This is a genomic window from Negativicoccus succinicivorans (assembly GCF_018372215.1).
Classification (GTDB): domain Bacteria; phylum Bacillota; class Negativicutes; order Veillonellales; family Negativicoccaceae; genus Negativicoccus.
Window position 1 is genome coordinate 1 of sequence record NZ_JAHAJN010000008.1, and the last position, 56,518, is coordinate 56,518.

Sequence of the window (56,518 nt, forward strand, 5' to 3'; positions counted from 1 at the left end):
GTCTTTTTTGTGTAATGTGATATAATGTAATTGAATAGCGGTAATCCTACGGGGGAGCCGCGGGGACTTGCCTACGTGGATGAGTACGCAAGTCCTTTTTAATTTTCAAATGTTGAACTTCGTAAAAATCGAGGTTTTCACGAAGCTAAAATACTGAACTTCGTAAAAAGTAGCATTTTCACGAAGTTAGGATAATTGCTTATGTCATAAAATCGCCAAAACATGAAATAAAGAGAACCCTTATTTCATAAAATCGGTGAAATCTGACATATGGAAATTTTAACTTATTTTCTATATGCGGTATGTGAATAAATTGCACATACTATAAAAGGGGTGAGAACGATTGCAAAAGCGAAGATTGCTATTATGCTTGTTGCCGCTATTCTTGGCGGTCTTTTTATTTGGTGGTTATTCGGTGAAAGCGGCTCCGGTGACATTGACGGCGGAGGAATGGCAGACGTTAACGTCAGAATTGAACGCGCTCGAAGCGAGAACGAGCGAGCGAGAGAATTTAATCAACGAATTGAGGGCAGCATCGGGCGGCTTGAATACGAGCAACAACGAATTGAAAGCGGAGCTGGAACGGTTGAAAGTGTTGCAGATCGAGCAGAGGCGATCCTTAACGCGGACAGCGCGAGCATTGAAAGCGTCCGAGCGGTCGTTGATGCGGTGGAAGAAAGACGAGTTGAAAAAGCGGACAAGCCTTGAGCATAAAAAGCGGGCGTGGCAGATTATTGCGGTAGCCGCGGTAATTGCGGCGGCTGTGAAGTAGCGTTTGATTTAGAGATGTGTTAAATCAAAAAGGAGCAGGATTTTTACCTGCTCCGCTTTTTTTATTTGAAATAGTTTTCCCCCATTGTTCCCCCACGATAAAAGGCAACCAGCAACAAACGCCTATTTGCGGGTCTTTTTTAATCTATTCTTCTTATCGAGATCATAGGGAATCACGGCGCTGCAACCGACACAGCGAATGCGTCCGCGCCGACGTTCCACCTGACTTTGAAAAAGAGTCAGTTCTTTTTTGCAATACGGACAAATAATCATCATGGCAAGTTCCTCGTTTTTGTTTCCAGTATACGCAAGCGCCGAGAAAACGGCAAGTTTCTTTGACATTCCGCGGGCGCGCGACTACAATAAATAGTATTATGAGTATGAATAAGAAATAAAGGATGATGAGTATGTTTTCCTATCCCGTACGGGTACGTTTTTATCACACGGACGGCATGCAGGTCACGCACCATGCCAACTATATTTTATGGTTTGAAGCCGCGCGTGTGGAGTTTTTTCGTCAGGCGGGAATTCCGCTCGGCGACATGATACGCGATGAAATCGTCTTTCCGATTTTGCATGTGGAAGTCGATTACCACCATTCGTCTTACTATGATGATGAGCTTGAAGTTCATGCGAAAATCGTCAAGCTGACGCGGGCGCAAATCGTGTTCGCGTATGAAATCGTGCGTCCGAAGGACGGCGCGACCATCGTCACGGGCAAGACGAAAGGTACGTTTACATCGGTCGAAACGGGCAAAATCATACGCTTGCCGATGAAATACTATGAACGTTTGCAAACGATGATCGAACCGGGAGATGCCGAATGATCGGCGTTATCGATTCCGGCGTGGGCGGTCTTTCCGTATTGAAAGAGTTGCGGCAGGCGATGCCGCAGGCGGATTTTTTCTACTTGGGCGACACCGCGCGCAATCCCTACGGCACGCGAACGCCGGAGGAAATTAAAAAGTACTCTCTGCAGTTGGGGAAATGGCTGTTGGCGCGTGAAGTGACGGGACTGGTGGTCGCCTGTAATACAATTACCGTGCAGGCGCTGGATTTGTTGCGACGCGAATTGTCTATGCCGGTGATCGGCATGCAGACGGATGTCGCGTTGTTGCCCGCGGAAAAACGTGTGGCCGTGTTCGCGACGCCGGCGACGATCGCCAAGGGGAATTACCAACAATCTCTGGCCGAGCGTTATCCGGCAGTGGATGTGGTGGCGCACGCCTGTCCCGGCTTGGCCTCGGCGATTGAACACTATCGCCGTGAAGAGATCGGGCAGCTGCTGGAAGAATGCCGTCCGTTGCTTTCTGAATGTGATGCGGCGATTCTCGGCTGCACGCATTATCCGCTGGTCATAAGCGATTGGCAGGAACTTTCGCCGTCGTGCCGATTTATTGATCCGGCGCAGGCGACAGCGAAAGCGGCTCGCCACGCGTTGGGCGAGCAGGCGCAAGGCAGCGGGCGAACGGAGTATACATTTACGCAGGAAGGCCGTGCGGCCATGTGGGTTTCCCGCTTGTTCGGACCGAACGCCGCGGCCCGCCAAGTGACGATCGAGGAGTGAAGCAAAAATGTGGGGCTATTATGTATTAAATATAATTATTGCCGTTCTTGTTATTATCGCCGTTGTGCAGTTGCTGGCGGCGCTGCATGCGGCGCGGCAGGGCGATGCGAAGTGGAAGGTGTTCTTCCCCGGCGCGCGTCGCGGTGAACGCAAAGGCTATCGTCGCGCTGTTCCGGAACCGCCGCTGGTCGTTACGAAGGTGACGCCAAAGGCAGTGACGTTTGCAATCGAAGCGGCATTACGCAATATCGGTCGCCAACAGGGGACCGTGATGGATTGCTTCCCGCGCGCCTATTTACCGCAGGAACAGTATCCGTCATTACGCGTGGAGGCCTTCTTATCGCGAGCGGATGAACCGCGCGATGACGGGTATTGGGAAGCGTACCTTGTGCCGCGTAAAAAAGACGCGCTCTTGACCATTGTCGTTACTTTACGTTCATTGGACGGTCCGATCGCTACAGCTATTGGTGATCTTGGAGAATTTCCGATCGATGTGGTTTACAACGTGTACGGACGCAGCGATGCCCGCTATGAACGCACCCGCTTCCTTGTTTCCGGCACGAATTTGCGCCAGGCGCTGTTGCAGGAGAAAGGGGTACGCTGATGAACGAACAGATGAAACTCATCCCAATCCCGACGCGTATTTTGACGGCGGCGGACGACATCGCCGATGTCGTATATGAATACGGGCATTTTTTGATCGGACCGCATGATGTAGTGTGCGTGGCGGAAAGCGTAGTCGCGATCACGCAGGGTCGCTATGTGCGTCCGGAAGATGTGAAAGTTTCCTGGCAGGCGCGACTGATGAATCGCTTTGTGCCGGCGGAAGGTTCGATGTCGACTATTTACGGCATGCAGGCCGCGATGGACGCGGAAGGCGAATGGCGGATGCTCTTTTGGTTCATCGTTGGCTTTATCGCGAAACTGTTCGGCAAACGCGGCGTATGGTATGCGCACTGCCGGCAGGCATCCCTCGTTGACGATGTCACGGGAACGATGCCTCCGTTTGACAAATGCATCGTGTACGGTCCGGATGAAACGGATGCGGTTTGCGATGAAATCGCTGACCGCCTCGGTTGCCATGGCGCCGTGATTGCGGATGTGAATGATTTGAAGAAAAGCGCGGTACTGGGCACGAGCAAAGGTATCGACGCACAGGAAATCGCCCGACTTTTGATCGACAATCCGTTCGGCAACGCCAGCCAAAAAACACCGATTGTCGTCATTCAAAACTACTCCGGCGGCAAAGTACGTCCGACACTTCCGCAAGATTCGTTCACCGATACATTACCGCCGCCATTGCCGCCGCTTGACAAATCACAGAAATAGACGTACAATACTGACAATATCAAAAGATTTCAATGACCACGAAAAGGACATGACCGTCATTGCCCGGTAACTCAAGAGAAGAGCGTCACGGCTGCAAGCGCTCGTTACCACAGTGATTGTTACCGCCTTGGAGTCGCCGTTCGGAAATGAACGGCCGGGCAGACCCGTTATCACAATCGAGAGAATCCGTACGGATTAACTTGGGTGGAACCGCGAATTAACTTTCGTCCCATTTGGGGCGAAAGTTTTTTTATTGCAAAAGGAGCAGATATTATGGCAAAAATTCATTTGGCGGACGGCAGCGTGCGCGAGGTAGCAAACGAAAGCAGCTGGCTGGATGTCGCGAAAGCGATCAGCAACAGCATGGCGAAAAAAATGGTTGTCGCGAAAGTCGACGGTGAGTTGACGGACTTGTCGCGTCCGGTCGTCGACGGCGCGCAAGTCGAATTTTTTGACGGCGCGAGCCCGGAAGGCTTGCACGCGATCCGTCATACGGCGGCGCATATTATGGCGCAGGCGATTTTGCGCCTGTGGCCGGACACGAAACTCGCGATCGGACCGGCGATCGATAACGGTTTTTACTATGACATGGACACCGAGCATGTGTTCTCGCCGGAAGATTTCCCCGCGATCGAAAAAGAAATGAAAAAGATCGTGAAGGAAAACCACAAACTCGTGCGCGAAGTGATGAAACGCGACGCGGCGATGGAACACTTCAAAGCAGAGGGAGAGATTTATAAAGAAGAACTGATCCGCGATCTGCCGGCGGACGAAACCATTACTTTCTACACGCAGGGCGAATTTACCGACCTTTGCGCGGGTCCGCACGTAGTTTCGACCGGCAAAGTCAAAGCATTCAAACTGATGAGCGTCGCGGGCGCTTACTGGCGCGGCGATGAAAAAAATAAAATGCTGCAACGTGTCTACGGTACCGCCTTCGGCAGTCAGGAAGAATTGGATCATTACCTGTTCGTGCTGGCGGAAGCGGAACGCCGTGATCATCGTAAATTGGGCAAAGAACTTGATTTATTCAGCTTCCAGCCGGAAGGCCCGGGATTCCCGTTTTTCCATCCGAAAGGAATGGTTTTGCGCAACGAGCTGCTGGCGTTTTGGCGAGAGCTGCATCACGAATACGACTACGATGAAATTTCCACTCCGGTCATTTTGAATCGCGATCTGTGGATGCGTTCCGGTCACTGGGATCATTACCGCGACAATATGTACTTCACGCAGATTGATGAAGAAGATTACGCGATCAAACCGATGAACTGCCCGGGCGGTATTCTGTACTATAAAGATTCGCCGAAGAGCTACCGCGATTTCCCGTTGCGGGTCGCCGAACTCGGCTTGGTGCATCGTCATGAAATGAGCGGCGCGCTGCACGGCCTGTTCCGTGTTCGTTGCTTCACGCAAGACGATGCGCATTTGTTCATTTTGCCGAGCCAGATGAAAGAAGAAGTACTGAAAGTACTCGAACTTTTTGATCGGATTTACTCCGCTTTCGGTTTGGAATACCATGTGGAACTCTCCACGCGTCCGGAAGATTCGATGGGCGATGACGATCTGTGGGAACTGGCGACCACCGTTTTGCATGACGCGATCGAATCCGCGGGCGTAGCGTACAAGATCAACCCCGGTGACGGCGCGTTCTACGGACCGAAGCTGGACTTCCACATTCAAGACTCGCTCGGACGTACCTGGCAGTGCGGCACGATTCAGTTGGATATGCAGATGCCGGAACGTTTTGACATGACGTATATCGGCGAAGATGGCGAAAAACATCGTCCGGTCATGATTCACCGCGCCGGCTTCGGCAGCATCGAACGTTTCATCGGTATTTTGATTGAACACTACGCCGGCAAATTCCCGGTCTGGCTCGCTCCGCTACAGGTGAAGGTCATTCCGGTCGCGGGACGTCATCTGGAGTACGCTAACGAGGTGGCCCGTCAACTCAATCAGGCGGGCTTGCGAGCGCAGGCGGATGAACGCAACGAAAAGCTCGGTTACAAAATTCGCGGCGCGCAATTGGAAAAAGTACCGTACATGTTGATCTTGGGGGATAAAGAAGTGGAAGCGCAGTCGATTTCAATCCGCAACCGCGCGGGCGAAGAAACCAACGATGTGGTGCTGCAAGATTTTATCGCGGACTTGCAGAAAGCGGTTCGCGAACGGCAAGGTTGAGGTCGCTTATGGGGGCCCATGAATATTCCAGCAGTGACGTCGGTCGTGTGGCCATGAAGTTGGCGCTCACGTCTTCACGCGCGGAAGAAAACACATTGCGTAAAGAATTTTCCGAGGCCGGTTTTAAAACGGCGGCGGTGGATTTTGGCGGCGTGTTTATCACGATTTTACCCAAACTGATTGAGCATGCGGTGGTAGCCGCCCAGCGCACGGGTATTGTTTCCGATACCCACGTCGGTGAAGGCGCTGTCGTCGGCGCGGTCCAGTCGGCAGTCGAGGCGATTAAAATGAAAGCGCTCGGCCAAAATATCGGCGGTAAAATCGCCATTGCTCGCAAAGGCGATCATCTTGTTGTCGCTATTTACGGCACTGTCGGCGTGCTGCACTTTAACGAAGTGGTGGCGGGCATCGCGCATCGCGCCGTGTATGACAATATCTGAAAATAGAAAGAGACATGCCAAGGCATGTCTCTTTTTGTCGCCATCATTTTTAGAAGCGTATTGTACACCTTCGCTCTTCACCACATCACAGGCGCTGATGGGATTTGATTATGCTATAATAAATAAATAAGATATTATTTTCCGTAATAGCGCCAATCGATAGGGAGGAACGGCATGAACGTACTTTTTTGGGATATTGACCAGACGCTTGTGTATACCGGCCATGCCGGTTTTCTTGCGATTGAGCACACCCTGACGGAAATGATGGGACCGGATGCGACATTACCCCGATTTGATGCGGGAGGACGCACGGATAATTTTATCTGCCGTGAAATTTTGCGGCACGCGCTGCAAAAAGAACCGACGCTTGACGACGTGCATCAATTCAGCCGTCAATACGAAGAAACGCTGCTCTACTATATGCAGGAAACGAAAGGAAAAATTCTGCCGTATGTCAAAGAATTGCTGGCGTATTTCAGCGGTATGCCCGATTATGATCAGCTGCTCTTGACGGGCAACAGTCGCCGCGGCGCGGAACTCAAGCTTACCCATTACGGTTTGGCGAGCTATTTTGATTTCGATTACAGCGGTTTTGCCGGCGATGATTTCAATCGTATCGATGTCGCACGGCGCGCCGACGCGTTGGCGCGGGCCAAGTGGGGCGCGGAACTGGAAAAAATATTTATCATCGGTGATACGGAGCACGATATTCAGTGCGGCAAAAAAATCGGCGCGTATACGATTGCGGTCGCTACCGGTTCACGCAGTTTGGAAAAACTGCAAGGGTATGAGCCGTGGCGGGCGTTGCCGGAATTAATCCCGGCGGATGCATTTCAACAACTGTTAGATGAAGCGGACACGGAAGAGCCGCCTATGCATCCGGTAGCGGGAAAAGGAGAATAGCATGAATCAGAATGGGGAACCGGAAATGACGGAAGAACGTCGCGGGACGACTGACAATCCCGTTTTTCCCAAACAGATATTATCGGTGGTAGGGGATCCGATGTATGAAGATGAGTCGGACAATTCGGGCAGTCGTTGGCCGGTGATCGGCGTCGCTTTTTTGGTGGCGGTATTTTTCATCTGGGCTCTGGGGCGCATGATTGATCATTATCAGGCGACGCAAAGTTTCTGGGGGAGCATTGATTACGCGAGCATTGTTTTCGTGTTGTTCGCGATCTACTATTTGCTGGGACAGGCGCTTACCAGTTACCACTTGTGTTTGACCGATACGGCGCTGATTTGCGAATATCGCACCTGGTTTCGCATGCATCGCACGGAAATTCCGTACGACTGCCTTTACGGGGTGCATACGCACAAAGCGCGGGTCGCCAATAACGTGAAGTTCCGCTACAAATGGCGTTGGTATTCGCTTTTGGATTCCCGCCTTCTGTACGCTCTTTTCTGTAAAATTCCGCGACCGGGTAAAAAACCGCAATTCGGTCGCGCGTTGTTCAAAGCGGAACCGCAATTTTTGCTCGGCTTGAATGAATACTTGCCGGGGCGGGTGGGGATCACCGAAGAGGAAACCACCTACCATGTGCTCTTGGACGAAAGCAAACGTATGGATGAAGTCGAGCGTTTGAAAGCCGCAAGAAAGCAGGCGAAGTGATGCGTTGGAGCGGTACTCGCGGCATCTTGATGCTGCTTTTATTCCTTTTTGTCGGAGCGCTTTTGGGCGGGATTTTGGCGGATCTTCTGGGGTCGGTCTCCTTCTCCGGCATCATGCCGTACTTCGTTCGGCAGTATACTTTGCTTGACGTGCAAAATATTCATTTAAATCTCTTGATACTTGAAATTGATTTCGGCATTCGATTTGCGCCGAACTTATTAAGCGTAATCGGCATGATTATTGCCGTATGGGTATTTCGGAGGATCTGATGTGGATTTTGGCATCGGCATCACCGCGCCGTAAACAGCTCTTGACAAGGGCGGGCGCTCATTTTACCGCGATTACGCCGGAGTATCGGGAACGCAACCGAAGCGAGCATGCCCCGGCGGCCTTGGTGCAAGAACAGGCGCTTGGCAAAGCGCGCGCCGGCACGGCGATCTCTCACATGCCGCAGCTGGCGGTGTTGGGCGCGGATACGCTGGTGGTTTGCGATGATACGGTGTTCGGTAAGCCGCGTGATCGGGAGATGGCGAAGACTATGCTTACCGCGCTCGGCGGCCGGACGCATCATGTCGTTACGGGACTGGCGTTACTTTTGCCTTCAGGAGAAGCGATCACGCGGGCGATAACCACCGAAGTCAAGATGGAACGCTGGCCGCAAGCGTTGCTGGAAACGTATTTGGCCGGCGACGAATGGACGGATAAGGCCGGTGCCTACGCGATTCAGGGAACGGCGGCGCTGATGATTTCCGACATCGCCGGAAGCTACACTAATGTGGTCGGTTTGCCATTGCACGCGACATATCGGCTGCTCACGGAAAACGGAGTGGAATGGTAATGGCACGCATTTGCGATTTGACAGCGGAAGAGCGGCCGCGCGAGAAGCTTTTGACGCAGGGGCCGGAGAAACTGACCGAAGTGGAGCTGATCGCTTTGATCTTAAAAAGCGGGATTCCCGGTCAGTCGGTGATTGAGCTCGCGCGCGCGGTCGAAGACCAGTGGATCGGAGGCGATCCGTCGCGCTACGGCTCACTCCATTGGCGGGATCTCTTGACGGTCAAAGGCATCGGCGTCAGCAAAGCGGCGACTCTCTGCGCTGCGATTGAATTGGGGAAACGTCTGGCGCAACGTAAACCGCAAACGCGCAGCGATTTTTCCGATCCGGATGCGGTCGCGCGGTATTTTCTGCCGCAGTTGCGGGATTTGCCGCAGGAAGTGTTTTACTGTTGCTATCTGAACACGAAAAATGGTTTGCTCGCCGCGATTGAACAGTCGCGCGGCAGTTTGGATCAAAGCGTCGCCGATGTGCGACTGGCGATGAAAGATGCGATTCGTTGGAACGCGGCGGCGATGATCCTGGTGCACAATCATCCGAGCGGTGATCCGACTCCTTCCGGGGCGGATATCGCATTAACTGAGCGGTTTAACGCCGCCGGTGAAGTCTTAAACATACCGGTGCTCGATCATGTGGTCATCGGTGCGGGAACATTTGTAAGCTTGCGTCGGGAACATTTATTTCAGCCTTCTGTGTGACCATTGTCGGGGAAAGCAATGGGAAAGGAGCCTACGCATGGACATCGAATATTTTCGCAATTTTATTATGATAGTCGATTCGCAGACCTTGACCGAGGCGGCGAAGCGACTGAACATGGTACAGCCCGCGTTAAGCGCGCAGTTGAAACAAATTGAGACGAATTACAAGGCGGATCTGATCATTACATATCGAGGCGGGCGGCGCATCGAACTCACCGAAGCGGGGCAACTTTTCTATCGCCGCGCCAAAAATATTATCCGTTTGGCGGACGAACTCAAATATGAGGTGCAAAGCGTGTCGCAAGGCGGTGAAGGTACCTTGCGCATCTCGATTACGCCGGGCGCGGTCAACGGCTTTATCGATACCTATTTGCAGCCCTTTACGGAAGAGCATCCGCACTTCCGTTCCATTTTTTCCGAGGGCAATGTGGACCAGCAGGCGGATGCGATGCTGAACGGAGTATCCGATATAGGCGTTATGAATGAGCCGATTCCGCGCGGCTATTTATTTGACCTGCTCACGATTCGCTACCGATCGCTTTCCGCCGTGATGAGCGATCAGCAGAAATGGCTCAAAAAACCGCTGCAGCCTTTGACCATTGAGGATCTGGCCGGTATTCCGCTTTGCGTGACGCGCAGTTTGGCGCCTCGTCTGGAAAGCTTTTTCCGGGAACGCGGTTTGCATCAAGATATTCGCGTTGTCTGCAGCACGAATCTGGTTGCGATGCATTGGGCTCGCCGAGGCATGGGGATCGCGGTGGTTATGGGCGAGCCGGATGAAGACGTCAACATCGGCCTCACCACCATGCCGATTGCGACGGAAGAGATCGTGGGAGCGGAGCACATTTACACAGTCAAAGATCGCAAATTGACTACGATCGCGCAGATGTTCTGCGATTTTATTCGCGAACGAAATTAACCTCTGTTTGATGCTCTCGCGGTACAAGCATATAATAATATTGACGTATTATATATTTAGGAATATTTTTAAAGGGAACTCCATGAAGAACTTTACTTATCACGTTCCGACAAAGGTTATTTTCGGATCGGATCGTGAACGTGAAGTCGGTCAGCTGTTGCGCAAAGAAGGCACTCCAATGCGCCCAATGCCACGGCTTATTGGAGCGCGTGCAGGCATCATTGGATGAAGCGGGTATTTTATACAACGATATCGGCGGAGTTTACCCGCCGACGACACGCCGCAAAGCGAACGAAGGGATTGCTCTCGGCCGGATTGAAGATGTGGATTTTATACTTGCGCTGGGAGGCCCTGCGGTCGTCAATCTGGCGAAAGTCATCGCGATCGGTATCGTCAACTACGGCGATATCTGGGATTATTTCACCCGCGAACGCGTAGCTAAAGAGGTTTTTCCGGTAGGTGTCATTGCTACCACCATGGCGGGTTCCGGTGAAATGAGCGTGGTAACCCATTTGACCAATAAAGTGCAGCGCGTCAGCCGCATTATCAATGTGGTGGGCGCACGGCCGCGCTTTGCGATCATGAATCCGATGCTGACGTATCCACTTTCCAAAGAGGAACTGTACAGCGGCATTTCCAAAATTATGATCATGACGATGGAACACTACTTTACGCATAATTCGACGATGGAACTGACGGATAATATCTGCGAAGCGCTGCTGCGCGTATTGATCCGCAACTCGCAGACCATCCTGACGGAAATGAATAATTATGACGCCAGAGCCAATGTCATGTGGGCGAGCGCGCTGGCGCATAACGACCTGACCGGTTCCGGCAACGGCGAGGCGGATATTACCGTTCACGAACTGCAAAAGGAACTGTTGGGCTTGTATAATATTTCTTCCGGCGTCGGTATGGCGGCCGTTTGGTGCGCGTGGGCAAGATACGTCTACACCGCCGATGTGCATCGCTTCTATCGGTACGGCAGAACCGTCTGGGGTATTGAACTCGACTTCGGCACACAGGAAGAAATCGCGCTGGAAGGAATTCGTTTTACGGAAGAATTCTTTGCCCAAATCGATATGCTCGGTCCGGTAGCTTCGCAGGAAGTTCGGGATATCGAATTCAATTTGGAGGAGCTGACCGATCGCGCGATGGCGGGTCGTCCGCAGCTCGGCAGCTTTAAGGTCTTGACGCGTGACGAAGTGCAGCGCATTTACGCGGATGCCGTCGAATATCTGAAAAACTATCGGTCAGTGTCGTAATCGACACTGACCGATCGCCCGTGACAGAGCAGGAGTAAATACGCTGCTTTGCCAACCTCGGCGTAGTCACTAAATACGAAAAAGACGTCCGTACGGACGTCTTTTTCGTATTTATTTTATTTTGCAAGTTTGGCTTTGGCGGCGGTGTCTTTTTTGATTTTTTCGATGATGGCGGCGCCGCGTTCCGAATGCAGGTAGTCCAACGTGGTTTTCGGAACCATCGCCTCCACCGTTTGCCAATCATCGTTGGCAAGCGCGGCACGCACCTTAGAGGCGCTGACGATAGTACCCGATTTTTGGATACGGGGAATGATCTTGAAATCCATATCATTCATCGGCAATACTTTACTAAGCGCCGAATTATACGCGCTTGTCGTGTTGTCGGTCGGTTCTTCGCCGACGAAACGAACGGTGATGTCAAGCGCCGGCGCGATCTTTTCCGCGAACACGGTCGCGTCGAGTTTCGTTTGCGCGTCGAGCGCTTCCGTACCTTTGATGAAGTAGGTCGGGAAGGTGGCGTTCGAAATGATATAATCACCGCCTGAAACCACTTTGACATTGCCGAGGTCGGCGGTCCCTTTGCGAATCAGTTCCAAACGATCTGCGAACGGGAACATCGAACGGTCTTCCTGTACGGCAAACAATACGACATCATCGCACTGTTGCGACGTGTACTCGATCAAAGCGCGGTGACCTTTGGTAAAGGGGTTGCAGTTCATGACAATGGAACCGCGCACCGGACCAGCCGGTTCACCGACGATTTTTTTCGTTTTTTCTAAAAATTCCGCCAGCGTATCGTCACCGGATTCCAGCAGAGCGGCATACGGCTCCGCTTTCGCAACGCAGGTAAAGCCGGAGTGTTCAAAAACCGGTGCTTTTTCCGGTTTCGTAAAGATCTGATAGCTGGTGATGCCGCGGCGTTTCGCTTCCGCCATCAGGTGGTCGAGAATGCGGTGCGTAAGACCCTGTCCCTGGTATTCAGGATCGATGGCAATGTTGCGCAAAACACGGCCGCTCAGCGAGCCGGTGGCGATCAGGCGTTCACCGTCAAAGATCCCCATGGAATAGTCGATATTCCCCGAAAAAGTCAATTCAAAACCGGCCAGAAAATTCATCAGACGTTGGTGCATGGCAGCGTCTTGTAAGTTGATTTCACGTTCTGTATACATCAGCGGTCTCCTTTGCATAAGTTTACTTTATTATACCAAATTCACAGCCTTTGGGGCATGCGCGGTTTTCCCGCGACATGGGAGAAATAAGAAAGCAAAAAGGTCCCCAGCGAACCGGGGCCCTTTGGTTTTTTTATTTACGATGCGACCGACTCTCTACCGGTCCGCGCGCGTAGTGGACGCGCGCGTTTTCCCGAATGTCCGGCTCGCTCGTGTCGATGTCGCCTGTTTAGACCTCGTCATGACGAACGACAACGCCTTCTTGATACGCATCATCTTCGCTTTCATCATGACGGACATCATCATGGCGAACGATCGTTTCCGGCGGGTCGTTGCGGACTACGCCGTCAAAATACGCGCCATCTTTAAGAGCGGCGCGTTCCAAATGAGTCTCCTCGCCAGCGGTCTTTGAAGCAGTATCATAATCATCGTATGTACAAGCCATGGTAATCCTTTCCGCAATAATAGTTCCACCGACATAATGGAAAAAAGTTTGATTTTTATTTTTCGCCGTGCAAAATCTCGGCGATTTCTTTGCAACCGGCGCCGTTGTCACGCGCTTTTTTCGCGCGTTCTACCCGTTCTGCGTAGGCGCGGTGCGCCTCATCGTTCGGCACGGGGTCATCCCATTTGCGGTTCATGATCGTTTGGAAAATCACATGGCATTCATCTGTCGATTTTCCCGCCGCTTTGGCGGCTTCCACATGTTTCATCGCCGACTCATAGCGGGCGCGTTCATGCGGATTCATTTTGCTGACATCGTATTTACTGTGCGGACAACTCATAGTACGCCTCCTTCATTCATTTACCTGCTTTCATTATAGCATGTGCATCGAAAAACGGTCGTTCTTCGTGCGGCATAAACCGCGAATTGCAAAATCGACTCAAATTTCCAGTGGTTGTATAATAAAAAAAGAAAATGTTCGAAGGAGGCTTATTATGCGTGAAATTTCCGTAACAGAACTGCAAGTCACCCCGCAAATGATCGGTGATGAATGGTGGCTGGTAACCGCCGGCGATAAAACGAAAGGCTACAATACGATGACCGCGAGTTGGGGACATGTCGGTGTCATTTGGCAACGCCCGACGGCGATCGTGTATATCCGTCCGCAACGTTACACCAAAGAATTTATGGATCGCGCGGATCGGTACACGCTTTCTCTTTTCGGCGGCGACTATAAAAAAGAGATGGGTTACTTGGGCAGCCATTCAGGACGCGATGAGGATAAAGTCGCCAAAGTCGGTCTTACTCCTGTTTTTGAAGAAGACTATACCTACTTTGCGCAAGCCGAGACAGTGATCGTTTGCCGCAAATTATATCGGGCGCCGCTGCTTCCCACCGGATTTATCGACGCGCGGATCATCGATGAGCATTATCCTGACGGCGATTTCCATGAAATCTACATCGGCGAAATAGAAAAAGTTCTCGTGAAAGAATAAGCGCGCGTAAAGCGCGGTAAAAATAACGTTCACACAACGACGATGCGCGGGATGAAATAAAAAACGCCGCCGAACTTACCGGGCGGCAGTGAATTTTACTTCACTCATCAAGTCGTCAGCTTACGGCTTTTACGAATATGAAAAAAAGGAATAGAAAAAGAAAAAGAGTTCCCACGTGCGTTCGGCTAAGATGCCGGGCCCTATCGTGGGCAACTCTTTTTCTACGTTTAGGATACATGACGCGGTAATATATGTCAAGAGCAACGAGAAAACATGGCGCAATGATAAGTTTTCTCATGTCACCGTGCGCGCTGTAAATCGCCGCCATAATATCGCTTGATTCGACCTTGGTCGGCATGCGTTTTCAGAGGACTTTTATTTAGGTCGACCTTTTTTTCGCGCGCGGAGATAACTCGAAAAAGGATCGCGCGTGGCGGTGCATGGACACCGACAGGCATGAAAAAGACCCGCGATATCGCGGGTCTTTTGACATTATCGGTAATTCATTTACTTGGCATTATGTTGACCGAAAGTAAATGGCGGAGAGAGGGGGATTCGAACCCCCGGTACGGTTTGCGCCGTACACATGATTTCCAATCATGCACCTTCAACCACTCGGACACCTCTCCGCGTGCATGAATACTCTCCTAGTGTAGCGAATTTAGAGGCGATTGTCAATTTTATTCTATATTGGAATAAAAAGTTGTTTTGCCGTCGCGCGCTCGTCGCTTGCCTTTGATATAAAAAAGCCACCCGGAGGGTGGCTTTTTTGAAGTTAAATCGTACCGACTAAATCTTTACCCGGTTTCAACGTTTCCGCGCCTTTATGCCAACGTGCGGGGCATACCTGGTCGCCGTGTTCGGCAACGAATTGCGCCGCTTCTACTTTGCGAACCAATTCTTCCGCATTACGGCCGAGGCCGTCCGCGTGAATTTCCAAAGCCTGAATGACGCCTTCCGGATCGATGACGAAGGAACCGCGTTGCGCGCTGCCTTCCTCTTCCGTCATGACATGGAAGTAGCGAGCCAATTTGCCGGTCGGATCACCGATCATTTTGTATTGAACTTTCTGAATGCTCGGGGATTCTTTTGCCCAAGCCATATGAACGAAATGCGTATCGGTCGAAACGCTGTACACTTCGCAACCTAATTCCTGCAATTTTTCATAGTGATCAGCCAAGTCCGCCAATTCCGTCGGGCATACAAAGGTGAAGTCGGCCGGGTAAAAGAAGAAAACCGCCCATTTTCCCAAAACGTCCTCATGGGTGAGTTGCTTCAATTCGCCCGCCTGATAGTAGTCTGCCTTAAATTCCGGTAGCTTTTTCCCAATCATGCTCATTGTTACATTCCTCCTTATGTTTAATATGAATGATGCTCATCTTTAGTATAGTCATTATATGCAAATAAATCAATATAGGCCGCGAAAAAATTTGACTTATTTACGATACAAACTCTTTTTATCCTCGGTGGTACGCCGTTTGGCATACCGGTAGCAATCGATAGCGATGCAAAAAAGAACCAGGGCGAGAACCAGACCGTTACCGATGTTCAAGCCGACGTTGTTGATATGGTAAATCGTGTACATGAAGGCGACAGCCATTGTACCAACTTTGATTTTGTCCATGTGAATCCCTCCTTTTGCTATTGTAGCATACATAAAATCATCATGCGGCAAGGGAACAGGAAGTTTCTTTATACGAAGTATCAATTTTAATAATAATAATAACATTATTATCTTTATTTATTAAATCATTTATATATAGGGAAATAAAAATTTAAGTGAAATGGAAAAGTAAAATGGCGCTGAAAAAGAATGTTTAATTTACGAAATATAAACAAACATGATTAATGCTCAAAAAAATAGCTGTTTAATCATCATTGATAACTTTACGGGCGGGGATAAGGGACAACACGGGTGTCAGGCCCTGCCCGCGTGGACAGAAAGAGCCCCGCGCATTATAATAAACTTAATATCATCCTGAAAGGAACGAATCTGCATGCAGGTACAGACGCATTCCCGATTATTATCGCAATGGTGTAGCGGGTTATTATATGCGGCGGCTTTTTTTATGCCCTGGTGGCAAATGGGACTGGAGTTTTCATTATTTGCGGCATGCGCCGTTATGGCGGTTCTGCTCTGGCGCGAGCCGGCCCGTTTGCGCGCCTTGCGTTGGCCGGGAGTGGCGCTCATGCTGTTTGTCGCTTGGGCGTATTGCACCACATGGCTGGCGCCGGAACCTTCCACCAGCGCATACAATTTTTTTTATCGCTGCGGCACCTACGCGGCGATGTATTTACTAGTGACGTGGCAGTTACGCACGCGCGAGCAATGCGTACATTTTTTAAGCTATTTGTTGGCCGGCGCGGTCATTGTATGTGTCATCGGCATGTATCAGTATTTCCTCGGCGGGTTTGACGGCTTTACTATGGAATGGGTGGATCGCGAACGTTTTCCGCTACTGCTGCGTCGTATGTACAGTACGCTGGGAAATCCCAACTTGCTGGGGGCGTATTTGTTGATTATTGCGAGCGTGCTGGCGAGTTTTACTGCGATCTATGAGCGCGGATACAAACGTTTGCTGATGGCGGCATTTTTGCTGCTGATATTGCTGGTGCTATTACTGACGTATTCGCGGGGGGCGTGGGTAAGCATGCTGGTGGTGCTCATCGCCACCGCTATTATCTATGACGGAAGGGTCGCTTGGGGCTTGTTGGCCGTGCCCGTGTTTCTTTGGTTGCATCATGGACAAATTACGGAGCGTTTCATCTCTCTTTTTCACGGTGGTGATACGTCCGTGGACCTGCGCTTTGCGTTTTGGCGCAGTACCTGGCAAATGATCGGCGATCATTGGTGGACCGGCATCGGCTGGGCGGCGTTTCCGCTTGTGTATCCCCGCTATGATTACTATATTCAGGATCCGTCGATTGTGATTTATCACGCACATAATTTATACCTGACGCTATTGGCGGAGACAGGAATCATCGGTTTCGCGCTATACATGTTGGCCTTTTGGGGCCATGGCGTTTTGGCCTGGCGCGGCTATCGAACAAGCGTCAGCCACCTTGCGCGGGCACTGTCTTTGGGAGTGCTGTTGGCTGTGGTCGGTATGAGTATCAACGGACTGTTCGATTACAACTTTTTCCACCGGACGGTGGCACTTACATTTTGGACATTATGCGCATTGCAAAGTGCACTGAGCCGTTTGGGACAACGCTGAAAAGAAAAATTAGAAAGGTTTGGAAACATTAAGAAACGCATGAATATGCGTCATAATGAAAGCAAATAACAAGGTTTACAATTAATCAACAATATTTTGTAACAACCATCGAGCCACGTTTTAAAGAAACTTAGAAAGATTAGAGAACAAATAGTAATGATTGACAAGGAAAAATTCATCGACTATCATATAGGCGAACAACATGTGAGGGTCTGATTTACAAGGCTTTTCGCAAAAATACGGAGTTGGTCTACAAGGGAGGGAATTCAAGAACTTAGGAAACGCCAGATTTATCGCATTGCGGTATCGTTGACTATTTCTCTTCCCTCAAAAGGATATTGTCGACGGCGGCGATATCCTTTTTTGTTTCTCGGAACTATGTATGACATAGTGCGTTTCGTTGTTTTTTTAGGAGATGGTAAAGGGAATGGATATTAACGACATTCGCGACAGAATTCGGTGTAAAGATCTGCTCGGCAAAGTCATGACCGCAGAAGAAGCGGCCGCCATGATTCACCCGAATGATCATATCGGTATCAGCGGATTTACACCGTCCGGTTACCCGAAAGCAGTGCCACTCGCATTGGAAGAACGGATTAAGAAAGAGCAGTTCAAAATTGATCTGTGGACCGGCGCCTCGGTCGGCCCGGAAGCAGACCAGGCTCTGGTTGAATGTGACGGTATGAACCGCCGCTTCCCGTACCAGACAAACGATGTACTGCGCAAAGCTATCAACGCCGGTAAAGTACATTACATCGATATGCACTTGAGCCACGTAGCGCAGCAAGTACGCACGGGCTTTTTTGGTGACTTGGACTGGTGCATCATCGAAGTATGCGCGATTACCGAAGAAGGTCACCTGATTCCGACGACCGCTTTGGGTAACTCGCCGGTATATGTCACGGAAGCGAAAAAAGTCATCATCGAAGTGAACACTTCGCAACCGCTCGAATTGGAAGGCATGCATGATATTTATCAGCCGGCCAACCCGCCGCACCGCAAACCGATTCCGATCGAATCAGCCGGTGATCGCATTGGTACCCCGTACATCGAAGTGGACCACAGCAAAATTGCTGCGATCGTACCGTGCGACATCACCGACAAAACACGCCCGTTCGCCCCGATTGGCGACGACGCGAAGAAGATGAGCGGCAACCTCATCGACTTCTTGCAAAACGAAGTAAAACACGGCCGCTTGCCGGAAAACCTGCTCCCGTTGCAATCCGGTGTAGGTAACGTAGCAAACGCCGTAATCAGCGGTTTGGTCGATTCCCCGTATGAAAACCTGACCGTATACACGGAAGTCATCCAGGACGGCATGTTCGACCTGATTGACGCCGGTAAATTGACGATGGCCTCGGGCACGAGCCTTTCGCCCTCGCCGGACGGACTGAAACGTTTCTACAAAGGTATCAAAGGATATCGCGATAAGATCGTTCTGCGTCCGCAGGAAATTTCGAACAACCCGGAAGTCATCCGTCGCTTAGGCGTTATCGCGATGAACACCGCGCTCGAAATGGACATTTACGGCAACATCAACTCGACGCACGTATCGGGCACGAAGATGATGAACGGCATCGGCGGTTCGGGCGACTTCGCTCGTAACGGCGGCTTGAGCATCTTCTTCACGAACTCGATCGCGAAAAACGGCGACATCTCCTGTGTCGTACCGTTCTGCTCGCACGTCGACCATACGGAACACGACGTACACGTCTACATTTCCGAAATGGGCGTTGCCGACGTTCGCGGCCTCTCGCCGAAAGAACGCGCTCGCGTGATTATCGAAAACATTGCGCACCCGGATTACCGTCCGGAATTGATGGACTATCTGCAACGTGCGGAAAAAGCTTGCGGCTACTCGCAAACCCCGCATATTCTCAAAGAAGCATTTGATTTCCATCAGCGCTTAGCCGATAACAAGAGCATGAAAAAGCAGTAAGACCCGATCCCTCTATGGACTTACCCGCATCGTTGAAAAGACAGCTTAAGCTGCGGCTGCGTTGTGGTTAGTCAGTCTCGCAAGAGACCGATATATATTTATATTTTTTAGGAGGATGATGAACACATGGCTAACGAATCCTTGAAGGCCAAGTTGGAGGCATACGAAGAAACAGTTGCTAAGATGTATGCCAAGTACCCGGAACGTCCGAATATGAAGCACAACAAAGTCTACACCCCGCTCGATATCGAAGGGTTTGACTATGAACGCGACCTGGCTTTGCCGGGCAGCTACCCGTACACCCGTGGCGTACAGCCGACGATGTACCGCGGCCGTCTCTGGACAATGCGTATGTATGCCGGTTTCGCTACGGCCGAAGAATCCAACCAACGTTACCGTTACCTGATTGAAAACGGTGCGACGGGTCTTTCCTGCGCATTCGACTTGCCGACCCAGATCGGTTACGACTCGGACGATCCGATGAGTGCCGGCGAAGTCGGTAAAGTAGGTGTTGCGATTGATACGCTCGCCGACATGGAAATCCTGTTCGACCAGATCGACTTGGGTAAAGTTTCGACCTCGATGACGATCAACGCTCCGGCGTCTGTCCTCTTGGCGATGTACATTGCCGTTGCGGAAAAACAGGGCGTATCCCCTGACCAGCTGCGCGGCACGATCCAAAACGACATCCTGAAAGAATACGCGGCTCGCGGCACCTACATCTTCCCGCCGAAACCGTCGATGCGTTTGATCACCAATATTTTTGAATACTGCTCGCAGAACGTTCCGAAATGGAACACAATTTCGATCTCCGGCTACCACATCCGTGAAGCTGGTTCGACAGCGGCACAGGAAATCGCTTTTACGATCGCTGACGGTATCGCATACATCGAAGCGGCACTGAAAGCCGGCATGGAAATCGACGAATTTGCAGGTCGTCTGTCCTTCTTCTGGAACGCGCACAACAACGTACTCGAAGAAGTTGCGAAATTCCGTGCATCCCGTCGTCTTTGGGCGCGCATCCTGAAAGAACGTTTCGGTGCGAAGAAAGACAAATCCATGAAACTGCGTGTACACACGCAGACCGCAGGCTCGATGTTGACGGCGCAACAGGTCGACAACAACATCGTTCGTGTAGCGTTGCAGACCGCAGCGGCTGTTCTCGGCGGCACGCAGTCCTTGCACACTAACTCCCGCGATGAAGCGTTGGCATTGCCGACGACGGAATCCGTACAAATCGCATTGCGCACGCAGCAGATCGTTGCGTACGAATCCGGTTTGGCTGACGTAGTCGATCCGCTGGGCGGCTCGTACTATGTAGAAGCGTTGACCAATGCGATCGAAAAAGAAGCGGAAGATTACATCCGTAAGATCGACGAAATGGGCGGCGCGGTAGTCGCTATTGAAAAAGGTTACATCCAGAAAGAAATTCAGGAATCGGCATATCGTTGGCAGATGGAAGTTGAATCCGGCGACCGTATTATCGTTGGCGTCAACAAATTCCAAGTCGAAGAAAAACCGGTCGAAGGCTTGCTGAAAGTCGACGCTTCGGTTGGCGAACTGCAGTCCAAGAAATTGGCTAAAGTTAAAGCTGAACGCGATCAGGAAGCTGTCAAGGCTACTTTGGAAGCATTGCGCAAAGGCGCCGAAGATGAAAGCGTCAACCTGATGCCGTTGATCCTCGACTGCGTACGCGCATATGCATCTTTGGGTGAAATCTGCAACGTACTGCGCGGCGTATTCGGTGAATACCAGGCGCACGCTACGGTTTAAGATACGCTATTGCTGAATGGATACGGGAGGTAACCAATTATGGCAGAAAAATTAATTCGTGTAATTGTTGCAAAACCGGGTCTGGATGGCCACGACCGCGGTGCTAAAGTAGTCGCTCGTGCGTTGCGCGATGCGGGTTTTGAAGTTATTTATACCGGTCTTCGTCAGACTCCGGAACAGATCGCGGAAGCGGCTCTTTCCGAAGACGTTGACGTAGTTGCGTTGAGCTTGCTCTCCGGTGCGCACGGCACGCTGTTCCCGCGCGTTATCGAACTCTTGAAAGAAAAAGGCTTGAATGACGTGCTCGTTATCGGCGGCGGCGTTATTCCGGTAGGCGATATCCCGGCACTGAAAGAAGCCGGCGTAAAAGCTGTCTTCACACCGGGCACTCCGACTACGAAGATCATCGAATTCATCAAAGAAAACGTTCAATAAGAAAGGATGGACGGTACCAGCTCCCGCTACGGCGGGAGCGTGGGGTCGTAATTGACCAAGGGGGGGCAAAACCATGGATTTAATGAAGGAATTCTGGAATGGATCCAGGCTGGCCTTGGCGAGGTCTATCTCTGCAGTCGAGAACGAAGCGGACGGATATGTCGATATACTTCGAGAAATCTATAGTCATACAGGTAATGCGCGGATTATCGGTATTACCGGCGCACCGGGCGCAGGCAAATCGACCCTGACCGACAAGCTGGTAAAACATTTCCGTAAACAAGGTAAGACTGTCGGCATTGTCGCAGTCGACCCGACGAGCCCGTTTAGCGGCGGTGCGATCTTGGGTGACCGAATTCGCATGAATGATTTGACATTGGATGAAGGCGTATTTATTCGGAGTATGGGTACGCGCGGAAGCTTGGGGGGACTCTCCAAGAAAACCGCGGATACGGTCAAGTTGATGGATGCATTCGGCATGGATGTCGTCGTGATTGAAACGGTTGGAGTCGGCCAATCCGAAGTCGATATCGTTAAGAATGCGGATACCACATTGGTTGTACTGGTACCCGGTTTGGGTGATGATATTCAGGCGATTAAAGCGGGCATTCTGGAAATCGGCGACGTATTTACGATCAACAAATGTGATCGTGACGGCGCGGACCGTTTGAACGTTGAAATTGAAATGATGCTCGATTTGAACTCGGAAGAGGTGGATTGGCGTCCGCCGATCAAACGCACCATTGCCAGTCGTGACGAAGGCGTGGCCGACGTCATTGAGGCGATGGAAGAACATCGTGAATTCTTAGAAGAGTCCGGTCTTCTGCAGGAACGCAGACACGAACGGACTGTCAATGAGATCATCGCGATGGTCAAAGAGCACATCTCCCGTCACGTAATGGAAAAAATTACGTCCTCGGGTGAATTTGATAACTACGTGGAACAAGTCTATGCAAGGAAAGTGGATCCTTACACAGTCGTTGAGTCCATCGTAGGAAACGCCATTAAATAATTTTAGTTTTTATTGCAAAAGGAGGAAAAGGTATGGCAAATTGGAAAGTTATGAATATCGACCATATTGGTATTGCTGTGGATGACCTGCAGAAAACGAAACAAGTTTTCCAGGAAACGTTGAACGTTCATCCGACCGCAGCAGACGAAACGGTGGAAGAACAGAAAGTCAACGTAAGCTTCTTCAAACTGGGTGACGCGGAACTCGAATTTTTGGAATCCACCAGCCCGGATGGCCCAATTGCCCGTTACATTGAAAAACATCGTAACGGCTTCCAGCATGTTGCTTTGCGTGTTGACAGCATCGACGCAGCTCTCGAAGACTTGAAAGCTCGCGGTGTTCGTCTGTTGGATGAAAAACCTCGCTACGGTGCCGGCGGTTGCCGCATCGCGTTCTTGCATCCGAAAGCTACGAACGGTCTTTTGATCGAACTTACGGAGCGTCAATAATAGGAGCATGCCGCCTCTGTGAGGCGGCCCTCCCTACCATTATTCGGAGGTGTAAGAATGTCGGTAAACCAGCAAAAAGTTGAATTACTTCATAAAAATTTGGAACACGTCCGCATGGGCGGTGGCCAAAGCCGTATCGACAAACAGCACGCAAAAGGAAAAATGACTGCGCGTGAACGTTTGGAAATCCTTTTTGACGAAGGTTCCTTCGTCGAAATCGGCGCTTTGGTAAAACATCGTTGCGTAAACTTCGGACAGGATAAAAAAGATCTTCCGGGCGAAGGTGTTGTTACCGGTTATGGTACCGTTAACGGCAAACTCGTTTACGCATTTGCGCAAGACTTCACGGTAGAAGGCGGCTCGCTCGGCGAAATGCACGCCAGCAAAATCGTCCGTGTCCTGCAGCTTTCGCTCAAAATGGGCGCACCGTGTGTTGGCCTGAATGATTCGGGCGGCGCTCGTATTCAGGAAGCGGTTGATGCATTGTCCGGTTACGGCCGTATTTTCTTTGAAAATACGATTGCATCCGGTGTCGTTCCGCAGATTTCGGCCATCATGGGACCGTCGGCCGGCGGCGCGGTTTACTCGCCTGCATTGACGGACTTCATCTACATGGTCGACGGCACCAGCCAAATGTTCATCACGGGTCCGGCCGTTGTTAAATCGGTCACCGGTGAAGACGTAACGGCGGAAAAACTGGGCGGCGCTATGACCCACAACAGCATTTCGGGCGTATCGCACTTCATCGCGAAAGACGACGAAGACTGCTTGAATCAGATCCGCTATCTCTTGGGCTTCCTGCCGAGCAATAACATGGAAGAAGCTCCGATTGTTGACACGGGTGATGACCCGATGCGTATGGACGAAAGCCTCAACACCTTGTTGCCGGACAACTCCAACACAGCGTATGATATGTACGATGTTATCAAGAGCATTGTCGACAACGGTGAATACTATGATGTACTCGCTCACTACGCGAAAAACATCATTACTTGCTTTGCCCGCTTTGACGGACAAACCGTCGGCATCATTGCCAACCAGCCGAAATTTATGGCCGGTTGCCTGGACATCAATGCATCCGACAAATCCAGCCGTTTCATCCGTTTCTGCGACGCTTTCAACATTCCGCTCGTAAACTTGGTTGACGTACCGGGCTTCTTGCCGGGCGTACAGCAGGAATACGGCGGCATCATTCGCCACGGTGCGAAAATGCTGTTTGCGTACTCGGAAGCGACCGTGCCGAAAGTAACGGTAATTACCCGTAAAGCTTACGGCGGATCGTACCTCGCGATGTGCTCCCAGGACTTGGGCGCGGACCAGGTATTCGCTTGGCCGACTTCAGAAATTGCGGTTATGGGACCGGCAGGCGCTGCCAACATCATCTTCCGGAAAGATCTGGACAAAGAACAGAAGACGGCAGAGTATGTGGAAGAGTTCGCCACTCCGTACAAAGCAGCTGAACGCGGCTTTGTTGACGCAGTTATCGAACCGAAACAAACGCGTCCGTACGTTATCAACGCGTTGGCCATGCTCGCCAGCAAACGCGAAGCCCGTCCTGCGAAGAAACACGCCAATATTCCGTTATAATCCCTTAGCGGCATAACGAGACATAGGAAAATCTAAAGAGAAAGGATGGGTGTGAATGGGAAGTGAACTGAATCCTTGGGTATTTATGCTGATCAACATGTTCATTGTATTCGCTGTGTTGATTATGCTTTGGGGACTCATGACGATCATTCGACTTGTGGATCCGACCGGGGAAAAAAAGTCGTCTCCTAAACCGGTAGCGAAAGCGGCGCCTGCCGCGGCAGCAGCTGCGGCTCCGGCAGCGACGTCGACTGCGTCCGGCAATGATGAAGTGGTTGCGGCTATTACCGCAGCAATAGTAGCAATGGGCTACTCGAGCACGCAAATTGCGTCCATTCGACCGGCCAAAAATACCGGTTGGACGGCAGCGGCGCGTCTGTCTGGAGTAGACAATTACTAAGCAATACCTTGTTTTGGAGAATTACTTTTTAGTAGGAGGATGTACAATGAGAAAATTTTCTGTAACCGTTAATGGTCAAGAATACGATGTAGAAGTCAACGAACTCGGCGCAGGCGCAGCTCCGAAAGCGGCTCCGGCGGCAGCTCCGGCTCCGGCAGCGAAAGCGGCTCCGGCCGGCGCGGAAACGGTAAAAGCTCCGATGCCGGGTAAAATCCTTTCCGTCGAGGTAAAAGAAGGTCAGGCTGTTAAAGCCGGCGATCTCCTCTGTGTCTTGGAAGCGATGAAGATGGCTAACGAAATCTATGCTCCGCATGACGCTACGGTAACAAGCATTATGGTCGCAGCCAATGCTACCGTACAAGCGGGCGACGATTTGATCGCGTTGGGCTAAAACCTCAACTTACCAGAAAACATAGAAGAGGAGATACAGAATGACTGATTTCATAGTAGCGGTGACTTCAGTATGGCATGACAGCGGCTTGATCGTCTTTTCCATCGGTAACGCGATCATGATCTTTGTCGGCATACTGTTGCTCTATCTGGCATTTGCCAAGGAATTTGAGCCGTTGTTGCTCGGACCGATCGCATTCGGTTGTATCCTTGCCAACTTGCCGAAAAATGGCTTTGAAGAAGGCGTTTTTGCCCTCATTCATGCGGGCATTCAGTTTGAAATTTTCCCGCCGTTGATCTTTATGGGGGTCGGCGCGATGACGGACTTCGGTCCGCTGATTGCGAACCCGAAAACCCTTTTGCTCGGCGCGGCGGCACAGATCGGTGTATTCGTTGCCTTGGGGGGCGCGATGTTCTTGGGCTTTACCGCTCCGCAGGCAGCTTCGATCGGTATTATCGGCGGCGCTGACGGCCCGACTTCGATTTACTTGGCTTCGAAATTGGCTCCGGAACTCTTGGGCGCGATCGCAGTAGCGGCGTATTCGTACATGTCCTTAGTTCCGTTGATCCAGCCTCCGATCATGAAATTGTTCACGACGAAAAAAGATCGTCAAATTGTCATGGAACAGCTGCGTGTTGTATCGCACTTTGAAAAAGTGGTGTTCCCGATCGCGGCTACGATCTTCATCAGCCTATTACTTCCGTCCATTACCGCACTTTTAGGTATGCTGATGTTCGGTAACTTGATCAATGAATCCGGTGTTACGCACCGTCTGTCCGATACGGCACAGAACGCGATGATGAACACCGTCACGATCTTCCTGGCATTGGGTACCGGTTGTACCATGTCGGCGGAAAGCTTCCTGAACGTTCAAACCTTGGAAATCATCGGTTTGGGTCTCGTTGCTTTCATCGCCGGTACAGCAGGCGGCGTTATCTTCGGTAAGCTCATGTTGCTGGTCGACGGCAAGACGAACCCGTTGATCGGTTCGGCAGGCGTTTCCGCCGTTCCGATGGCAGCTCGCGTATCGCAGGTTGTCGGTTCGAAAGCGAACCCGGCTAACTTCCTTCTGATGCACGCCATGGGTCCGAACGTTGCCGGCGTAATCGGTACGGCGGTAGCGGCCGGTACCATGCTTGCCATGTTGAGTGCGACAGCCACTCATTAATTAGCATCCGCAACATATCCCCTTACCTCGAGCCCTTCTTTTGTACCTTTGCCCAATGACTATTTGCTAGTTATTACGAAAAGAAGGTGTACTCTTATGAGCCCCGCAGTAATCACATTATCGGTACTTGCAGTGGTCGCCATTTGCTTTATTACTGAAATTATCCCTTTGGCGATTGCTTCGATGGGCGGCGCGATTGCGCTGGGTTTGTTGGGGGTTATCCCGGAAGAAATGATTTTCTCCGGTCTCTCCGACTCGACAGTTGTTTTGTTCGCCGGCATGTTCGTCATCGGTGCGGCTTTGTTCCATACCGGCATGGCGCAAAAAATCGGTGAAAGCGTTGTATGTATGGCCGGCAAAAGTGAAACCGGCTTGATGTTTGGCGTTATGGCGATTACGATCATCATGAGCTCGGTACTGTCCAACACCGGTACCGCCGCATCCCTGATCCCGGTTGTTACCGGTATCTGCGCGGCAGCTCATCTGAAAGGTTCGCGTTTCATGATGCCGATGGCGATTGCCGCCAACGCCGGCGGTACGCTGACCATGGTCGGTACTCCGCCGAACATCATCGTTACCGGCGCATTGTCCAATGCGCATTTGCCAACTTTCGGTTTCTTCGAATTCGCATTTGCCGGTATTCCGCTTTGTATCGCGACGCTTGTATTTACGTTGACGATCGGTAAACGCTTACTGCCGAGCCATGATATTGATACTTCCGAGGAAGTAGAACAGGAAGTTGCCGAAGTATCGGGCAACAAGACGAAACAGATGATTTCGCTCTTGATTTTAATCGGCGTAGTTATCGTCATGATCTTCTCGAAAACCTTGCACGTATCGCTTACAACCGCTGCCGTTATCGGCGCTCTCATCTGCGTACTGAGTGGTTGTATGACAGAAAAACAAGCGTATGCTTCGATTGACTGGGTAACGATTTTCTTGTTCGCAGGCATGATGCCGATCGCGACCGCATTGGATCAATCGGGCGCCGGCAAATTGATTGCGGATACGGTTGTTGGCTGGTTGGGCGACAGCCCGAACCCGTTGATTGTCTGCGCGGCGATGTACCTTTTGAGCAACGTCCTGACGCAGTTCATGAACAACACGGCGACGGCGGCTCTGTTGGCACCGTTGGGCATTTCGATGGCGCAATCCTTACATGCGGACCCGAAGGCAGTCTTAATCGCGATCGCGATCGCGGCTTCCGCCGCATTTGCGACACCGGTTGCAACGCCTCCGAACACGTTGGTACTTGGCCCTGGCCAATACAATTTCAACGATTACCTCAAGGTTGGTATTCCGCTTTGTATCGTAGGCTTCGTCGTTATGATGATCGTAATTCCGGTTGTTTGGCCGTTCTTCCCGGGCAAATAACAGGAATGTAGCGTATGTATGAAAAGGCCTCGCTTGCGAGGCCTTTACTTTACCTTTTGATTGAGGTTCGTATGGAAATTTTGGAACAAATGAGCCCGACGCAATTCCTCTATCGTTTGTTTTTATGCATGCTGGCGGCGATGGTCGTGGTCGGCATCGCAGCCGAATGGATCGGGGAAGAGCGTAAGGCGCGCTGGTTCAAAAAGCGCACCCGCTTCTCTTTCTTTTTGCGCCGCGGTCCGCTGGGGGAAAAATTTCACTTCGGTTATCCGCGCACATTGGAAGGAATCGGTGTATTTTTAGCGATGTGTATTGTCATCGGACTGGCATCCGTATTTATTTTTACTACACCGTTATTGAACTAGCCAAAAAAAGACCGGAAACTTCCGGTCTTTTTTATTGCCCAAAAACAGTCGTAGAAAAGTAAACGACAAATAAAAATAAAGAAGACGCCGAAAAGGAAAAAATAAAGAAGATGCGTTTTGGTAAAAAGAAGCCGAGATTGTCAAGCGCAAGTGAACTCAAATGCGCAAAAAACGGTCAAATTACGCGTTTTATATCCACATACGACAAAACAATGGTGTACCTGTAATTCTTATAAAATAAGCGTCTTTTGAATGTTTTATGGAAAGACGTCATGATTTGATCTTTTGCCGTGATTTGAGGCGTTTTTTTGCGAAATAAACGCGAAGAAAATAACTGGTAACTGTTGTCTTGGAACGATATTATTTCAATGCGGAGAAAGGTCATATCTAGGCGTGGAAGGCTCTTGTTGAAAACATGCGCGATCCGTTAGAAAATTCGCCGCTGCATTGCAAGCGGGATACGGTCAAGAGTGAGGGGGCGAAGTAAGCGGCAAATATAAAGTAAACGCCGTCGCGGCTAGAAAATGATGGGCGCGGCGAATGAAAGATCACGCAATGAGGTGTATGGAAGGAAACGCACAGGGGAAGGCATTCCATAAAAGACGAATGCGTATGTTCCGGTTCCATGCGAGGAACTTTTTGGGTTCGACAGATAAACGAAAAATTTTGCGGATATAAAAGAGCGCCGGCATGGAGGCAATGAAGGATCCGATGTGCTTGGTGACCGGGGGAGGATGAACACGGATGCATGTGGTCGCGGTACTTTTCGCTGCCCGACACGGGAATGGATCGCAAATATCCGAGGATTCATTATCCTTGACGTCATCGCGATGCGGCTGTCTGTGGTACGGGAAGACGATGGTGACGATTTACGGATCGAGTGATTCGAGGGCGCGAAGAAGCGCAAAAGCCAAACGGCAAGAGACATGAGCAAGTCCCGCTTACGGAAAGCGCGCGGACGAATCTGCGGGGCTGTTTTTCACGCATCGTTGGGAAAGATGCGTTACAAAAGGTATTTCCATGACTTTTATGGAGCAGGAAAAAGACGACGCGTTAAAAATGATAATAGCGACGGATGCAAAACATCTATATTTATGTATGTATATTATATATACATAAATATAATTACTATTTGCTATATTGATAATATATATGAGTAATAACACCATAAAACATTTGGAATATCAATCTCCATAATGGCATATAAAAGTTTGTAAATAGGCCATTGATGACACTTTTTAAGAATGATTTACACGAATTTATGAATTGCATTAATGTTGACAAAAGATTAAAAGGCATGTAATATTGAGAAAGTAAGTAGGGTATGACCTTCTGTCCACTTTTTAGATTGGTCTTTCTTACTTATCCGACGTGCGTAGGAAGAGCGGACTTATGATCGCTTGCGAGCAGGCTTTCTGCGAAAAAGCCGGCAACGCATCCTGACCGTAAAACTGAGAGAAACGAAATTGACCAAGTATCTCCTTACTTCGATGACGAAGTGTCAATTGTGCGACGAGTCGCTACCTCGTCATGCGGCACCCCGTTTTCAGCCATGGCAAAGGATTTGTCCATCGGAGCAAACAGCGATCGGACATTGGCAGCGGGCGGAGCTTTCCGCCCTTTAGAAGAAAGGAGAGAGGTCAATTGGGAAGTTTTGCAACAGACTTCATAGTAGCAATCACATCAGTATGGCATGACAGCGGTATGATTGCTTTTTCCCTGGGTCATGGCCTGGATTTTTGTCGGCATTTTATTGCTGTATATGGCGTTTGTCAAAGAGTATGAACCTTTACTCTTAGGGCCGATCGCTTTCGGTTGTATTTTGGCGAACTTACCGAAAAACGGTTTTGAAGAAGGAGTTTTTGCACTTATCAGCGCGGGCATTCATTATGAAATTTTTCCGCCACTTATTTTCATGGGGGTTGGCGCGATGACGGACTTCGGTCCGCTGCTCGCGAATCCCAAAACGCTTCTTTTAGGAGCGGCCGCACAAATCGGCGTGTTTGTCGCGCTCGGGGGCGCCATGTTCCTGGGCTTTACGGCACCGCAGGCGGCGGCCATCGGTATTATCGGCGGAGCGGACGGCCCGACATCGATTTACCTCGCTTCCAAACTCGCACTGGAACTCTTGGGCGCGATCGCGGTAGCGGCGTATTCGTACATGTCTCTGGTTCCTTTGATCCAGCCGCCGATTATGAAAATGTTCACCACGAAAAAGCAACGTCAAATCGTCATGGGTCAGCTGCGTCATGTGACGCATTTTGAAAAGGTGGTATTCCCCATCGCCGCGACGATCCTGATTTCTTTGATTTTGCCCTCGATCACGGCATTGCTCGGTATGCTGATGTTCGGTAACCTGATCAACGAGTCAGGCGTTACGCATCGTCTGTCGGATACGGCGCAGAACGCGTTGATGAATACGGTTACGATTTTCATCGCGCTCGGTACCGGTATCACGATGTCGGCGGAAAGCTTCTTGAATCTGCAGACGCTGTAAATTATCAGTCTCGGATTGGTCGCTTTCATCGGTGGCATGGCGGCCGGCGTACTCTTCGGTCAATTGATGACGAAGCTGGACGGCGGCAAGACCAACCCGCTGGTCGGCTCGGCGGGCGTATCAGCCGTACCGATGGCGGCGCGCGTATCGTAGGTGGTCGGCGCGAAAGCCAATTCGTCGAACTTCCTTCTGATGCACGCGATGGGACCGAACGTAGCCGGTGTTATCGGCACGGCAGTTGCGGCCGGCACGATGCTTGCCATGTTGCAAGCCATGCAATAAACTTTTTTTCCACTTACTTTCTTGCCCGAACCACTTACCTATTTTTCAAATGTTACAGTTGTTATAGGAAGAAGGTGTTGATTTGAGTCCTGCTATTATTACTCTTTGCGTCCTGGGCGTCGTCGCATTGCTGTTCATTACCGAACTGATTCCGCTTGCGATTACTTCCATGGGGGGATCGATCGCGCTGGGTTTGTTGGGCGTTATTTCTGAAAAACAAATATTCTCGGGTCTTTCGAACTCGACGGTTGTTCTGTTCGCCGGCATGTTCATTATCGGTGCGGCTTTGTTCCATACCGGTATGGCGCAAAAAATCGGCGAAAGTGTTGTCCGCCTGGCGGGCACGGGTGAAACGCGCCTGATGGGCGGCGTTATGCTCGTTACGATTATCATGAGTGCGGTACTGTCCAACACCGGTACGGCCGCATCCTTGATCCCGGTAGTTACCGGCATCTGCGCGGCGGCGAAACTGAAAGGTTCGCGCTTCCTGATGCCGATGGCGATTGCCGCGAACGTCGGCGGTACGCTCACTATGGTCGGTACGCCGCCGAATATTATCGTTACCGGTGCATTGGCCAACGCGGGTTTGCCGACATTCGGCTTCTTCGAATTTGCCTGGATGGGTATTCCGCTTTCGCTCGTTACCATCGCGTTCATGCTGACGGTCGGTGAACGCTTGCTGCCGTCGCATGATCTGGATGCGGAAGTCGAAGTGGAACAGGAAGTTGATCCGTCGACTGTCAACCACAGCAAAACGAAACAGATCGTTTCGCTCTTGATTTTGATCGGTGTTGTACTGACGATGGTTTTCTCCAAACAGCTCGGTGTATCGCTTACGACCGCGGCCGTAATCGGCGCGCTGGTGGCCGTCTTGACCGGATGTATGACAGAAAAACAGGCGTATGCCTCGATTGACTGGGTAACGATTTTCCTCTTCGCCGGCATGATGCCGATCGCGACTGCGTTGGATAAATCGGGCGCCGGTAAATTGATTGCCGATACCGTTGTCGGCTGGCTCGGGGACAGCCCGAACCCGCTCGTTATCGCGGCGATTATGTACCTCTTGAGCAACGTTATGACGCAGTTTATGAACAACACGGCGACGGCGGCGCTCTTGGCACAGCTCGGCATTTCGATGGCGCAATCCTTGCATGCGGATCCGAAAGCAGTCTTGGTCGCGATCACGATCGCCGCTTCCGCCGCCTTTGCGACGCCGGTTGCGACACCGCCGAACACCCTGGTTCTCGGACCGGGCCAATACAATTTCAACGATTACCTGAAAGTCGGTATTCCGCTCTGTATTGTCGGCTTCATCGTTTCGATGATTGTGATTCCTATCGTTTGGCCGTTCTTCCCGTGAGCTGCTGAATGACATAAAAAAGACCTCCGAAGAGGTCTTTTTTTATGCGCCGCCTACGCTTCGAACGATAGCGGCGACAGTTATGCAGGTGAGGATGCCCATAACGGTAGGAAGTAATGCGGCAAGCATTGTCCAACGCCAGCTTTTCGTTTCATTTTGAATCGTGAGCAGGGTCGTGCCGCAGGGCCAATGCATGAGTGAAAATAAAATCACGCACAGGGCGGTGAGCCAGGTCCAACCGTGGTCGAGCAAAAGCGTTTTCAAGGTGGAGAGATTATCGATATCGAGCAAAGCGCCTTCGGCGAGATAAATCATAATCATGCAGGGAAAAATGATTTCGTTCGCCGGTAGGCCTAAAATAAACGCGGTCAAAATCGTGCCGTCCAGCCCCATGAGGTAGCCCAGCGGCTCTAACGCGTTCACCATGTGTCGGACTAAGCTGATGCCATGATATTGCAGATTGGCCAAGCACCAAATCACGAGTCCGGCGGGCGCGGCGACGCTGACGGCGCGCCACAGTACAAAGAGCGTTCGGTCCAACAGCGAACGCACGATGACGGTGCCTATCTGCGGTTGGCGAAACGGCGGCAGTTCGAGCGTAAACGAGGAGGGAATTCCTTTCAGCGCGGTCATGGAAAGCAGCTTGGAAGCTACCAGCGTGGCGATGACACCGACGACAATGACCATAGCGAGCCAAAAGGCGGCTCCCAGAGAATCTAAAATTCCGCCTGAAGTCCCAATCCAAAACATGGAAATCATCGCGATTATCGTCGGAAAGCGGCCATTACAGGGCACGAAATTGTTCGTGATGATGGCAATCAGCTGCTCGCGCGGCGAATCAATGATCCGACAGCCGGTCACGCCCGCCGCGTTGCAACCGAAGCCCATGCACATCGTGAGAGCCTGTTTGCCGCAGGCTTTACAGTATTGAAAACAACGGTCCAAGTTATACGCGACACGCGGCAAATAACCGAGGTCTTCGAGTAAGGTGAAAAGCGGGAAAAAGATCGCCATCGGTGGCAACATGACCGAAACGACCCAGGCCATGACGCGATACACGCCGAATAAAAGCGGACCGTAGATCGCCTCGGATATCCCCAGAGCGACGGCGCGATCGACTAACCAATCCTGACCGGCGAAAAGAATCCGCGCTAGAATTTCGGAAGGATAGTTGGAACCGGTAATCGTCAGCCAAAAGACGCCTAAAAGCAAAAGAAACATAATGGCAAATCCGGTATACGGACCGGTAAAGTACCGGTCGAGTTTGCGATCCCGTTGCGCGTAATGCGGATTATGAAAGGTAACGACCTCTCGACTGATGGCTTCCGCGCGGCGAATGAAACTTTCGCTGATCGCGTCCCGCAGTTCCTCTTGCGGGAACCCGGCCAGCACCAAATCCCGTTGCGCCGCGGTGAGCGCCTGCGCGATGGCGGGAATTTTATATAAATTGATGCCGAGGTATCGTTCCATCGCCTGCGACATGCCGGCGGCGCGCTCCAAAAGACGTATGGCGAGCCAGCGCGGGCTCACTTTGTGGCCGACGTACGGAACGAGTTCGGGTTCCAATTTGGCGATCGCCGCTTCCATCGCTTCAGGGTAAACGTGCTTTTGCGGTTGCCGGCAAGCGACATGACGCTGTTTGACCGTGGCGATCAAATCATCGAGCCCCTTCTTGGAGCGGGCCGCCGTACCGATAACGGGAACGCCCAGACGACGGGCCAGTTGCGCCAAGTCGACAGAAATTTCTTTTTTCGCCGCTTCGTCCAGTAAATTCACGCAGACGACCACCTGCGGTGTGGTCTCCATAATTTGCAACACAAGATTTAAATTGCGTTCCAACGCGGTCGCGTCACACACGGCGATCACGCAGGCCGGTTGTTCAAAACAGATGTAATCGCGGGCGACTTCCTCTTCTTCAGAATGCGCCAAAAGGGAATAGCAGCCGGGCAGATCGACCAGCTCCAGTCGGCCGTCGGCATCTTCGTAGTAGCCGTGCGCCGTCTCCACCGTTTTACCGGGCCAATTTCCGGTGTGTTGATGTAATCCGGTCAAGGCATTGAAAACGGTGCTTTTGCCGACATTCGGATTGCCGGCGAGGGCGATGGCGGGAGTCATCTCAACAACTCCTCACCGAGATGTGGCGGCTGTCGGTCGCGCGAATCGCGATGACGGTGCCACGCACCGCAAATGCTTTGGGGTCGCCGAGCGGGCTGATGCCGATGCAGGTGACGCGCGTGCCCTCGATCAGCCCCAAATCCTGCAAACGACGCTTCAAGCTCGTTTGCGCAAGTCCCGTGACGATAGCGATATCGCCCGGGCGTAAGTCAGCCAGTGTCATACTTTCCTCCGAAAGTTTATATGTAAGTAAAAAATATATAAATGTAATGCTGGCCTCGCGTACCGCGCGGGAACGGACAGAAAAATACCCGGTAGCCGAAGTCGCTACCGGGATCATCCGGTCGACGGATACGAAACACAACAAAGAAAACGGCGCAGTGAAAGGAAAGAACGGATGCTGTTGTGAGCCTGTCATCGCAGAAATACATCCGCAGGCGAACCCATTCGGTAATTGTAGACAGATACGTATGAGACTTTGAGTTTAATTCTCCTATTAAAACAGTATAGCATGCTTGCAATTTTTTCGGGAACGGTCAGGCCATGATTTCGGCGCGAAAAAATAAACGCTCGAGCAAAGAAAAAAACGTTATTCATCATCTTTACATGCTAAAAAATATATAAAATATGTGTTACAATATACTAAATAATGTAAACTATAGAGGAATTTTATATTATCAAATAAATATATATATTTTAGCGCTAAATATAATGGGTTGGCGCGGAAAGGAAGCCATGGACACTGAGTATTACCGTAATTTTATGGCGATGGTGGACGCGGGCAATATGACGAGCGCTGCGGAATACCTGCATGTTACGCAACCGACGTTGAGTAAGCAGCTTCAGCTTTTGGAAAAACGGTTCGAAACTAAGCTGGTCGTTGTCGCGCGCGGTCGTCGCCGTTTGCACCTGACGGAAGCCGGGGAAATCTTCTATCAGCGTGCAAAAGAAATTTGCGCTTTAGAGGACTTGGCGGGTGATGAAATGGCAACGGCGACGCGAGAGGTACGCGGCACCTTGCACTTCAGTATTTCGCCGGGACGGTCGCCGCGCTTTATTCATCGAGTACTGGCGGGATTTCATAAAGAATATCCCAACGTGCGTTTTGAACTGAAAGAAGGCAGCACGAGTGTGCAGCAAGAGGATCTTCTCGCCGGTGAGACGGATCTCGGGGTATGTCATACGACGTTGCCGCAATCGGAGCAGTTTGAATTTTTATTTACTTGCGCCGAAACACTGACGCTCGTCGGAGCGGAAGATTTACTGCGTCAGGTGCCGATGCAAGGGGCACGCTTTTCCGATTTACGCGGCATGGCGATCGCCACTTCGGGCAGCGGCGCCGCCATTTTACGGCAGGAAATCGGCGATCCGCAGACACTTTTTCAATTGGTAGCCGTCTGTACGACCAAAGCATCGGCGCTGGCTTGGGCGCGCACGGAAAATGTAGCGGCCCTCATTCCGGCGGAAGAGGAAGAAGAATTTTGGCCGGGATTGGACTCCCGAAAGCTGAGCGGTGTCACTCTGAAAAAGGCGATTGTGCGTCCGCGCAATCGCCCGCTTTCGCACACCGCGCAAGTGTTTTTACATTACTATGAAAGCGTCTTGAAAGCGGAGAAAGTCGACGCTTCTGTGAGCGCCAACGTGGATGATACGTTGGCGTCCGTATTGGTATAAATTTTGATACAAAAATAACGGCGTCATGACGCCGTTATTTTTGTGGACAGATTACCCGAGCGGGCAGACCCAGGTGTGTTAAGCGGAGAAAAAAGAGCATGTCAGACATGCGCCACCGGGAATCCATTGTGGTAGTAGAGAGCATCCGCGGTCGCCAGTCGTTTTTTGGCGAGGTAACGCCACACGCCTTGCAATGAAAACACTTCTTTGCGTGCCAAGCGCAGCGCGACCATCGCGGAACTTTCCATTGTCCCGGTATTCAGACCAGTAGCCGCCGCCAAACGATGGTCTGCGTAATGCTGCCAAAATCTCGACATAAAACCATCTCCTTTCCCTTACCTAACGGAGTTTTCTATTTATAGGATATGAGGAATGGAGAGGGATGTAAAATGAAAGTGTTTTATTGATAACCAAATAAATGCGAATAATTACTAAAAAAGTGATTTATTTTATTAAATCATAGTCAATCATTAAAAGGCGTTCGGGATCTTTTTGCCAAATGGCTCGCGCCGCAGTCAGCTCCGTCAGACTTTGTTCAAAGGCTGGGGCCGTTGTTGCCGGTACATCCATCGTGAAGCGAACGGCATCCGTAAATTGACGGTCAACAATAATATATGGCATGTCCTTCCAGGCGTTTTCCAGCGCGCCCAAAAGATCATAGGGGATTTGGACAGAATAACGATGGTGGGCGACATACGCGACGATCGGCGCGGCGGTTAGACTCTCGGCGAGAGTTCCCCCGTACGCGCGGGCCAGGCCGCCGGTGCCGAGTTTGATGCCGCCGAAATAGCGAGTTACTACGGCGAGCAAATTGGTCATATCCCGTTGTTGCAACACATGCAGCATGGGACGACCTGCCGTGCCGGCCGGTTCGCCGTCGTCATTGGATTGCTCCTGCAAGGTGCCGGTGGTGCCGAGGCGAAGCGCCGAGCAGTGATGCGTCGCATCGTAGTAGCGTTTGCGAATGGCCGCCAACGCGTCCTTGGCTTCCTCCGCGTCATTGACGGGAATCAGATCACAGATAAAGCGCGATTTTTTGATGACCGTTTCGTAATGAAAAGGTTCTTTGATTGAAAAATACATATGACCTCCGCTATTAGAGTAACTGCATTTTACCATGTAGGCAACTCTTGACAAAAGTGCTATACTGAAAATACATAGAAAATATTCGATATAATGACAACCGTGATTGACGGAGAGAAGGTATAGAATGAAACAAACGTTACGACTTGCCATTACCGGCATGCATTGCGCGGCCTGTTCCGCGCGGATCGAAAAAGTCGTCGGGCGCATGGCGGGAGTGCAGGAAGTGGCGGTCAATCTGATTACCGGCCGCGCCCGGCTGGTGTACGATGAGCAGGCGGTAACCGCCGTCGATATCATTGCTAAAATTGAAAAAAGCGGTTACGGTGCGCATATTGCCGATGCCGCTTGGGAAGATCCGGGGGCGGAGGTGCGGGCGGCGAAACGGCGTTTGCTCATCGCATTCGTTTTCGCCTTACCGCTGATGATCGGAATGGTCGGCGCACTCACGGGCTGGTGGTCGATGTTGCCGGGCGTTGCGGAGCTCGTTTTGGCGACGGTCGTGCAATTCGGACCGGGACTTTATTTTTATCGCGGTGCGTGGGGCGCATTGCGCGGCGGCTCGCTCAATATGGACGTGCTCGTGGTCTTGGGAACGACGACAGCGTATCTCTACTCGCTGTATGAACTTTTTGGCGGTGCCGGACATTTATATTTTGAAACGTCCGCGTGGCTGATTACCTTTATTTTACTCGGTAAATACTTGGAAGCGGCCGCGAAACGCCGCACCGGACGAGCGCTGGAAACATTGCTTGCCGCGGCGCCCGCGCGGGCCCATCGCAAAGACGGGGAAGAAATCACAACCATTGACGCGCATGACGTGACGGTCGGCATGACGCTTTGGGTCAAAGCGGGTGAGCAGATTCCGGTGGACGGTCAAGTCAGCGAAGGCGCACCGGAAGTGAACGAAGCGATGTTGACCGGTGAAAGTATGCCGGTAGAAAAAACGGTCGGCGATACGGTGACCGGCGGCACGGTGAACGGCGCGACGCCCTTTACGATGACGGCGCAAGCGGTCGGCGCCGATACGGTGCTTTCTCAAATCATTCGCGTCGTGGCGGCGGCGCAGGAATCCAAAGCGCCCATTCAGCGACTGGCGGATATCGTTTCCGCTCGGTTCGTGCCCGCGGTGATTTCGATTGCGGCGCTGACGGGCGTCGTTTACTACGCTTTTTTCGACGCCACGTTGGAAACCGCGCTGCTGCGTACCGTGGCGGTGCTTGTCATCGCTTGCCCGTGCGCCTTGGGACTGGCGACGCCGACATCGATCATGGTCGGCTCCGGCGTGGGCGCGCGTTCGGGCATTCTTTTTAAAAGCGCCGCCGATCTGGAAGAGGCGGGTAAACTTACCCATATTATTTTTGATAAAACCGGCACACTTACCAAAGGGGAACCGGAAGTGGTGGCGCTGGCGCCGCAGGGAACGATGACGGAAAACGACCTGCTCGCGTTGGCGCAAGGTTTGGAAAGCGGTTCCGGCCACCGTTTGGCCGGGGCGATTTTGGCCGCGGGGCAAGCGCGCACGATTCCGGCGCGCCGTTTTACGGAATTAAAGGAAACCGTCGGCAAGGGCATGAGCGGTCAATACGAAGGCGCGACGTATACGATCGGTCGAGCCGCGTCCGATGACCCGACAGCCGCCGCCTGGGAGGCGCAGGGGCGCACGGTGCTGGCCGTGCGTCGTGAAACGGAAGTGCTCGGGCTGATCGCGGTGGCGGACGCGTTGCGCGAGGACGCGGCGGAAGCCATTCACGATTTACATGCGCAGGGCATCGAAACGGAACTTTTAAGTGGCGACAATCGTCCCACCGCCACGGCAATTGCGCAAAGTCTCGGGATCGACACCGTGACGGCGGAAGTAAAACCAATCGAAAAAGCGGACCATGTCGCCGCGCGTAAAGGTGGGGGCCGATTGATTGCGATGGTCGGCGACGGCATCAATGACGCGCCGGCGTTGGCGACAGCGGATTTGGGCATCGCGATCGGTTCCGGCACGGCGGTCGCGATGGATGCCGCGGATATCGTTTTACTCCGCAGTCGCGTGCGTGACGTGGCTCGCTCCGTCACGCTGGCGAAAGAGACGCTGAAAAATATTCGTCAAAATCTTTTCTGGGCGCTGATCTACAACATGATTGGTATCCCGCTGGCCGCGCTCGGTTACCTTTCACCGCTCCTCGCGGGCGCCGCGATGGCGCTCAGCTCCGTGTCCGTTGTACTCAACGCGTTGCGTTTGCAATACGTGTCATTACGGTGAAGTGGTCTATGCCGATGCTTTTTAGCGTGGTCACGCACCTTACAAAACCAAGGCGTATCGCTATTTTACAAAAAATGAAATCCCCCGTTACGGGGGATTTTTTAAAATGGTGTACAATAGTGACAAGGAGGAACGCTTATGAACGATGTAGAAGTACGAGAGCGACTCGCGGAACTCGGGGTCGTCGAAACAGAAGCGGAAGACGAAGTACTTTTGGTGCAGGATTTTGCCGACGGACGGTACGCGGTGATCACCGACTCGGAAGGACGCGCGCCGGAAACATTCGCCGAAGAGTTGTATTGGACATTGTACGCTGACGACGGTGAATTTTTATGGACGGTGACGATCCAAGACGGTGCGGCGTTGGCGGACTTGCTCGCGGCCGGCGCCGGCGATGAAGATTTGATTACGCGCATGAGCGATTTGCGCGCGAAAAACACGGAAGAATTTTTGAACCGACAGTAGGAGGAGAGAAAATGACGGCCATGGATACGCTCTCCGGTCGCGATTGAGGCCGTTTCGGCAAAGCGGTCACGCAGCAACTCGAAGACGCGCCGCAGCCGGTCATCGCCGAGGTGAACGGCTACGCGTTGGGCGGCGGTTGTGAACTTACGCTTGCCTGCGATTTTCGGTACGCGAGTGAAAACGCGCAATTCGGTCAGCCGGAAGTGAAGTGGGGCATTTGCGCCGGTTTCGGCGCGAGCCAAGGCTTGACGCGCGCGGTCGGCCCCGCGATGGCGAAAGAACTTTTATATACCGCCGATTTCATCGATGCGCGGGAAGCGTTGCGGATTGGTTTGGTCAATCGCGTAGTACCGCAAAAAGACTTGCTGGAAACAGCGCTGGCGACGGCGAGACGTATTCAAAAGAATGCCAAAGCCGCAGTGCGCGCCACGAAACGTTCGGTACTGGCGGGACAGGATTTGGATCAGCGTAATGCGATTGAATTGGAAGCGCAATATTTCGGCATTTGCTTCGCGACCGAGGACCAAACGAAACGCATGCAGTTGTTCGGAAAGAAAAAATAATGGCGAAAGATACGCAACCTAAAGAAGAAGTTACATTTGACACATTCGCTCCATTGGATATTCGCACGGGAACGATTGTGGAGGCCGGTCCGCTCAAGGGGGCGCGCGTGCCTGCGTATCGGCTGAGAGTGGATTTCGGACCCGTGATCGGCATCAAGCAGTCATCGGCGCAAATCACGGACCTTTATAGTCCGGAAGGTCTGATTGGCGAGCAGGTGCTCGGCGTGGTCAATTTCCAGCCGATGCATATCGCCGGTTGGCGCTCGGAAGTGCTCGTACTCGGCGTGTATACGGAGCAGGGTGTTGTTCTCATCGCGCTGAAACAAAAAACGGATAACGGTATGATATTAGGCTAATCAAAAAAAGACGCGCGCGCGTCTTTTTTTGTTGCGCAAAATTAAAAAATACATGTCGCCGGAAAAAGAGAATGACAAAATGGCAGCCGCGGTCATTCCATGCTATAATGCAGAAAAGAACATTTGTTCGGAGTGAAGTTATGGAATTTGACACGCTGCAACACAAACTGAAAATTTTAACCGATGCCGCAAAATACGACGCCAGCTGCAGTTCGAGCGGGTCCCGCCGATCGCATCGCAAAGGGGGCGTGGGCAATGCCGCCGAGTCGGGAATTTGCCACAGCTGGAGCGAGGACGGACGTTGCATTTCGCTGCTGAAAATTCTCCTCACCAATAAGTGCATTTACCACTGCGAATATTGCGTCAATCGCAGCAGCAACGATGTGGAACGGGCGGAGTTCACGCCCGAAGAGGTCTGCGAACTCACGCTTAATTTTTATAAGCGCAACTATATCGAAGGCTTGTTCCTTTCGAGCGGGATTGTCGGTAACGCCGATCACACGATGGAAAAACTGATCCGTGTCGCGCGCCTCTTGCGTTATCGGGAGAATTTTAACGGCTATATCCACATGAAAGCGATTCCCGGAGCATCGCCCGCACTGGTCGAAGAATTGGGACGATTGGTGGATCGGTTGAGTGTGAATATCGAACTGCCGACGGAATCGGCGCTGGCGCTTTTGGCGCCGCAAAAAAGCTTTGCCAAGATCTTTCAACCGATGGCGACCATTCGCCAACATATTCGGGAGAGCCGCAGTGAGCGCAAAAAATCACGGCACGCGCCGCTTTTCGCGCCGGCGGGGCAAAGTACGCAAATGATTGTCGGCGCGAGCCGCGAGGACGATCGCACGATCATTCAGCGGGCCCAAGCGCTGTATCATTCGTTTGACTTGAAGAGGGTATACTATTCGAGTTTCGTGCCGGTGGTGTCGTCGCGCTTCACGGAAGGCATCGTGAAACCGCCGCTTTTGCGCGAACATCGCATTTATCAGGCGGATTTTCTGATGCGCTACTATGATTTCACGGCCGATGAAATTTTAACGGCCAAAGAGCCTTTTTTCGACTTGGAGTTGGACCCGAAAATGAGCTGGGCGATTTGTCATTTGGATCGTTTTCCGGTGGAAATCAACCGCGCCGATTTGGAGGAGCTGATCCGTATCCCGGGGATCGGCATCACCGGCGCGAAACGTATTATTCGCGCGCGTCGTTTCGCCAAGTTGAAATACGACGACTTGCGGACGCTGAAGATTTCTACCAAGCGGGCGCGCCACTTCATGACGGTCGCGGGCGTATACCGCGGCGCGGCGATCCGTTCGCGTCACGACTTGCGGCAGCGCATGAAGTCGCTCGAAGATGCGCCTCGCTATGAGCAAATGGACTTGTTCGCGCCATGCTGACGCACTATGACGGAACCTATCCGGGATTTTTAACGGTGATTTTCGCGCGCTATCGAACGTTGGAAACGATTGAAATCGAACCGCTCACACCGCAAATGGATTTTTTGGTGGCGCATGATCGGGTCGTGACCGATCCGGCGAAAGCGGCGCGTGTCGCGACGTATTTGCGCGACCATTTCGGCGCCGATTTCCTGCGCCGTTGCTATGCCGCGTTGCTTTCGGTCGAAGCGCGCCATGAAACGGTGACCGCGCGAACGATCAAAAAATGTATTCGCCACGGCAAAGGCGTTTTGGCGAGCGCCGATCGGGACGCAGTCGCGTTTGATCGGATCGTGCGCGCGGTCTACAGCGAAGCGCACAGTTGGAAGGGTTTACTGCGCTTTCGTGAGGTACAGGATGGCTACTGGTACGCGCCGTTTGCGCCCAAGCATGATGTCATCGAACTGCTGACCGCGCATTTTGCCCGCCGGCTCAACGGCGAGCATTTCGTCATTCATGATTGTCCGCGCGGTTGCGCCGCGTTGCATGCGGACGGCCGCACGGAATATTTTTCCGCCACGGCCTTGTCCGTCGTCGAAACGGCGGCTGAAAGCGCGTACCAGGACGCCTGGCGACTGTTTTATAAAACCGTCGCGATCCCCGAGCGCGCCAATCCGAAACTGCGCCAAAGCAACATGCCCAAACGCTACTGGGCGCATTTGATTGAGCGTTTATAAAACATCTTCGTCGCAAGAAGCCGCTGCGCTTTCAAAGCATAAAAAAGAACCGCCATTTTTTCATGGTGGTTCTTTTTAGTGATTGTCATCGTTGCGATGGGCGGAGCTTTCTTCCAATAGAGCCGCGTTGCGCAACAAAATTTTTTTGCCGCGCCACGCCCAGGCGCGATCGCCGTAAGCGGCTTGGAACGTGCGGTTCGAATGGCGGGCAATTTCCGCCGCGGTGATGTGCGTGATGCGATCATTCTGAAATTCGGGGAGCGGCGTCGGCTCGGCCGCGGTGTTATGCGGGCAGACCTCCTGACAGACGTCGCAGCCGAAAATATAATGATTTTTCGCGATGATGGCGGCTTCAGCGGCGGTCAGATCGCCTTTTTTCTGTGTGATGTACGATTTGCAACGCGGCCAAATAAATCGTTCCGGCGTCAGCGCCTGACCGGGGCAAAAGCGGCGACAACGTCCGCACTGCAGACATGTTTTTTGCAGCGGTTCGCTCGGCGCCAGCGCAAGCGTCGTGACAAGCCCGCCGATCATGGTGTGGGTGCCGTAGCGATCATTAATGAGCGCCTTGTTCCAGCCGAAAAAGCCCAACCCCGCGAGATACGCCAGGGCTCGATCCGGAAGCGGCGACGTGTCGACAAAAGAGAAGAAATCGGCATCGGAAAAATGCGCTTGAAGGCGGGTCTGTAAGCGCGTTAAATAGTGTTGCACAATGATATGGTAATCACGCGCCCGCGCGTATTCCGGCAAGTTCGCGGGAGGTTCGGCGGCGTTTTCCGCAGTGGCTGAGGCGGGACGATACGGAAAGAGACAAACGATCACGCTCTGCGCGCCGGGCAACAAGGCGGCCGGATCCAGACGCGTCGTCACATCCGACGGCGTGAAGGGCGACGGTTCGCCGGCCGCGTGGAGTGTCGCGGCAAGCGTCTCGGGGAGCGGCAGACGCACGAAGCCGACTTCGGTAAGACCGAGGTGGTTTGCTTGCGTGATGATGATTTTATTTTTGTCCATGTCGCTCCTTTCCGTTTTCATGTAAACAAAAACCGTGCCGTGATACGCAGCACGGTGTATTTATTCTTCTTCGCCGCGACGCAGACGTGCGCGTAAAAGTTCGGCGACGCTTTCCGTCGGACTGTCGTCGCTGTCGTATAAAAGACCTTTCTCACTTTTCACCACAAGGCGATCATAGCGATGCTCATGGTGCACCGCCAACGCGGTTTCCACGAATTTATCGCAGGCCCAGTCGTGATACTCGGGACTCATCATGCGAGCCAGCGCCGGCGCTTTGATAAGTTGCTGCTGGTACAGTTGTTGCAGCGACTGCCAGCTTTCCAGCCGCGGCGTCGCGCGAAATTTGACAATGACATAGTAGCCGCTATCCTGCAGGAGTTTAAGCTTGGACAAAATTTCTTCCGGGTCGGTGCAATTGCTTTCGATCAGCAAGTGGCGACGTTCGGCGACGGCCTGTTGAAACGCTTTTTCCGCCATGTAATCGGCAAAATGTTGCGTGATGTAAATACTGTACAGACCGTATTTTTCCTGCAGTTCCTGGTAATGCGGATGAAAACCGAACAAGGTATCGGGATCGCCGTGGATGAGCTGGTGCTCGTGGTTGTCAATGACCGTTGAAGCCATGCGGGACTTGCCCGAGCCGGGTTGCCCGCCGATCAGGTAAGCGATCGGACGCTCCACATGTTTCGGTTTATTGCCTGCGATGATGGGCCACACACGCGTGGCGAATACAAAATCGGCCTGCGCGCGATCATAGGTGGATTCCGGCGCGGGCGGAACAAAATCAATATCCGGTTTGGCGATTTCTTCAAAAAAGATCTCCGGCAAGTAGACATCCATGATGGCCAGCGCTTCTTCCAGCATGGCTACCTGTTCTTCGACGGAAATACCATAACCGCGACGCTCTTCGATTTCCGCAATCGCGGCGACGGTGCGGCGGATCAGTTCACCCAGCCGCTCCATGTGGCGCTGCTTACGCGAACCGCTTTGCGGGTCCGCGACCAACATGTTGCGAACCGTCACAAAAATTTCCGCGTTGACTTCCAGCTGAATCCCGGGGGGGACTTGGTCGGCCGCTTTTTCGAGCTGCTGTAAGGTCTTTTGACTATACGGCATCCGGTGCATCACACTCCTGTATTGAGTCAATATAAATCCTGTATACCTGTATATCTGTAGTAATAGTAGCAAATAATTACGGAAAAGTCACATGAAAAAACTCCTCTCGCTATGGAGAGGAGTGAAATGCCGCGTGGATTTACGCGCGGGTGCGGTTTGCGAGCGCCTTCAGGACAAGACCGGCCGCTTCGCGGTGCATCTCCTGATAGTCTTTTGGGCTGACGAAAACATTTTCATCCCGATTTACATGACAGACCAAACAATTGGCGGCGGGAACATTATACAGAGAGGCAAGCGTATAAATGATCGCTGTTTCCATATCGCAGTTGATGACGCCGCGCGCTTTAAGATCCGTCATCAGCTTGCTTTCCGCAGGATTTTCGGACCAGGGGACAGAGCGGCCCTGACCGAGATAGTACGTGCCTGCCGTAAAGCCGATACCGTAAAAGGCTTGCTTTTTTTGCCGACAAGCTTCCTGATACAAAGCGTGCCATAGCAGAGGATCGGCCGCGGCGGGATAATTGTCGTCGACGTACGCGTGCAAAAGAGATTTGTCACGGATCATAGCGTGATTGAATAGCAGCGCGCCGGCGGGAATATCCTCCCGCCAGCTGCCGCAACCGCCGACGCGCACAAATGCTTGCGCGCCGTTTTCGATAAGCTCCATCACGGCGATTTCCGTCGATCCCAGGCCGATACCGGTCGAGCAGACCGAAAACAATTTGTCTTCGTACGTACCGGAACAGACGACGAACTCGCGATTTCGGCAAAGTTCGGTGACATTTTGCCAATGATCGGTGACCAGCGGAATGCGACCGGGATCGCCAACGAGCAATGTCGCCTCGCCTAAAGAGCCGGGCGTAACGCCTTGCAAGTGAATGCTCATAACATTTCCTCCGCGTCAACGACGGACGGATCGCGTTTCAAAGTCAACATCACCGCGAACGAGATCAAATAGAGCACCGTGAAGTAGAGCATCGCGTATCCAATGGTATAGTATTGCAACAAATAACCGATGGCGATCGGTGAGAAACCGCCGATCGCGCGTCCGATATTAAAGATTGTATTATTGGCAGTAGCGCGAATATTGGGCGGATAAAAGCTTGAAATCAAGGTGCCGTAGCCCGCATTCATGCCGTTGGCGAAGAACCCGACTACCGCGCCGCCGAGTAAGATGGCGATACCGCTGTTGGCATAAGCGTAAAGCAGAACCGAAACGGCCGAGCACAAAAGAAAGATGCCGTACGATTTTTTGGCGCCAAGGCTGTCCATGAAACGTCCGAATAAAAGCATGCCCAGACACATGCCGACGATGGTGCTGATGGTCCAAAGCGCGGAACCGGAAATCGTCAGCCCCAACTGTTTTTGCAAAATCGAAGGCAACCAAGTCATCAAGCCGAAGTAGCCGCTGACCTGCACGGACGACATAATGATAAGCGTCACCGTAGTCCACGCGAGGCGCGGCGTTTTTACCAGCTCCGACAAAGAAACATTTAAGGATTTTCCCTGCGCTTCCGCCGCTTCTTTAGCAGCGAGCCATTGGGGAGTTTCCGGCAAGTGGTAACGAACCGCAACCGCCAGAAAAACCGGTATGATACCGAAGATGAAAAGACCGCGCCAACCGACGACAGGCAGCAGGAAGTACGCCAGCAGCGCCGCAATGATGGCGCCTACTTGGCCGCCGATCGTGACGTAGGAATTGGCCTTGCCGCGTTCGTGGCGCGGAAACGCTTCCACGAGCATCGCCATGCCCACACCGAACTCACCGCCGCCGCCTACACCGGCGAGGAAACGGCAAGCCGCTACCCACCAAATGTTGGGCGCGAAGCCGATTACCGCAGTGGCGATTGAAAACAGCAGAATCGAATAGGAAAAAATCTTAATGCGCCCGTATTTGTCGGCGAGCAAACCGAACATAATTCCGCCCAGCAGCATGCCAATATTAGTGACGGTCGAGATCATGCCGCCCTGCGCGCCGCTCAAGCCGAATGTCGCCATAATGGATGTCAAGGTGAATGACAGCATCATGATGTCGATACTTTCCAGCCCCAGGCCGAAAATAGATGACCACAAAATACGATTTCGATAACTCATACATGCCTCCTAAGCAATCATTCCACACAAAACGGCGCCGTTCTCCGACAGCGCCATTAACTATAACAGTATAACAAAATGAAGATGTTTTGTCAGTCATTTTTTCGTTTTTTGATCAGCTTGAATTGCCAGGGGAATGATTTTCCGTAAGTCGCATAATCAATGCCGCGGCGGACATTGCGTACGATCCTTTCATCGTTGGCGATTTTGCCGTGCCGCAATTGCAAATAGCCAGACAAGACGGTTTTGCCGGAAAGCGCGGTGCTTATCCCCAACGCGCGCGCCAGTTTTCCGGGACCGTCGGCCCAGTGCTCCGGTCGGATGCCGGCGCGGCGTACACGCACCAACTCGTCGCCGTAAATAATTTCACCTGCGCGCAAGAGCACGGCGGCCGGTGTGCCGTCTGCATCAACGACGATGTTGGCGCAGTCATGCAAGCCGTAAACAAGATACACATACATATGACCGGCGGGACCGAACATGGGACGATTGCGATTCGTTTCGCCGCGATACGCGTGCGACGCATCGTCCGGATGGCCGCGATAGGTGCCGCCGTAGGCTTCCGTTTCCGTGAGTCGGATGCCGACCAGTCCCTCGGGACTGCGGTGCCAAAGGGTTGCGCCCAAAAGGCGACGCGCCGCCGTCACGGCATCGGTCGTAAGTTCTTCCTGTGTAAATCGCGGGCGGCGAAACCAATTAAGCGCGGACATCGACATGCATCCCGATTTCCAAATGCGGTGCCGGCGCAGCGATGACGCGTTCGCCGACCGCAAGACCTGCCAAGACGACCCAATCGTCACCGTCAACATAAGCGGTAGTGACGTGTCGGGCGTCAATCAGACCGTCCGCAGTGACAATGTATACGGTATCGTCACCGATATTGCTGCTGCGCGGTAAATGAATCAACGGTACCTTGGTCGGCAGCTTCAACGTGAGCGGATAGGGGGTGGCGGGTTGCAACACCTCGCCGGGATTGTCAAACCGGAACTTCAGTGCGGTCACGTCGCCGCCCGTTGGGGAGAGCGCGGTCATTTCACCGAAGTAGTCGTGACCGTTGACCCGTAACGTAAGCGTGGTTTCGGGCGCGGTGCGGGCTTGTTGAACAGATTCCGTAAGGGCATTGGGAAGCGGCATTTCACCCACCAATGGCGAAAGGGAGGCGATGACTAGCGCAGGACGGTCTTGCACGGCCACGCCGTCAGCGGTAACGTACACCGCGGTGACTTTTCCGGCGACAGGCGCGGTAACGTTGGCGGCGGCAATCTGACGTTCAATCGTCGAAGTGTCCGGCGCCGCGGCAGCGGACGGAGTATACACGGACGGTTGCTTTGCCTGTTCGCGCGCGACAATTTTGGCGTATTCCGCTTGCGTAATTATGCCCTGTTGTAAAAGTTGTTGCGCCTCCGTGACCGCGGGTGTGTTGACCGGCGGTGCGGCCGGCGCGGAGACTCCGCTTGCGGCGTTGCGAGCTCGCGCCAGCTGCGCCTCGTACGGACTGACATCGATCGTGAATAAGTGATCATTTACACTGACATTCGTGCCGACCGTCGGCACCGGACCGACAATCGGCCCGGACGCGGCCGGTGAAACGGTCGCGCTGTACAACGGCGCCAAGGTCACATCGCGCGTGATCATGAGCGGTTCGGTGACGGGTTTGACGATGATCACATCGACGCTTTTGCTGCGCGCCATGTACCACCAACTGCCCAGACCGAGTATAAGTAAAATAAGGAGGGCACCCAGTCCCCACCAAAGTTTTTTACGTGGTTGCATAATTCACCTCTGTTCTATCGTATTATAGCATTTGCCGTTGCTCCGACAATAAAAAATACCCGCCGCAGCGGGTATTTTTTAGAGATCCTGCAAGAGCCGTCGAAACGCGGTATTGCGCCATAAAAGCGGAATCAGTACGCAGCCTAACACGCTGACTGCGACAAATTCGCCGGCGGCAATGTAGAGCATGGTTAAACCGACGCTTTCACCTTCGAGCGCACCGAGGTACGCAAGCTCCGCGCCGATGAGCACGCCGTTGGACACGACGGGCAAGAGCGAAGCGGTCCAAATGTTGGGCATGTAGCGCATACCGTAGACGGCGATCGCGGTAGCGAGCGTGCCGACCACAATGTCGATCATGCCGAACGGGCTCGCAAGGTTCGCAAGCAAGCAGCCGAGAATTAAGCCCGGCACGACTTTCGGTTGGTAAAACGCGAGCAGCGTCAGTACTTCCGATAAACGTACCTGCACGGGACCGTAGCTGAACGGCGCCAGCGCGACCGTAAGGAGCGCGTACACTGCGGCCAACACCGCATTGATGACGAGCATACGAGTATTCATGTTCCATTCCTCCTTGTTTTTGTTTTTACGAAGTGGGACCAAGAAAACACTTCGCACCGATATAGTGTAGCATAGAGCGGGGCGGAGAACAAGAAATGAATAATTTTACTGATAAAACTTAATTTTTGATGTATACTATTTATGAATATACTTGACAAGATATCGATGCGGCTACATACCGGTAGGAGGTTACGGCATGGCAAAATTGGCGGTTATCGGCAGTTGTTCTGTAGACTTGGTCGTGGAAGCGGCCCGGCGTCCGCAAGCGGGTGAGACGCTGTTTGCAGAACATTTTTTTATGAGTTGCGGCGGTAAAGGAGCCAATCAGGCGGTAGCGGCGGCACGACTCGGAGCGGACGTGGCAATGATCGGCGCCATCGGCGAAGATGCCTACGGGAAAATGCTCTGCGAAAATTTTGTAAAAAACGGCGTAGACGCCCGCTTTTTAATGACCCTTCCCGACGTTTCAACGGGAACGGCGCATATTACGCTGGCCGAGGGTGATAACAGCATACTGGTAGTGCCGGCGGCGAACTTTCGGTTGACAGCGGCGCATATTGAACAGGCGTTGGATCAGCTGGGGGAATTGGATATGGTGTTGTTGCAAAATGAGGTACCGCAGGATGTGACCGAAGACGCGATTCGTCTTTGCGCCGAGCGGAACATTCCGGTACTTTGGAATCCGGCGCCGGCGCGTGAATTGGCGCCGGATATTATGGCGATGTGCCGCTATATTACGCCGAACGACCATGAGCTGGCGCTCTTGTTTGATGTGGCAGATCCGCTGGAACTGTCGGCGGAATGGCAGAAAAAACTGATCGTGACGCGCGGTAAAGACGGCGTCGATTACTATGACGGCAAGAACGTTCACCGCGTCGCCGGGGAATCGGTCGCCGTCGTCGATACGACCGGAGCAGGAGATACGTTTAACGGCGCGTTTGCGGTCGCGATCAGTGAAGGACAGGATCTTGAAACGGCGCTTCGGTTCGCCAACCACGCGGCCGCCCGTTCGATTACCGCGCACGGCGCGCAGGGCGCGATGCCGTGGCGTGACGAGATGGAGGCATGACATGCAGAAACACGGAATTTTGAACAGCAAGATCGCGAAAGTACTCGCCGATCTCGGTCATACCGATCGGATCATGATTGCCGACTGCGGGTTACCGATTCCGCGCGATGTGGAACGCATTGATTTGGCGCTGGAGTTCGGTGTGCCGTCCTTTTTGGACGTGTTGCGAGTCGTCATGGATAACATGAAAGTGGAACAGTACCTGATCGCGAGCGAAATGGATTCGCTAAATCGGCCGCTGTTTCAGGAAATGCAACAATTAATGGGCGATATCCCCGGTGCGTATGTAACACATGGACGCTTGAAAGAATATTCGCGCGACGTCAAAGCCATTATCCGTACGGGTGAGGCGACGCCGTACGCCAATGTGATTTTACAAAGCGGCTGTATCTTTTAGCTGCAAGGAGTGACGGTATGCAAATTGAGATGCGTGACATCTCCAAAGCATTCGGACAGAACCGAGTGCTTTTAGGAGTCAATCTGACGGTTCGTCCCGGTGAAATTCATGCCCTAATGGGTGAAAACGGGGCCGGCAAGTCGACTCTGATGAACATTTTGACCGGCCTGCATAAGGCCGATAACGGCACGATTCTGGTGGACGGTGCGGAACGTGTATTTACTTCGCCGCGTGAAGCGGAAGATGCAGGGATTGCGTTTGTCCATCAGGAATTGAATATTTGGCCGAATTTGACGATCCTGGAAAATCTTTTTCTGATGCGTCCGCTTAAAAATTCGTGGGGCATGCTGGACTGGGATCGCATGCGCGAATTGGCGGCGGCCAAATGTGACGAACTGAATATTTCCCTGCCGCTTGGAAAAGAGGCGCAGGAGTGCTCCGTCGGGCAGCAGCAGCTGACGGAAATCGTGCGCATGCTGATGCTTGACGCGCAAATCGTGATCATGGATGAACCGACCGCCGCCTTGAGTGAGCGGGAAACCGAAGTGCTGTTCCGGGTATTGGATCAGATGCGGGCAAAAGGCGTCGGCATCATTTACATCTCGCACCGCATGGAGGAAGTATTCGAGCTTTGCGACACGGTGACCGTGATGCGCGACGGCATGGCGATTTCCACGCAGCCTGTCGAGGAGACGACGATGGACCGCGTCGTGGCCGATATGGTCGGCCGTTCGCTGACGGAATACTATCCGGAGCGCACGGTAACGCCGGGCAAAGTCATTTTTGAAATTAATAATTTGAACAGTGCGGGCGTGTTCCACGACGTTTCGTTTACGATTCGCGAAGGCGAGATCTTGGGGATTGCGGGTCTGATGGGGGCCGGCCGTACCGAGATTATGCGCGCGCTTTTCGGCGTCGATAAAAAAGACAGCTGTGAAATTAAAATTCACGGGCAGGCGATGAAGATCGATAACCCGTCGGATGCCATTAAGGCGGGGATCGGTTTCATTACCGAAAACCGCAAGACGGAAGGTCTGATTTTAGATTTTTCCATCGGCGATAATATTTCGTTGCCGAGCATCGAAAAGTTTGCTTCGCATCAATACGTGCGCCGCGGCGCGGAAAATGAATTTACGGAAATGCTCGCCAAGCGGCTCGGCGTCAAAGCGCAGTCGCTGACGGAGCCGGTCGGAACGCTTTCGGGCGGTAACCAGCAAAAAGTCGTGATTGCGAAATGGATCGGGATGAAACCGGCGATTCTGATCATGGACGAACCGACGCGCGGTATCGATGTCGGCGCCAAGCGGGATATTTACGATTTAATGAATGAGTTGACGGCGGCCGGCGTTGCCATCATCATGGTTTCCTCGGAATTACCGGAAGTCATCGGTATGAGTGATCGCATTATGGTGATTCGCGAGGGTTCGATTGCAGGCGTGCTGGACCGCAGTGAAGCCACGCAGGAAAAAATTATTACATTAGCTACAGGGGGACAGTAATTCATGTCGACAAATGTGAAAAATCTATTGCGTAATCTCGGACCGCTTTTAGGTCTGGTACTGCTGTTCGTTATTTTGACGGCACTCAATCCGACATTTCTTAATCCGTCCAACCTGTCGAACCTGCTGCGGCAAGTCTCGGTCAACGCGCTGATTTCCTTCGGTATGACGTTTGTCATTCTGACCGGCGGCATTGATCTTTCCGTCGGTTCGTTGCTGGCACTTTCGACCGCGTTGATGGCGGGCATGATCAAGAGCGGTATGGATCCGGCCATGAGCATGGCGCTCTGCTGTCTTATCGGCATCGCGCTCGGTGCGGCCAACGGACTCATCATCACGTACGGCAAAGTCGCGCCGTTTATCGCGACCTTGGCGACGATGACGATTTTCCGCGGGGCGACGTTGGTGTACAGTGACGGTCGCCCGATCAGCGGCTTGACTTCGCATCCGTTTTTTACGGCGTTTGGCATAGGCGACGTCTTCGGTGTGCCGGTGCCGGCGATCACGACGCTGCTCATGTTCGCGCTTTGCTGGTTTATTTTAAATAAAACAACGCTCGGCCGGAAAACGTATGCGGTCGGCGGCAGTGAAAAAGTATCGTACATCGCGGGTATTCACATCTCGCGCGTCAAAATTTTCGCGTACGCGATCACGGGCCTTTTAACCGCGTTGGCGGGCATCATCATTACGAGCCGCCTCAACTCCGCCCAACCTACGGCAGGGACCGGTTATGAGCTTGACGCGATCGCTGCGGTCGTTTTGGGCGGGACCAGTCTGGCCGGTGGTAAAGGCCGCATCACGGGTTCTCTGATTGGTGCGTTGATCATCGCCACGCTCACAAACGGACTTAATATTTTGAATGTTTCCAGTTTTTACCAACAAGTTGTCAAAGGCGGCGTTATTTTGTTGGCGGTTCTGATGGATCGCAAAAAATAAGAGGGGGTTATGGAATGAAGTTACGCAAGTTATTACTCGTCGTGATGTCGCTTTGCCTGGTCGTTTTAATGGCCGGTTGCGGCGGCAGCGACAAAAAAGAAGCGCCGGCGGCTAAAACCGGTGAAAAAATTACGGTAGGTTTCTCCGTATCGACATTGAACAATCCGTTCTTCGTCACGCTGAGCGACGGTGTCACCGAAAAAGCGAAAGCTTTGGGCGTGGACGTACAGACGCTTGACGCGGGGAACGATCCGGCCAAACAGGCCAATGATGTAGCGGACTTGATCCAACACAAAGTAAACGTTTTGTTGATCAACCCGGTCGACTCCGCGGCGATCGCCAACTCGGTCGAAGCGGCCAACAAAGCCGGTATCCCGGTTCTGATGGTAGACCGCGCTTCCGATGGCGGCCAAGTCGTATCTCTGATCGCTTCCGATAACGTTAAAGGCGGCGAAATGGCGGCGCAATACATCATCGATAAACTCGGTAGCAATGTAGCGGTTGCCGAAATGGAAGGTATCCCGGGCGCGTCTGCGACTCGTGAACGCGGCGAAGGCTTCCACAAACTCGCCGACAGCAAATTGAATATTGTCGCTAAACAGACGGCAGAATTCGATCGGACCAAAGGTCTGACGGTGGCGGAAAATATTTTACAAGCCAACCCCGAAATCCAGGCTATTTTCGCGCACAATGATGAAATGGCACTCGGTGCTATTGAAGCGGCGAAGAGCGCCGGTAAACAAGTATTTATCGTCGGTTTTGACGGCACGGAAGACGGTATTAAAGCCGTTAAAGACGGTTCCATGGCGGCTACGATCGCGCAGCAGCCGAAACTGATGGGCGAACAGGGTCTTGAAGCCGCCGTTAAAGCGGTTAAAAAAGAAGCGGTTGCCGATCATATCGCGGTACCGTTGAAACTCGTCACGAAATAAACGCATTTCTATGACAACTTGATGAGGTAGATAAAAAAGGACAAGCATATGCTTGTCCTTTTTTGATAGCTTACATTGTCCCGCTGACCACGGTGCTGAAAACGGCAAGAAACAGCGGCGACGATTATTTGCCATCGTGTTTCTGTCTTGTCAATAAAGTGTAAAAAAGACATGCATGCGATGTTGTTTACCTTTGTGACTGTACTACGCTCATTTTTTAGTTTATAATAAAATTATTATATGGACACTACAGAGGAGGCACCAATATGGCCGAGGAAACAAAAGCAAAAGCACTGAAAGAGTATTTTGAAACGAATCACCCGGGGATTTTCCAAGTGGAAGAGATCGGTGATGAAATCCACACGCATGTGTTTCGTTCCCATATCCAAACGGAAGGGCAAAGCTTGCCGACGGCGCTTTTCGTCGACGACACGATCTACGTTATGATTCGTGTCCAGGTAGCGACGGGCGCGCTCAAAGAGAAGAATGAAGAGCAGGTATTGACCTATCTGAACGAACAAAATCGTTCATATAAAGTCTTCAAATACTTCCTCGATGAAGACGGAAATATTTTTCTGGACGCCTGCGTACCGACAACGGATGACGACTTCAATCCGGAATTGATCCGTGTAATTTTGGATGTTATGGTCGGTCACCTGACGGAAAATTATGCCGGCTTGATGAAAAAAATCTGGGCGTAAAAAACCAATAAAAAAGAACCGCAGTTGCGGTTCTTTTTTATTGCCGTGCCGGTGCGAAAAGCTCAGTGCTTTTCAAATGTGCCGAAGACGATCGACTCGCCGTTATCGACCATGAGACGGCCTTTGGCCCACAGTTTTTGCAGTTCAAACCGGTCGTTGATTGTCATGAAGTCGGCATCTTTGCCGACGGCGATTTCGCCTTTTTTCTTGAAGCGGAAGAGGTCGGCGACGTTTTTGGTGAGAATGGAAAGGACGGTTGTAAAGTCGCAGCCTTCCGTTTCGACCGCATCGCGGAATTCGGTCATCAGTGAGGACTGATCGCCGATACCGACGCCGATATTGTTGCCGTGATCATCAAAAAGCGGCACCGAACCGTAGCCGTCCGAACTCATCAGGACGTGCGACATGTCGCAACCCTCATCGATTAGGAGGCGAATTGCTTTGGACGGTTTGACGGCGTGTTTACTTCCCAATTCCGGACTGACGCAGGACGTGAGATCGATATAGCCGCCGTCTTTGACATACTGCACCGCTTCGTTAAACAGACGTTGGTTGCGGTTGGTGTGAGTCGGCAACATGTTGGTATAAGGAATTTCCGTTTCGTTTGCGATCTGACGCAGCGGCTCGAGCCCGCGCTCGCCGTCACCCATGTGGAAATTCACGATGCCCGCTTTGCCCGCAAGCATACCGCCAACGCGCACCTGTGCGACGATATCGCGGTAGAGATCGTAATTCGGCTGCGACGAACGGTGATCGGAAACGGCGATTTCGCCGGCGCCGATGCATTTGTCAATCAGCATGATGTCGGAACGAATGCTGCCGGTGATGGTCGGCGTCGGTACTTCGTACGAACCGACATACATGTAGGCGGTGAGACCTTCATTCTCCAACGCATACGCTTTGGCGAGCAGGTTTTCCTGTGAACGGGTCACGCCGTCCGTACCGCACAGGCCGCAGATGGTGGTCACGCCGCAGCGTGTCGCGCTGGATAAGGGCATTTCCGGCGTGCGGGTATGAAAGCCGCCTTCGCCGCCGCCGCCCGTGATATGAACGTGGCCGTCGATAAAGCCGGGAATCAATCGCATGCCTTTGCAGTCAATTACTTCCACTTCCACGCCTTGCACATCAAGTTGGTCATCCATAGCTTCGATGACGCCGTTGGCGATTAAAATATCTTTCGTTCCGAGGTCTTCCGGCGCAAATACATGCGCATTCTTTAATAAGGTCAGCATAAAGGTATCCTTTCAGCAAAAACCGCCCGAAGGGCGGCGTTTTAGAATAATGCCATGATCAATTCCATGGCCCAGATGGAAGCCATTGCGTTGAATACGCA

The 56,518-nt window shown here is 52.3% G+C and carries 60 protein-coding genes, 1 tRNA gene, 2 pseudogenes and 1 other annotated feature (1 of these 64 cut by a window edge); of the genes and pseudogenes, 43 read left to right on the forward strand and 20 right to left on the reverse strand.

The window, feature by feature from the left end; translation table 11 throughout:
* The first annotated feature begins 415 nt into the window (after nt 1–415).
* Entirely contained in the window at nt 416–772 is a 357-nt protein-coding gene (locus KIB08_RS05115; RefSeq protein WP_303990429.1) for a hypothetical protein, read from the forward strand.
* 122 nt (nt 773–894) lie between these two features.
* On the opposite strand, the gene KIB08_RS05120 is transcribed toward KIB08_RS05115, so the two are convergent.
* Nucleotides 895–1,113 (reverse strand): hypothetical protein, encoded by a 219-nt coding sequence (locus KIB08_RS05120; protein ID WP_303990431.1) that lies wholly within the window; start codon nt 1,111–1,113, stop codon nt 895–897.
* A 65-nt stretch (nt 1,114–1,178) separates the two neighbouring features.
* On the opposite strand from KIB08_RS05120, the gene KIB08_RS05125 reads away from it, so the two are divergent.
* From KIB08_RS05125 to KIB08_RS05185, 13 genes are all read left to right on the forward strand, one after another.
* Nucleotides 1,179–1,598 carry an acyl-CoA thioesterase gene (locus tag KIB08_RS05125; RefSeq protein ID WP_303990433.1) on the forward strand — a complete coding sequence of 140 codons (420 nt, stop codon included), beginning with the start codon at nt 1,179–1,181 and terminating at the stop codon, nt 1,596–1,598.
* Nucleotides 1,595–2,338 carry a glutamate racemase gene (gene murI, locus KIB08_RS05130; protein ID WP_303990434.1) on the forward strand — a complete coding sequence of 248 codons (744 nt, stop codon included), beginning with the start codon at nt 1,595–1,597 and terminating at the stop codon, nt 2,336–2,338. The genes KIB08_RS05125 and murI overlap by 4 nt, the downstream gene beginning before the upstream one ends.
* A gap of 7 nt (nt 2,339–2,345) precedes the next feature.
* Nucleotides 2,346–2,942 (forward strand): hypothetical protein, encoded by a 597-nt coding sequence (locus KIB08_RS05135; RefSeq protein WP_303990435.1) that lies wholly within the window; start codon nt 2,346–2,348, stop codon nt 2,940–2,942.
* Nucleotides 2,942–3,667, forward strand: coding sequence for a coenzyme F420-0:L-glutamate ligase (locus KIB08_RS05140; protein ID WP_303990436.1), 726 nt, complete (start codon nt 2,942–2,944; stop codon nt 3,665–3,667). The genes KIB08_RS05135 and KIB08_RS05140 overlap by 1 nt, the downstream gene beginning before the upstream one ends.
* A 29-nt stretch (nt 3,668–3,696) precedes the next feature.
* Nucleotides 3,697–3,902: a binding site (T-box leader), on the forward strand.
* Nucleotides 3,903–3,940: 38 nt separating this feature from the next.
* The gene (gene thrS / locus KIB08_RS05145) at nt 3,941–5,848 is read left to right on the forward strand and encodes a threonine--tRNA ligase (protein ID WP_303990438.1); all 1,908 of its coding nucleotides are present in this window, start codon (nt 3,941–3,943) and stop codon (nt 5,846–5,848) included.
* 8 nt (nt 5,849–5,856) lie between these two features.
* Nucleotides 5,857–6,288, forward strand: a complete 432-nt coding sequence (locus KIB08_RS05150; protein WP_303990440.1) for a HutP family protein — start codon at nt 5,857–5,859, stop codon at nt 6,286–6,288.
* 174 nt (nt 6,289–6,462) lie between these two features.
* Nucleotides 6,463–7,191: an HAD family hydrolase gene (locus KIB08_RS05155; protein ID WP_303990442.1), complete on the forward strand. Its 729-nt coding sequence runs from the start codon at nt 6,463–6,465 to the stop codon at nt 7,189–7,191.
* Between the two features lies 1 nt (nt 7,192).
* The gene (locus KIB08_RS05160) at nt 7,193–7,900 is read left to right on the forward strand and encodes a hypothetical protein (protein WP_303990444.1); all 708 of its coding nucleotides are present in this window, start codon (nt 7,193–7,195) and stop codon (nt 7,898–7,900) included.
* Entirely contained in the window at nt 7,900–8,169 is a 270-nt protein-coding gene (locus KIB08_RS05165; protein ID WP_303990445.1) for a DUF4321 domain-containing protein, read from the forward strand. The genes KIB08_RS05160 and KIB08_RS05165 overlap by 1 nt, the downstream gene beginning before the upstream one ends.
* Nucleotides 8,169–8,738, forward strand: a complete 570-nt coding sequence (locus tag KIB08_RS05170) for a Maf family protein (RefSeq protein ID WP_303990447.1) — start codon at nt 8,169–8,171, stop codon at nt 8,736–8,738. The genes KIB08_RS05165 and KIB08_RS05170 overlap by 1 nt, the downstream gene beginning before the upstream one ends.
* Entirely contained in the window at nt 8,738–9,433 is a 696-nt protein-coding gene (radC, locus tag KIB08_RS05175; protein WP_303990449.1) for a RadC family protein, read from the forward strand. The genes KIB08_RS05170 and radC overlap by 1 nt, the downstream gene beginning before the upstream one ends.
* Nucleotides 9,434–9,470: 37 nt before the next feature.
* Nucleotides 9,471–10,352, forward strand: coding sequence for a LysR family transcriptional regulator (locus KIB08_RS05180; protein ID WP_303990451.1), 882 nt, complete (start codon nt 9,471–9,473; stop codon nt 10,350–10,352).
* Between the two features lie 134 nt (nt 10,353–10,486).
* Nucleotides 10,487–11,617, forward strand: coding sequence for an iron-containing alcohol dehydrogenase (locus KIB08_RS05185; protein WP_303990453.1), 1,131 nt, complete (start codon nt 10,487–10,489; stop codon nt 11,615–11,617).
* A 116-nt stretch (nt 11,618–11,733) separates the two neighbouring features.
* Here the strand turns inward: KIB08_RS05185 and citC are convergent, their stop codons facing one another.
* From citC to KIB08_RS05200, 3 genes are all read right to left on the reverse strand, one after another.
* Nucleotides 11,734–12,786: a [citrate (pro-3S)-lyase] ligase gene (gene citC / locus KIB08_RS05190; RefSeq protein ID WP_303990455.1), complete on the reverse strand. Its 1,053-nt coding sequence runs from the start codon at nt 12,784–12,786 to the stop codon at nt 11,734–11,736.
* Nucleotides 12,787–13,015: 229 nt separating this feature from the next.
* Nucleotides 13,016–13,171 (reverse strand): hypothetical protein, encoded by a 156-nt coding sequence (locus KIB08_RS05195; RefSeq protein ID WP_303990457.1) that lies wholly within the window; start codon nt 13,169–13,171, stop codon nt 13,016–13,018.
* Between the two features lie 115 nt (nt 13,172–13,286).
* Entirely contained in the window at nt 13,287–13,571 is a 285-nt protein-coding gene (locus KIB08_RS05200) for a hypothetical protein (RefSeq protein WP_303990459.1), read from the reverse strand.
* Between the two features lie 154 nt (nt 13,572–13,725).
* On the opposite strand from KIB08_RS05200, the gene KIB08_RS05205 reads away from it, so the two are divergent.
* Nucleotides 13,726–14,226 carry a flavin reductase family protein gene (locus KIB08_RS05205; protein WP_303990461.1) on the forward strand — a complete coding sequence of 167 codons (501 nt, stop codon included), beginning with the start codon at nt 13,726–13,728 and terminating at the stop codon, nt 14,224–14,226.
* A 537-nt stretch (nt 14,227–14,763) separates the two neighbouring features.
* Here the strand turns inward: KIB08_RS05205 and KIB08_RS05210 are convergent.
* The 3 genes from KIB08_RS05210 to KIB08_RS05220 all read right to left on the reverse strand — a co-directional run bounded on the left by KIB08_RS05210 (nt 14,764) and on the right by KIB08_RS05220 (nt 15,850).
* Nucleotides 14,764–14,855: transfer RNA gene (locus KIB08_RS05210), tRNA-Ser, on the reverse strand.
* Between the two features lie 146 nt (nt 14,856–15,001).
* A complete protein-coding gene (ahpC, locus tag KIB08_RS05215; protein ID WP_303990463.1) occupies nt 15,002–15,565 on the reverse strand; it encodes an alkyl hydroperoxide reductase subunit C in 564 nt (187 codons plus the stop codon).
* 96 nt (nt 15,566–15,661) lie between these two features.
* Entirely contained in the window at nt 15,662–15,850 is a 189-nt protein-coding gene (locus KIB08_RS05220) for a hypothetical protein (protein ID WP_303990465.1), read from the reverse strand.
* A gap of 445 nt (nt 15,851–16,295) precedes the next feature.
* Between KIB08_RS05220 and KIB08_RS05225 the strand changes: the two genes are divergently transcribed.
* The 15 genes and pseudogenes from KIB08_RS05225 (at nt 16,296) to KIB08_RS05295 (ending at nt 32,476) form a co-directional block, all read left to right on the forward strand.
* On the forward strand, nt 16,296–17,444 hold the full coding sequence (locus tag KIB08_RS05225) for an O-antigen ligase family protein (protein ID WP_303990467.1): 1,149 nt from the start codon (nt 16,296–16,298) through the stop codon (nt 17,442–17,444).
* A 427-nt stretch (nt 17,445–17,871) separates the two neighbouring features.
* Nucleotides 17,872–19,383, forward strand: coding sequence for an acetyl-CoA hydrolase/transferase family protein (locus KIB08_RS05230; RefSeq protein ID WP_303990469.1), 1,512 nt, complete (start codon nt 17,872–17,874; stop codon nt 19,381–19,383).
* 126 nt (nt 19,384–19,509) lie between these two features.
* Nucleotides 19,510–21,156: an acyl-CoA mutase large subunit family protein gene (locus KIB08_RS05235; RefSeq protein ID WP_303990471.1), complete on the forward strand. Its 1,647-nt coding sequence runs from the start codon at nt 19,510–19,512 to the stop codon at nt 21,154–21,156.
* Nucleotides 21,157–21,195: 39 nt separating this feature from the next.
* Nucleotides 21,196–21,591, forward strand: coding sequence for a cobalamin B12-binding domain-containing protein (locus KIB08_RS05240; RefSeq protein WP_303990472.1), 396 nt, complete (start codon nt 21,196–21,198; stop codon nt 21,589–21,591).
* Between the two features lie 73 nt (nt 21,592–21,664).
* Complete coding sequence (gene meaB, locus KIB08_RS05245) at nt 21,665–22,603, forward strand: methylmalonyl Co-A mutase-associated GTPase MeaB (RefSeq protein WP_303990473.1); 939 nt, start codon at nt 21,665–21,667, stop codon at nt 22,601–22,603.
* A 32-nt stretch (nt 22,604–22,635) separates the two neighbouring features.
* Nucleotides 22,636–23,052 (forward strand): methylmalonyl-CoA epimerase, encoded by a 417-nt coding sequence (gene mce / locus KIB08_RS05250; RefSeq protein WP_024048710.1) that lies wholly within the window; start codon nt 22,636–22,638, stop codon nt 23,050–23,052.
* Nucleotides 23,053–23,109: 57 nt separating this feature from the next.
* On the forward strand, nt 23,110–24,639 hold the full coding sequence (gene mmdA, locus KIB08_RS05255) for a methylmalonyl-CoA decarboxylase subunit alpha (RefSeq protein ID WP_303990478.1): 1,530 nt from the start codon (nt 23,110–23,112) through the stop codon (nt 24,637–24,639).
* 55 nt (nt 24,640–24,694) lie between these two features.
* The gene (locus KIB08_RS05260) at nt 24,695–25,039 is read left to right on the forward strand and encodes an OadG family protein (protein WP_303990480.1); all 345 of its coding nucleotides are present in this window, start codon (nt 24,695–24,697) and stop codon (nt 25,037–25,039) included.
* 46 nt (nt 25,040–25,085) lie between these two features.
* The gene (locus KIB08_RS05265) at nt 25,086–25,430 is read left to right on the forward strand and encodes a biotin/lipoyl-containing protein (protein ID WP_303990483.1); all 345 of its coding nucleotides are present in this window, start codon (nt 25,086–25,088) and stop codon (nt 25,428–25,430) included.
* Between the two features lie 40 nt (nt 25,431–25,470).
* Nucleotides 25,471–26,598, forward strand: coding sequence for a sodium ion-translocating decarboxylase subunit beta (locus tag KIB08_RS05270; RefSeq protein WP_303990486.1), 1,128 nt, complete (start codon nt 25,471–25,473; stop codon nt 26,596–26,598).
* A 96-nt stretch (nt 26,599–26,694) separates the two neighbouring features.
* A complete protein-coding gene (locus tag KIB08_RS05275) occupies nt 26,695–27,972 on the forward strand; it encodes an SLC13 family permease (RefSeq protein ID WP_303990489.1) in 1,278 nt (425 codons plus the stop codon).
* A 71-nt stretch (nt 27,973–28,043) separates the two neighbouring features.
* The gene (locus tag KIB08_RS05280) at nt 28,044–28,337 is read left to right on the forward strand and encodes a hypothetical protein (RefSeq protein ID WP_235020593.1); all 294 of its coding nucleotides are present in this window, start codon (nt 28,044–28,046) and stop codon (nt 28,335–28,337) included.
* A 734-nt stretch (nt 28,338–29,071) separates the two neighbouring features.
* Nucleotides 29,072–29,221, forward strand: coding sequence for a hypothetical protein (locus KIB08_RS05285; RefSeq protein WP_303990491.1), 150 nt, complete (start codon nt 29,072–29,074; stop codon nt 29,219–29,221).
* 820 nt (nt 29,222–30,041) lie between these two features.
* Nucleotides 30,042–31,116 (forward strand): annotated as a pseudogene (locus KIB08_RS05290) (sodium ion-translocating decarboxylase subunit beta).
* An 82-nt stretch (nt 31,117–31,198) separates the two neighbouring features.
* Nucleotides 31,199–32,476, forward strand: coding sequence for an SLC13 family permease (locus tag KIB08_RS05295; protein ID WP_303990493.1), 1,278 nt, complete (start codon nt 31,199–31,201; stop codon nt 32,474–32,476).
* Nucleotides 32,477–32,518: 42 nt separating this feature from the next.
* On the opposite strand, the gene feoB is transcribed toward KIB08_RS05295, so the two are convergent.
* The gene (gene feoB / locus KIB08_RS05300) at nt 32,519–34,591 is read right to left on the reverse strand and encodes a ferrous iron transport protein B (RefSeq protein WP_303990496.1); all 2,073 of its coding nucleotides are present in this window, start codon (nt 34,589–34,591) and stop codon (nt 32,519–32,521) included.
* 1 nt (nt 34,592) lies between these two features.
* The gene (locus KIB08_RS05305; RefSeq protein WP_303990500.1) at nt 34,593–34,814 is read right to left on the reverse strand and encodes a FeoA family protein; all 222 of its coding nucleotides are present in this window, start codon (nt 34,812–34,814) and stop codon (nt 34,593–34,595) included.
* A gap of 512 nt (nt 34,815–35,326) precedes the next feature.
* Here KIB08_RS05305 and KIB08_RS05310 point away from each other — a divergent pair.
* Nucleotides 35,327–36,265 (forward strand): LysR family transcriptional regulator, encoded by a 939-nt coding sequence (locus tag KIB08_RS05310; RefSeq protein ID WP_303990502.1) that lies wholly within the window; start codon nt 35,327–35,329, stop codon nt 36,263–36,265.
* Nucleotides 36,266–36,366: 101 nt separating this feature from the next.
* Here KIB08_RS05310 and KIB08_RS05315 read toward each other — a convergent pair whose 3' ends face one another.
* Nucleotides 36,367–36,582, reverse strand: coding sequence for a hypothetical protein (locus KIB08_RS05315; protein WP_303990505.1), 216 nt, complete (start codon nt 36,580–36,582; stop codon nt 36,367–36,369).
* 127 nt (nt 36,583–36,709) lie between these two features.
* Nucleotides 36,710–37,348 (reverse strand): YigZ family protein, encoded by a 639-nt coding sequence (locus tag KIB08_RS05320; protein WP_303990508.1) that lies wholly within the window; start codon nt 37,346–37,348, stop codon nt 36,710–36,712.
* Nucleotides 37,349–37,475: 127 nt separating this feature from the next.
* Between KIB08_RS05320 and KIB08_RS05325 the strand changes: the two genes are divergently transcribed.
* The 6 genes and pseudogenes from KIB08_RS05325 to KIB08_RS05350 all read left to right on the forward strand — a co-directional run bounded on the left by KIB08_RS05325 (nt 37,476) and on the right by KIB08_RS05350 (nt 43,096).
* Nucleotides 37,476–39,602, forward strand: coding sequence for a heavy metal translocating P-type ATPase (locus tag KIB08_RS05325; RefSeq protein ID WP_303990511.1), 2,127 nt, complete (start codon nt 37,476–37,478; stop codon nt 39,600–39,602).
* A 138-nt stretch (nt 39,603–39,740) separates the two neighbouring features.
* Nucleotides 39,741–40,067 (forward strand): hypothetical protein, encoded by a 327-nt coding sequence (locus KIB08_RS05330; protein WP_303990514.1) that lies wholly within the window; start codon nt 39,741–39,743, stop codon nt 40,065–40,067.
* Nucleotides 40,068–40,147: 80 nt separating this feature from the next.
* Nucleotides 40,148–40,630, forward strand: a pseudogene (locus tag KIB08_RS05335) (enoyl-CoA hydratase/isomerase family protein); the annotation flags it as partial.
* Nucleotides 40,630–40,986, forward strand: coding sequence for a tRNA-binding protein (locus tag KIB08_RS05340; RefSeq protein ID WP_303990517.1), 357 nt, complete (start codon nt 40,630–40,632; stop codon nt 40,984–40,986). The pseudogene KIB08_RS05335 and the gene KIB08_RS05340, both read left to right, overlap by 1 nt.
* A gap of 140 nt (nt 40,987–41,126) precedes the next feature.
* A complete protein-coding gene (locus tag KIB08_RS05345; protein ID WP_303990520.1) occupies nt 41,127–42,380 on the forward strand; it encodes a putative DNA modification/repair radical SAM protein in 1,254 nt (417 codons plus the stop codon).
* Nucleotides 42,374–43,096 carry a TIGR03915 family putative DNA repair protein gene (locus tag KIB08_RS05350; protein ID WP_303990522.1) on the forward strand — a complete coding sequence of 241 codons (723 nt, stop codon included), beginning with the start codon at nt 42,374–42,376 and terminating at the stop codon, nt 43,094–43,096. Before KIB08_RS05345 ends, KIB08_RS05350 begins: the two co-directional genes overlap by 7 nt.
* Before the next feature lie 75 nt (nt 43,097–43,171).
* Here KIB08_RS05350 and queG read toward each other — a convergent pair whose 3' ends face one another.
* The 7 genes from queG to KIB08_RS05385 all read right to left on the reverse strand — a co-directional run bounded on the left by queG (nt 43,172) and on the right by KIB08_RS05385 (nt 49,651).
* On the reverse strand, nt 43,172–44,107 hold the full coding sequence (gene queG / locus KIB08_RS05355; protein ID WP_303990524.1) for a tRNA epoxyqueuosine(34) reductase QueG: 936 nt from the start codon (nt 44,105–44,107) through the stop codon (nt 43,172–43,174).
* Between the two features lie 60 nt (nt 44,108–44,167).
* Complete coding sequence (locus KIB08_RS05360) at nt 44,168–45,223, reverse strand: zeta toxin family protein (RefSeq protein ID WP_159822462.1); 1,056 nt, start codon at nt 45,221–45,223, stop codon at nt 44,168–44,170.
* 139 nt (nt 45,224–45,362) lie between these two features.
* Complete coding sequence (locus KIB08_RS05365; protein WP_303990526.1) at nt 45,363–46,109, reverse strand: nucleoside phosphorylase; 747 nt, start codon at nt 46,107–46,109, stop codon at nt 45,363–45,365.
* Nucleotides 46,106–47,317: an MFS transporter gene (locus tag KIB08_RS05370; RefSeq protein WP_159822458.1), complete on the reverse strand. Its 1,212-nt coding sequence runs from the start codon at nt 47,315–47,317 to the stop codon at nt 46,106–46,108. The genes KIB08_RS05365 and KIB08_RS05370 overlap by 4 nt, the downstream gene beginning before the upstream one ends.
* 92 nt (nt 47,318–47,409) lie before the next feature.
* Nucleotides 47,410–48,027, reverse strand: coding sequence for a DNA-3-methyladenine glycosylase (locus KIB08_RS05375; protein ID WP_303990529.1), 618 nt, complete (start codon nt 48,025–48,027; stop codon nt 47,410–47,412).
* Entirely contained in the window at nt 48,014–49,090 is a 1,077-nt protein-coding gene (locus KIB08_RS05380) for an efflux RND transporter periplasmic adaptor subunit (RefSeq protein WP_303990531.1), read from the reverse strand. Before KIB08_RS05380 ends, KIB08_RS05375 begins: the two co-directional genes overlap by 14 nt.
* A 78-nt stretch (nt 49,091–49,168) precedes the next feature.
* Nucleotides 49,169–49,651, reverse strand: a complete 483-nt coding sequence (locus tag KIB08_RS05385; protein ID WP_303990534.1) for a QueT transporter family protein — start codon at nt 49,649–49,651, stop codon at nt 49,169–49,171.
* A gap of 196 nt (nt 49,652–49,847) precedes the next feature.
* Between KIB08_RS05385 and rbsK the strand changes: the two genes are divergently transcribed.
* The 6 genes from rbsK (at nt 49,848) to KIB08_RS05415 (ending at nt 55,185) form a co-directional block, all read left to right on the forward strand.
* The gene (gene rbsK / locus KIB08_RS05390; protein WP_303990537.1) at nt 49,848–50,720 is read left to right on the forward strand and encodes a ribokinase; all 873 of its coding nucleotides are present in this window, start codon (nt 49,848–49,850) and stop codon (nt 50,718–50,720) included.
* Nucleotide 50,721: 1 nt separating this feature from the next.
* The gene (gene rbsD, locus KIB08_RS05395; RefSeq protein ID WP_303990540.1) at nt 50,722–51,117 is read left to right on the forward strand and encodes a D-ribose pyranase; all 396 of its coding nucleotides are present in this window, start codon (nt 50,722–50,724) and stop codon (nt 51,115–51,117) included.
* 17 nt (nt 51,118–51,134) lie between these two features.
* On the forward strand, nt 51,135–52,616 hold the full coding sequence (locus KIB08_RS05400; RefSeq protein ID WP_303990543.1) for a sugar ABC transporter ATP-binding protein: 1,482 nt from the start codon (nt 51,135–51,137) through the stop codon (nt 52,614–52,616).
* Between the two features lie 3 nt (nt 52,617–52,619).
* A complete protein-coding gene (locus KIB08_RS05405; protein ID WP_303990546.1) occupies nt 52,620–53,552 on the forward strand; it encodes an ABC transporter permease subunit in 933 nt (310 codons plus the stop codon).
* 14 nt (nt 53,553–53,566) lie between these two features.
* A complete protein-coding gene (gene rbsB / locus KIB08_RS05410; protein ID WP_075939085.1) occupies nt 53,567–54,484 on the forward strand; it encodes a ribose ABC transporter substrate-binding protein RbsB in 918 nt (305 codons plus the stop codon).
* Nucleotides 54,485–54,750: 266 nt separating this feature from the next.
* Entirely contained in the window at nt 54,751–55,185 is a 435-nt protein-coding gene (locus KIB08_RS05415; protein WP_303990550.1) for a YbjN domain-containing protein, read from the forward strand.
* Between the two features lie 62 nt (nt 55,186–55,247).
* Here the strand turns inward: KIB08_RS05415 and iadA are convergent, their stop codons facing one another.
* Nucleotides 55,248–56,417, reverse strand: coding sequence for a beta-aspartyl-peptidase (iadA, locus tag KIB08_RS05420; RefSeq protein WP_303990552.1), 1,170 nt, complete (start codon nt 56,415–56,417; stop codon nt 55,248–55,250).
* 41 nt (nt 56,418–56,458) lie between these two features.
* Nucleotides 56,459–56,518, reverse strand: partial view of a nucleoside recognition domain-containing protein gene (locus KIB08_RS05425; protein WP_303990555.1) — the final stretch only. The gene runs 426 nt beyond the window's last position; only the last 60 of its 486 coding nucleotides appear in the window; the start codon falls outside the window, past its right edge; the stop codon is at nt 56,459–56,461.

Coding starts and splice junctions, on each gene's coding strand:
- iadA (WP_303990552.1), bottom strand. CDS start 56,417: ATGCTGACCTTATTAAAGAATGCGCATGTATTTGCGCCGGAAGACCTC.
- KIB08_RS05370 (WP_159822458.1), bottom strand. CDS start 47,317: ATGAGTTATCGAAATCGTATTTTGTGGTCATCTATTTTCGGCCTGGGG.
- KIB08_RS05375 (WP_303990529.1), bottom strand. CDS start 48,027: ATGTCCGCGCTTAATTGGTTTCGCCGCCCGCGATTTACACAGGAAGAA.
- KIB08_RS05350 (WP_303990522.1), top strand. CDS start 42,374: ATGCTGACGCACTATGACGGAACCTATCCGGGATTTTTAACGGTGATT.
- KIB08_RS05310 (WP_303990502.1), top strand. CDS start 35,327: ATGGACACTGAGTATTACCGTAATTTTATGGCGATGGTGGACGCGGGC.
- KIB08_RS05415 (WP_303990550.1), top strand. CDS start 54,751: ATGGCCGAGGAAACAAAAGCAAAAGCACTGAAAGAGTATTTTGAAACG.
- KIB08_RS05345 (WP_303990520.1), top strand. CDS start 41,127: ATGGAATTTGACACGCTGCAACACAAACTGAAAATTTTAACCGATGCC.
- rbsD (WP_303990540.1), top strand. CDS start 50,722: ATGCAGAAACACGGAATTTTGAACAGCAAGATCGCGAAAGTACTCGCC.
- KIB08_RS05170 (WP_303990447.1), top strand. CDS start 8,169: ATGTGGATTTTGGCATCGGCATCACCGCGCCGTAAACAGCTCTTGACA.
- rbsB (WP_075939085.1), top strand. CDS start 53,567: ATGAAGTTACGCAAGTTATTACTCGTCGTGATGTCGCTTTGCCTGGTC.
- KIB08_RS05155 (WP_303990442.1), top strand. CDS start 6,463: ATGAACGTACTTTTTTGGGATATTGACCAGACGCTTGTGTATACCGGC.
- KIB08_RS05180 (WP_303990451.1), top strand. CDS start 9,471: ATGGACATCGAATATTTTCGCAATTTTATTATGATAGTCGATTCGCAG.
- meaB (WP_303990473.1), top strand. CDS start 21,665: ATGGATTTAATGAAGGAATTCTGGAATGGATCCAGGCTGGCCTTGGCG.
- KIB08_RS05330 (WP_303990514.1), top strand. CDS start 39,741: ATGAACGATGTAGAAGTACGAGAGCGACTCGCGGAACTCGGGGTCGTC.
- KIB08_RS05270 (WP_303990486.1), top strand. CDS start 25,471: ATGACTGATTTCATAGTAGCGGTGACTTCAGTATGGCATGACAGCGGC.
- radC (WP_303990449.1), top strand. CDS start 8,738: ATGGCACGCATTTGCGATTTGACAGCGGAAGAGCGGCCGCGCGAGAAG.
- mce (WP_024048710.1), top strand. CDS start 22,636: ATGGCAAATTGGAAAGTTATGAATATCGACCATATTGGTATTGCTGTG.
- KIB08_RS05135 (WP_303990435.1), top strand. CDS start 2,346: ATGTGGGGCTATTATGTATTAAATATAATTATTGCCGTTCTTGTTATT.
- KIB08_RS05275 (WP_303990489.1), top strand. CDS start 26,695: ATGAGCCCCGCAGTAATCACATTATCGGTACTTGCAGTGGTCGCCATT.
- KIB08_RS05230 (WP_303990469.1), top strand. CDS start 17,872: ATGGATATTAACGACATTCGCGACAGAATTCGGTGTAAAGATCTGCTC.
- KIB08_RS05305 (WP_303990500.1), bottom strand. CDS start 34,814: ATGACACTGGCTGACTTACGCCCGGGCGATATCGCTATCGTCACGGGA.
- KIB08_RS05220 (WP_303990465.1), bottom strand. CDS start 15,850: ATGGACAAAATCAAAGTTGGTACAATGGCTGTCGCCTTCATGTACACG.
- KIB08_RS05380 (WP_303990531.1), bottom strand. CDS start 49,090: ATGCAACCACGTAAAAAACTTTGGTGGGGACTGGGTGCCCTCCTTATT.
- KIB08_RS05125 (WP_303990433.1), top strand. CDS start 1,179: ATGTTTTCCTATCCCGTACGGGTACGTTTTTATCACACGGACGGCATG.
- KIB08_RS05165 (WP_303990445.1), top strand. CDS start 7,900: ATGCGTTGGAGCGGTACTCGCGGCATCTTGATGCTGCTTTTATTCCTT.
- KIB08_RS05400 (WP_303990543.1), top strand. CDS start 51,135: ATGCAAATTGAGATGCGTGACATCTCCAAAGCATTCGGACAGAACCGA.
- rbsK (WP_303990537.1), top strand. CDS start 49,848: ATGGCAAAATTGGCGGTTATCGGCAGTTGTTCTGTAGACTTGGTCGTG.
- KIB08_RS05340 (WP_303990517.1), top strand. CDS start 40,630: ATGGCGAAAGATACGCAACCTAAAGAAGAAGTTACATTTGACACATTC.
- KIB08_RS05140 (WP_303990436.1), top strand. CDS start 2,942: ATGAACGAACAGATGAAACTCATCCCAATCCCGACGCGTATTTTGACG.
- KIB08_RS05235 (WP_303990471.1), top strand. CDS start 19,510: ATGGCTAACGAATCCTTGAAGGCCAAGTTGGAGGCATACGAAGAAACA.
- citC (WP_303990455.1), bottom strand. CDS start 12,786: ATGTATACAGAACGTGAAATCAACTTACAAGACGCTGCCATGCACCAA.
- KIB08_RS05280 (WP_235020593.1), top strand. CDS start 28,044: ATGGAAATTTTGGAACAAATGAGCCCGACGCAATTCCTCTATCGTTTG.
- KIB08_RS05325 (WP_303990511.1), top strand. CDS start 37,476: ATGAAACAAACGTTACGACTTGCCATTACCGGCATGCATTGCGCGGCC.
- feoB (WP_303990496.1), bottom strand. CDS start 34,591: ATGACTCCCGCCATCGCCCTCGCCGGCAATCCGAATGTCGGCAAAAGC.
- KIB08_RS05205 (WP_303990461.1), top strand. CDS start 13,726: ATGCGTGAAATTTCCGTAACAGAACTGCAAGTCACCCCGCAAATGATC.
- KIB08_RS05240 (WP_303990472.1), top strand. CDS start 21,196: ATGGCAGAAAAATTAATTCGTGTAATTGTTGCAAAACCGGGTCTGGAT.
- KIB08_RS05405 (WP_303990546.1), top strand. CDS start 52,620: ATGTCGACAAATGTGAAAAATCTATTGCGTAATCTCGGACCGCTTTTA.
- KIB08_RS05365 (WP_303990526.1), bottom strand. CDS start 46,109: ATGAGCATTCACTTGCAAGGCGTTACGCCCGGCTCTTTAGGCGAGGCG.
- KIB08_RS05385 (WP_303990534.1), bottom strand. CDS start 49,651: ATGAATACTCGTATGCTCGTCATCAATGCGGTGTTGGCCGCAGTGTAC.
- murI (WP_303990434.1), top strand. CDS start 1,595: ATGATCGGCGTTATCGATTCCGGCGTGGGCGGTCTTTCCGTATTGAAA.
- KIB08_RS05150 (WP_303990440.1), top strand. CDS start 5,857: ATGGGGGCCCATGAATATTCCAGCAGTGACGTCGGTCGTGTGGCCATG.
- ahpC (WP_303990463.1), bottom strand. CDS start 15,565: ATGAGCATGATTGGGAAAAAGCTACCGGAATTTAAGGCAGACTACTAT.
- KIB08_RS05225 (WP_303990467.1), top strand. CDS start 16,296: ATGCCCTGGTGGCAAATGGGACTGGAGTTTTCATTATTTGCGGCATGC.
- KIB08_RS05160 (WP_303990444.1), top strand. CDS start 7,193: ATGAATCAGAATGGGGAACCGGAAATGACGGAAGAACGTCGCGGGACG.
- mmdA (WP_303990478.1), top strand. CDS start 23,110: ATGTCGGTAAACCAGCAAAAAGTTGAATTACTTCATAAAAATTTGGAA.
- KIB08_RS05200 (WP_303990459.1), bottom strand. CDS start 13,571: ATGAGTTGTCCGCACAGTAAATACGATGTCAGCAAAATGAATCCGCAT.
- KIB08_RS05320 (WP_303990508.1), bottom strand. CDS start 37,348: ATGTATTTTTCAATCAAAGAACCTTTTCATTACGAAACGGTCATCAAA.
- queG (WP_303990524.1), bottom strand. CDS start 44,107: ATGGACAAAAATAAAATCATCATCACGCAAGCAAACCACCTCGGTCTT.
- KIB08_RS05265 (WP_303990483.1), top strand. CDS start 25,086: ATGAGAAAATTTTCTGTAACCGTTAATGGTCAAGAATACGATGTAGAA.
- thrS (WP_303990438.1), top strand. CDS start 3,941: ATGGCAAAAATTCATTTGGCGGACGGCAGCGTGCGCGAGGTAGCAAAC.
- KIB08_RS05285 (WP_303990491.1), top strand. CDS start 29,072: ATGAACACGGATGCATGTGGTCGCGGTACTTTTCGCTGCCCGACACGG.
- KIB08_RS05260 (WP_303990480.1), top strand. CDS start 24,695: ATGGGAAGTGAACTGAATCCTTGGGTATTTATGCTGATCAACATGTTC.
- KIB08_RS05360 (WP_159822462.1), bottom strand. CDS start 45,223: ATGCCGTATAGTCAAAAGACCTTACAGCAGCTCGAAAAAGCGGCCGAC.
- KIB08_RS05315 (WP_303990505.1), bottom strand. CDS start 36,582: ATGTCGAGATTTTGGCAGCATTACGCAGACCATCGTTTGGCGGCGGCT.
- KIB08_RS05120 (WP_303990431.1), bottom strand. CDS start 1,113: ATGTCAAAGAAACTTGCCGTTTTCTCGGCGCTTGCGTATACTGGAAAC.